We start from the raw sequence: 57,671 nt of genomic DNA, 5'->3' as shown, positions 1-57,671 counted from the left end.
CAGGTTTTTTCTCACATCAGTTGGATTAACTGGATTAAAGAGAAATTAGGAGTTGAAATTCAATATCCAGTTATTGCGGATGACAGAGGAAAGGCTGCAGAAAGATTGGGGTTAATTCATGCATCTGCTTCACATACAGTAAGAGCAGTATTTATTGTGGATCCAGAAGGTGTTGTAAGAGCAATTATTTATTATCCACCAGAATTAGGAAGAAACTTAGATGAGATTATTAGAGCTGTTAAAGCTTTGCAATTATCTGATAAATCAAAAGCTGCAATGCCTGCAAATTGGCCAAATAATGAGTTAATAGGAGATAAAGTTATTATTCCACCAGCATCAAATGTAAAATCAGCTCAAGAAAGGTTAAAAAATTATGAAGGTTATGATTGGTGGTTTGTATTTAAGAAAATAGATGATTAATAAAAATTAAAAGCGCTTCATTGTGAAGCGCTTTTTTTTGTTAAAATAAAAATAAGATTTTGTGATATAATAATTATGAGAATTATAAGAAACTTTTTGGAGTTGGAGATGGTAAAATGGAAATAAAGAAATTTTTTGATAGTGTTATAATAACGTTATTTATTATAATTTTATCTATAGGAATATTTTTTACTTATGAGTCTTATAAAAATGAAGAAAGTGAAAAAATAAAAGATTTAAAGAAAGATATGAATATTATATCCAACAGATTGTTTGAACTAGTTGAAAATAAAAAATATATATTGGAAAATATCGATAATCTTATAAGAGAAACAGAGGATATAAAAAAAATAATAAAAACAATTTATGATTTTAATAAATTTGATTTAAAATATGCTTATTTTTCAAGTACAAAAGGGGATTTATATGTATATCCAAAAATAAATATACCGAAAAATTTCAATCCTTTAAATAAAGATTGGTATAAATTGGCTTTAAATAACAAAAAAGTTATAATCAGCCATTCATATGAAACTCCTGAGCAAAAAAAAATAGTTTTTACTTTATCAAAAGTTATAAAAAAAGAGGGAAAAGTTATTGGTGTAGTTGGATTGGATCTGAATAGTGAAAAAATAAATGAAATGTTAAAATCCACAGTACAAGGCAAGTATTATAATTTTTATATTATAAAGAAAAGTAATAGAGAATTATTATTTAATAATACTATGGATAAAAATGAAATAAAAAAAATAGAAATAAAAAAAGAGTTTGATGTTGTGAAATATGATGATAATATATATGCATATAGCGAAATTATACCAGATATTTATATTATTTCTCAGTTTAATATTGATATATTAAAAACAAATGTAATAAAAAGAATGAGTATATTTGTTTTGATATCGATTTTAATTATAGTTATTTTTAGATATGTGTATTATAATTTTTTAATAAAAAATGTAATAAAACCAATATTAGTAATTTCAGAATCAATGAATAATTTTTCTTTAAATATAAAAGAAAAGAAAGTACCATATTTTTCAAATAAATATAAAATTAAAGAAATAAATTTGATTTCTGAAAGTTATGAAAAGTTAATAGGAACAATGATAGCCTCTTTTATGAATTTTGAATTATTAACAGATGAGATAAAAAAGGTATATAATAGATTAAAAAATGTAAATGAGATGTTTTATGAAATAATAAAATTAATAACGATGTTAGATAATGAAGACTTGATGATGGAAGAGTATTTTGAGTCTGTATTAAATTATGTCATTAATCATATAGAAGAAGCAAAATATGGTAGTATATCGATTATAAAAAATGGAAAATGGCAATATATTGCGGCAATAGGGCATAATATTGAAATATTAAAAAATTTAGAAATAGAAATGAATATAGATTTAAAAGGAAATAGAGATACTGTAAATGTTCTTAGTTTTGATGAGATATTTAATTATGATAAAGATATTTTGAATAAAGATGTTGTTGATAAATTAGAATTAGCAACAAAAAAATTCAAATATGCACTAATCTATATAACAGATTTAGAAGGGTGTTCTTTAGTTATATCAGTGGAAACAATACATGAAAAAGGCTTTTCAAAAGACAGTCAGGAAATTTTTAAAGCTTATGTTAATTTAGCTAAAATATTTTTATATAAAAAGTTCGAACTTACTAAAATTGAAAATATATATTTTAATTTTGCAGAAAAATTAGCTTCAATAGCTGAAGGGCATGATGATATTACAGGTAAACATATATATAGAGTTGGAGAAATTTCGGCATTTTTAGCAGAAAAAATGGGATATGATGAAACTTTTGTTGAAAAAATTAGAAAATTTTCCCCTTTACATGATATAGGTAAAATATATGTTCCTTATGAAATTTTAAATAAAAAAGGGAAATTAACAGATGAAGAATTTGAAATAATGAAAAAGCATACATTACATGCAAAAGATTTATTTGCAGATGATAGATACTTTGATATGGCTTTAAATATATCTCTATATCATCATGAAAATTGTGATGGTAGTGGATATCCATATGGATTAAAATGCGAACAAATTCCTATTGAAGCGGCAATTGTAAAAATAGCAGATATATATGATGCATTAAGGGCAAAAAGACCATATAAAGAAAGTCTTTCTCATGAAAAATGTGTTGAAATAATAATTAAAGGAGATAATAGAACAAATCCTGCACATTTTCACAAGGAAATTTTAGAAATATTTAAAAATTATCATAATGAATTAGATAAAATATGGAATGAAATAAATAACAGTGGAGGTGAAAATAGTGGAATTAAAAATTGAAACTGTTGATATTAAATTTCCTTCTGATTGTAATGTTATAATTGGTCAATCGCATTTTATAAAAACTGTAGAGGATATTTATGAAACAATTGTGACAACAGTTCCTGGAATGAAATTTGGAGTTGCTTTTAATGAAGCAAGTGGGCCAAGATTGGTAAGATTTGATGGGAATGATAATGAATTAATAAATATAGCAATAGAAAATGCAAAAAATGTTGGAGCAGGTCATTTTTTCATTTTAATAATAAGGAATGGATATCCAATAAATATTCTTCCTCGATTGAAACAGATTCAAGAGATAGTAAATATTTTTGCAGCAACAGCTAATCCTTTGCAAGTTTTAGTTGCAGAAAGTGATTTAGGAAGAGGTGTTATTGGAGTTGTTGATGGACAACCACCATTAGGAGTTGAAGGAGAAGAAGATAAAAAGAAAAGATATGAATTTTTAAGAAATATAACAGGGTATAAAAGATAAAACCGGGCAAATCCGGTTTTATCTTTTATATTTTTTATAAAAAAATGCCTGGATTTTAATCCAGGTTGTTCTGGTCGGGGAGACCGGAGTCGAACCGGCGACCTTCAAATCCCGAATTTGACACGCTACCATCTGCGCTACTCCCCGAACTAAAAAATATTATATCATAAAAAAATAAATTATGGTATAATTTAAATGAATAAGATAAAATTTTTTTAGACAATGATATTTTGGGGGTGATTATATGAAAAAATTGTTAGTTTATACATGGATTGAAACGTGGAAAAGATTATTTGGTGATGAAAGAATTGATGAAGTTTTAAGCAATAATAATATTGATCCAAAAGAAAAAGGGTCACTTTTAGAGGATTTTGATGAAAATTTATTGGAAAAAATAATAAAAGAGATTGCTGAAAAAAGTAATATTAGAAGGTCAGAAATGATGAGAAAAACAGGGAAAGAAAATATTAAAACATTCCATAAATGGTATCCGTTATTTTTCAAAAAACCATCAGCTCTTGCATTTTTGGCAGCTATGGATACTATTCATATGTTATTAACGAGAAGATTGGGAATTTTGCCCCCAAGAATTATATTTCAGCCAATAACTTCTACACAAGCATATTTAACATATAAATCTAAAAGAGAGTTTTCTGATTATTTTTTGGGTTTAATTGAAGGTGTAGGAGAGCATTTCAATGAAAAAATAGATATTGATATTGTCGATACCGGAAAAGAGGGAGACTTAAATTATTTAAGAGTCAAATTAACAGCAGAAAAAGCTTATGTGAAAATAGAAAAAATGAATGTATTTAAAATTCTTTCATTAGGAATATTTAAATCATTAAAAAGTGTATATTTAGTTATTATGCCATTATTGGTAATATTAATTTCTTGGTTATCTTTTACATATATTCCTAATAACCTTATAGCATCAGTTACAACAGGTATTGTATTTTTCATTTTATCCTATATAGGAATATTGGATTATATCAAAGGACATAAAATTATTCTTGATATATTAGAAAATTATAAAAATAAAAATTTTGACTATCCTGTGAAACTTAAAGGAATTAAAGAAATACAGGAAATAACAGATTCAACTTATGAATTAACTGATGAATTTAGAAAAATTTTGCTCGGTGTTACAGGAGATGTACAAGAAATAGAAGGAGCAGTAAGTACAGTTAATGAGTCTGCGCATAATTTAAAAGATTTAATAGATACAATGCAAGATTTAGCACAACAAGTTGCAGATACATCAATTCAAATTAGTAATGATACAGAAAATGTTTCAGAAGCTGTAAATTCAAATGTTCAAACATTATCTGAAATAGTTGATAAAGAAGGTGAAATGGTAGAATCCTTAAATAATGCAGTAGAGGAAATATTGAAATCTTCTAAAAATGTTGAAAAATCATCAGTAGGAATTTTAGAAATGAGCAATAGATTTAAAGAATTAGTAAACCTTGGAGATAAATTGCAAAAAGAAGCAGAACAAATTAAAGAAATAGCTTCTACAGTAATGAGTATAGCAGAACAAACTAATTTACTAGCATTAAATGCGGCAATAGAAGCAGCAAGAGCTGGTGAAAGTGGGAAGGGATTTGCAGTTGTTGCAGATGAAATAAGAAAATTGGCAGAAGAATCAAAAGAATCAGCAAATAATATATCAGAGTTTTTAGGAACAGTAACTAAAGGAATTAATGAATTAACAGAAAAATTAACAAGTGAATTTGAAGAAATGAAAAATCAGTCAGAAACTTTAAATAAAAGTTCTTTAGAAAATAAAAAATCCAGTGAAGAAATTTCACAAATTGCAGCAGAAATAAGTGATTTAATTGTAAAATTAGAAAATGAAGAGAAAATGTTAGAAAACACAACTCAAAACATAGAAAGTTTATTAGCTATTTCTGAAGAAAGTGCAGCAACAGCAGAAGAAATAAGTGCATCTATACAAAACTTCTTAATTAACACAAAAGAAATTCTTACAGAAGTAGAAAAGATTGGTGGATATATAAATATTTTATATGACAACTTTGAAGGAATAAATATTTAAAAGGGGATGGAAAAATGGAGAATAAATATTTAGTTTATCAATTAGCATCATATCTTGGTACACCTTCATTTTATAACATAATTGGCGAATTAATAAAAAAAGAGACAAATAGTGAAAAAATAGTTATAGTTAGATCAGAAAAAAATAAGTGGATAATTTTAGATTCTAAAGGGTATAATCCCAAAAAGTTAGATTTTGATACTCTTGAAGAGCTAATGATAGAATTAGAAGATGTAAATATACTTAAATTTCCATTTAACACCTATTTATTATTTGACGGTAGCTTTGAAGATAAAATGTTAATTAGAATTTTAAATATGGTATTTGATAAAGAGGAAGAAATATATGAAAAATATAGACTTGAAATGGTTGTTGATAGGCTATCTTACCAATTGTCCGGTATAGAAAGTATTGTTAAATTGTTGTCAAAAAAAATGGATGAAAAAGACTTTATGGATACATTATTAGGAAGTATATCAGAAATATTCTTTTCAACAGTAGGATTATATTCTCAGGATAAGAAATTATTGAAAAAATTTGGAAAATTAAGTTTGCCAGATGAAATAGAATTATTTGAAGGAATGAATGAAGGATTAATAAACGGAAAAAGTTATAATATTTTTAATTTTACAGATGAGGAAAAAGCTTATTATGAAGTTTTTAACATTAAATATATTACACCGTATTCAAAAAATGGTGAACTAAAATATATTCTAGTTATTTCCAGAGATACTGTAATTGAAAAAGAAGAATCAGATGTTTTTGAAACTGTACAAAAAATAACAAGATTTTTCTTTGAAGAGAATGCAATATAAACATAATATAAAAAAGCATTAAAAATTTATAGAAAGAGAATAAATCATAAAATAAAAAGGGCTTTAAAGCCCTTTTTATTTTATGATCTTGGTTGTACAACAAATTTAATAGCTGTTCTTTCTTCACTTTCAATTTTAACATCAACAAATGCTGGAATACATACTAAATCAACACCACTTGGTGCAACATAACCTCTTGCAATAGCAATAGCTTTAACAGCTTGGTTAACTGCACCAGCACCAATAGCCTGAATTTCAGCTTTCCCCTTTTCCCTAATAATTGCAGCTAATGCGCCAGCGATAGCGATAGGTTTTGAATTTGCAGCAACTTTCAATACTTCTACCTCTGCCATAAATCTTACCTCCCTTTTTTTACTACTATTTCTACATGTATTAGTGGAATTGGCGCACCTGGAGGGATTTGAACCCCCAACCTGCGGATCCGAAGTCCGACGCTCTATCCAATTGAGCTACAGGTGCGTCTCAAAATATATTATACTGTAAAATTGCAATTTAATCAAGAGGGTAGAAGAATTTTCCTAATAAAAAAAGAAAATTATAAAAAAGTAATAAAGTTTTTAAGATAATTTTGATATAATAAATGTGGGTGATAATATGATAAAGGTTCTTTTAATTTCAGATATTCATATTCCAACAAGAAGTAGATATGAATATTTAGAGAAAATAAATTATTCCAATTACGACTATATTTTAGCAACTGGAGATTTTGTTGAAGAAGATGTAATTTTTTATTTTAAAGCACAAAAACCTATTTTCTACGGTGTTTTTGGAAATGTTGATTATTATGATGTAAAATACACTTTACCAGAAAAAAGAATAATAAAATTAGGCAATTATAATATTGGAATGATACATGGCCATCAGGCAGGTTGGGGTGATCCAACGAAGTTAATTAAAAGATTTCAAAATATAGATATTTTAGTATATGGTCATTCTCATAGAAAAGACGATAAAAATATAAATGGTATTCGATGTATTAATCCAGGAGCATTTTGTGAAGGAAGTTATGCAGAATTAGAGATAAGGGGTGATGAAATATTATTAATGTGGATGCAAGTTTAAACTTAAAAATTGAACAAATAAAGACAGAAATAAAAAACATTGTGAAAGACGAAATATTATATGTAGCTTTTTCTGGTGGTATGGATAGTACAGTGGCAGCTTTTTTGGCAAAAGAAGCTTTAGGTCCAGAAAAGGTAAAACTTGTAAATGTATTATTTGGCCCATTTACATATTCAAAAAGTGTAGAATCCGTTTTAAAAACAGCAGAAGAATTAGGGCTTGAAATAGAATTTGCAGACAAACATAAAGCGCAGCATAAAATTATGATCCACGGTCCAAATTGTAATCAATGTACAAAACAATTAAAAATGTCAGGAGTAAAGGATATAGCAAAAAATAATCTAGTAGCAACAGGAGCTAATCAGTCTGATTCATGGGGAAAAACATGCATAAAGGTTATGAACAATCTATATTCACCTATTATAGGATTAACCAAAGAAGAATTAAGAGCGATAGTTAAAAAATATAATTTAAATATAAGAAGAGTAGGTGAAAATGCTCACAGAGAGGGCTGCAAACTAAAGCATTTATTAAAATTATTGGTAAATATGGATTATCATGGAAGAGCTGTTTCATTTGCAAATGAGATAATTCACGATATTTTAGATAGATATGAATATAAACGAGAAATAGCAAATGTAAAAATAATAGGACCTTTATCAAAAAATATAGCTTTAATAAATATAAAGCCACATCCTCCAAAAGAGATATATGATGAAATTGTTGAAATATTAAAAGATGAAAAGAGTATAGATGAGGTTTATATTATAAATAAACCAATAGAGCTAACTATTAGTGCAAATCCTGGAATATTTGGAAATGAAGAATCGAGATATTGGATAGAAAAAGGAAGATTACAACCAGAATTTGCTGCACCTATAAAAGTAATATGGAAAAAATCAAGAAATGAAAGATTGTCAACTTTTCATGCTGTAGATTTTCAGTTTATAGAGGAGTGATATTTTGAATTATTTATTGCCAATTATTTCAGGGGTGTTGACAGGACTGGCAATGCCAGGAAATCTTTTTTCATTTTTAATTTGGTTTTCAGTAGCTCCATTTTTATATTCATTTTCAAAATCTAAAGGAACCTTTGAAAGATTATTTAAAGTTTTTCTTTATTCATATTCTTTAATGTTTTCCACATTATGGTGGGAAATACCTGTATTATCAAAAAACATACCAGAGGTAATAAATTCATTTCCAGGATATATAGGATTTTTTTCATTTTTATTGATGATATTAATATTAACCCTACCATATTATATAATCTGGTTTTTAGGGGAATTATATTTTAGAAAATCAAGAGTAATAAATTTTAAATCCATAACATTATTTTCTGTTTTTTCATATGCTGCAGCAGAGGTGTTAAAACAATTTGGTGATTTTGCTTTTACTGGTGGGAATCTTTCAGATGCATTATATTTGCATACAGGTTTTTTACAAATTCTACCATTTACAGGGACAATAGGTTTAACAATATTAATTCTTTTAGTTAATTCCTTTATTGCGTTTGTTCGTGAAAGAGAAAGATTAAAATATGCTATTATTATAATAGGATCATTATATGTAATAAATTTTGCAATTTCAGAAAAACTACCATTAATAAAAATGAATGAAAATGCTGTAAAAATAAGTGTTTTTCAGACAAATGTTCCACAGGAAGTAAAATATTCAGATAATATGTGGAATTCATATGTTGAAATATCAAATTATTTGCAGGAAAATAATGATAAAACAGATTTGTTAATTTTACCAGAAGCAATATTTATAAAAGATATTAGAGAATCAGAAATATTTAGAATAATTCAAGAAGCTGTAAAAATATCGAATAAAAATTGGATAATAGGATTTCCAATATATAATTCAGAGAAAAAAGAGTTTTATAATAGTGCATTATATCTAAATAAAAGTGGAGAAATAGAAAATATATATAACAAAATAAAATTGATGCCATTTGCGGAATTTTTGCCATATGAAAATATATTTAGAATATTTTCTTTCTTTAAGTTAGTTAATTATTATACACCAGGTAGTGATTATTCGGTTTTAAATTTAAAAGATAAAAAATTTAGTGTTCAAATATGTTTTGAAACATATTTTCCTGAAGTATCGAGAAATTTTGTAAAAAATGGGGCGCAGTTCTTAATTGCAATATCAAATGATGGCTGGTTTAGTCATAAAACAGCATTACTTCAACATTTTTCAAAAAGTGTTTTAAGAGCAGCAGAAAATAGAAGAACATTTATTCAGGTTTCTAACACTGGAATCACAGGTATAGTAGATAAATATGGAAGAATAGTTGAAACATTACCTATAAAAACATATTCGAGTGCAAATTTCAATGTTCCAATTGAAAGTAAAGAAACATTTTATACAAAATATGCAAATATTATAATTATTATAATATTAATATTAGCTATGCTCTTTAGTTTGATTTAGATATTTTTTTAATATTAGAAATGAGACAAAAAAAGGAGGGGTGGATATGAAAATAAAGTGGTTTGGACATTCTTGTTTTGGGATTGAGTATTTGAATATAAAGATATTAACTGATCCGTTTGATGAAACTGTTGGTTATCCTTTACCAGATTATAGTCCAGATATAATAACTGAGAGTCACCAACATTTTGATCACAATGCACATCATTTGATTAGAGGTAAATATATATTAATAAACACACCAGGAAAACATTTATCAAAAGGTGTAAAAATTACAGGATTAAAAACATATCATGATAAGTCTTATGGTCATGAAAGAGGAGAAAATATTATTTTTAAAATGAAATTTTCAGATGGATTAACCTTAGCTCATTGTGGAGATTTAGGCGATATACCAGATGAAAAAGTTTTAAATGAATTAAAAGACATAGATATATTAATGATTCCTGTTGGAGGATATTATACTATAGATGCAAATGAAGCAAAAGATATTGTTAACAAAGTAAAACCAAAATTAATTATTCCAATGCATTTTAAAACAAAATATATAAATTTTCCAATTAGTTCAGTAGAAAATTTTTTAAATTTGATGATGAGTTCAGTTACAAATGCTGGAAAAGACTATGTATTAAGCAAAGAACAATTAAATGCAACAGAATCGAAAATATTATTGTTTGACCTTTGAGGTGAGAAATGAAAAAAATATTATATTTATTACTAATAATATTATTACTATTGGCTTCTTGTATAACTCAAAATGATAATTCAGAAAAATCTGTAATATCTTTTTATTTAACAGATGCACCAGATGAAAATATATCAAAAGCAGAAATAAATATAAAAGAAATAAATTTATCTTCAGATGCTACAAAAATAATTTTACTTAGAAACGAAAATATAAATTTTTTAACATTATCAGGAACATTACTAATAATGAAAAGAATTGAAGTAATAGATGAAAATCTATTAAAAAATTCAAAAATAAACATTACTTTGGATTCTACAATAGATATTGGAAGTAAAAAAATTACTATAACTTCAACAGAAATAACCTTAAAATTAGATACATCAGAATTTTATCCTGGTAGAGATTATAATGTAATAGTCGATCTTGATTTAGGAACATCGTTAAGTGGAGACACAAATTTTACACCTAATTTTAGATTATGGATGATAGCTGATTCAAACGCCGATTATAAAAATGTATCAGGATATGTTTTCGATGATATTCAAAGTCAAACACCAAAGCCTCATAGAACTGTTTTAATAACCGATACAAATTATTCTACAATACTTTATTCAACGCTTTCTAATTCAAATGGAGAATATAGGTTTAATAAAATAAAATTGGATTTAACAAAAAATTATAAAATAGCTGTAGCTTATTCAGGTATAAATATAGATAGCAATTCTTTAGATTTTTCTTCTTATATAATTACAGATAGTGCAACAACTTTAGATACTAATAAAGAGGAAATAAATTTATATATAGGAGAAGGACAATAAAAAACATTGTTGCAAGGGGGAATGCAAGTGAAAACATTAAAGAACGTAATAGAAAAAGCAAAAACTGTTAGCAAAAAAAGGGTAGTAGTTGTTGGTGCTGAAGATAAAGAAGCATTAAAAGCAGTATCCGCAGCATATGATGAAGGTTTTATTGAACCAGTTTTAGTGGGAAAAAAAGAAGTTATAGAAGAAAATTTAAAAGAATTAGGAAGAGAATTCGATATTATAGATACACGAACCGAAGAAGCAGCAGCAGAACAGGGTGTAAGATTGGTTTCATCAGGTGCTGCAGATATTGTGATGAAGGGTTTAATAAAAACATCAAAACTTTTGAAAGCAGTTTTGAATAAAGAGTGGGGATTAAGAACAGGAAGTGTATTAAGTCATGTAGCCTTGATAGAAACAGCAGCATTGGATTCATTAAAAATAGTAACAGATGGAGGAATGATAATAAAGCCAACATTGGATCAAAAAGTGGCAATAATTAAAAATGCAGTAGAATTATCACATTCTATGGGAATAGAGAACCCAAAAGTGGCATTATTAGCTGCAGTAGAAGTTGTAAATCCTGATATGCCAGAAACTCTTGAAGCAGCAATAATTACTCAAATGAATAAAAGAGGACAAATAAAAGACTGTACAATAGACGGACCTTTGGCATTGGATAATGCTTTAAGCGAAATGGCAGCAAAAATAAAAAAGATAAATAGTGAAGTAGCTGGTCATGCTGATATTTTAGTAGTACCAGATATTCATGCGGGTAATGTTTTAGGAAAATCAGCAGTATATCTTGCAAATGGAAAAATTGCCGGGTTAGTTTTAGGTGCAAAAGCTCCAATAGTTATTGTTTCAAGGGCAGATACAGCTGAATCAAAATTAGCTTCATTAGCTTTAGCAGTATTAAAAGCAGAAAAATAAAAAAAGATTAAACTCCTCTGATTTTTCAGGGGAGTTTTTATTATGTTATAATAGAAATATCAGAGATAAAAATAAAAAAGGGATGTGAGAGCATAAAAAAAACATTAGTAATATTAGCGATACTGTTAAGTATTAACATTTTTTCAAAAACACTATTAGTCCTTGGTGGTGGGGGAGCAGCAGGTGCTTATGAAATAGGTGTTTTAAAATATATGGTAGAGAATAATATTGAAGTAGAGGGTGTTTATGGAGTTTCGGTAGGCGCATTAAATGGTGCTGGATATGTTATGGGAAAATTGAGCGAAATTGAAAAACTCTGGAAAAATATTGATGATAAAGACATTTTTGACCTTGATACAAAAAATCATCATTATAAATTAAAACCATTTATTTTTGACCCTTCACCATTGTATAATTTTTTAAATGAAATTATATCGGAGGAATTAATTTTAAATTCCAAATACGATTATGGAATATTAACCTTTAATATAACTGACTTTAAACCAGTCTTTATTCGAAAAGAAGAAATGAAAGGAAAAATGGTTGATTATATATTCGCAAGTGCAAGTTATCCTTTATTTGGTGCAATAGAGATAGATGGAAAAAAATATACAGATGGCGGTGTTTTCTCAAACACATATCCAGCATTTTTAGCAGATAAATATGGTTATAATAAAGTAATTGCTGTTTTTCCTGTAATAGATACACCAACAGATTTTATATTATATGCCATATTAAAAACAAAAAAAAATATATTGATAATAAGACCCTCAGACTCTGTTCCATTTCCACTTAATTTTTCTCCAAATTATTCAGAAATTTTAATAGAAATGGGATATGAAGATGCAAAAGTTATTTCCAGCTTTTTTTAATATCTTCTACTAATTTTCTTGCAGTAGGAGTAGCAGCTATTCCTCCATTACCTGTTTCTCGTAAATCTTCATGCATCATTTTTCCTACTCTATACATTGCATCAACAACCTCATCAAAAGGAATTACACTTTCAATGCCAGATAATGCCATTTCTGATGTGGATATAGCAATATTAGCGGCTGATGCGTTTCTTTTAACACAAGGTACCTCTACAAATCCACCAACTGGATCGCAAACAAGCCCCATTAATGATTTTAATGCTAATGAAGCAGCATGACCACATTTTTCGGCATCTTTGGAAAAATAATAGGTTAATGCTGCAGAAGCCATTGCAGTAGCTGTCCCTATCTCAGCCTGACATCCGCCAGCTGCACCAGATATTGTAGCTTTTTTAGCTATTATATTTCCAATAGCTCCTGCAATTATAAAAGCAGAAAGGAGTTCTTCAAAATTTGCATTATAAACCTTTTTTAAAGCATATAATATAGCTGGGACAATTCCACAAGCACCTGCAGTAGGGCAAGCAACAATTCTACCCATGGATGCGTTATTTTCTGCTGTTGAAAGAGCAGTGATTGTTGCTACATAATTGAATTCGCTTAGCATTTTTGGTGTGTGTTTAAGGAACTTTTCAGCATTATTACCTGTTAGTCCGGTTAAACTTTCGTGTTTTTTTCCATAATTTTGATCCGCTTCAGTAAGCATGACTTCTACTAATTTTCTCATATTATTTTTTATAATAACAGGATCCATCCCAGTTTCAATCATTTCTTCAGTCAAAATTATTTCATCAAAAGGTATTTTTGTTTCTTTCCACATTTCTAATATATGATTAAATTTCATCTTTATCACTTCCAACATAAAAATATTTTATTACACATTCTAATTTTTCTAATTCATTTAAATTAATGGGTTTTTCATCTAATTCCAAAATAGTTAAAGATTTCCCTTCTATAATATTTGTTCTTTTTAAATACAGATTGGCAACGTTGACATGTATTATTTTTAGAATATTTTCCAAAGCTCCTTTTATATCTTTATTAACGATTATTAATGTATTATAATCTCCTGAGAGATCACAATCAACACCGTTTATTTTGGTTATTTTTATTGCGCCACCGCCAACAGATGCTCCCTGTATTTCATTTATTTTTTTATCTTTAAACATTCTTATTAGAACAGTGTTAGGATGAACGTCACCAAGATCAGATTCAATAAACGAATATTTTAAATTTTGTTTTTTTGCAAGGTTATAGGCATTTTTTATTTCATAATCATATTCCCGTAATCCTAAAATACCAGCAATTAAGGCTCTATCTGTTCCGTGACCCAAATATGTTTTTGCAAAAGAACCATGTAGATAATATTCAACCTTTTCGGGTTTTTCACCAAACAATTTATAAGCGAATCTTGCAATCTTTAATGCACCGAGTGTGTGTGAACTAGATGGACCAACCATTACAGGACCAACAACATCTAACATAGACATAATAAGATCACCTCAATATATGTTTTACTAATTATATCATATTAATTTTAAATAATTATTAGATAATGAAGTTAGAGAAATAAAGATGTAATTATAAAAAAGTTGCAATCTTTATAAAAAAAATATATAATATAGATGATAACAAATATTTATTTTTTGTAAAGAAGTGATATTTATGGAATTTTATTCTGAAATACCATTTAAAACAATTGAAGAGAATTTATTAACATTATTTGATGATATATTATTAAAAACAAATTCGTATTCTGGGTCTATGTTTGTTTTTAATCATAATAAAAAAGTTATTTTTAAAAGCTTAAAAAATATCAATATTCATATAGAATCTTTGGATATTGGAATAATAGATAAGTGGGCTTTAAAAAATAAAAATCTTATTCATTTGTCAGATATAAAAAAAATATCAGGATTAAAAGATCACCTAAAAAGAGGTATTAAAGACGCAATAATATTTCCAATATATCTTAATGGAGAGTTGTTGAGTATTATTAATTTAAATAAAAAAGATTCTTTTTATGAGACTAAAGAGATTGAAATACTAAAAAATCATAAAAAATTGTTGATGTCAACCATATCAAATATATTTTATATAAAAAAGATAGCGTCTCAAAAAACTTTTTTTGAAAATCAAACTAAATTAATAAGTTTAATACTAAATATTTTTGAAAAAACAAAAACCCAGGAAAGATTTATAGAACATTTAATTGAAAATCTGAGAAAAGAATTTCATATTGATATTTATATTAAAAGAACGAAAGAAAAGGGAAAATATTCGATAAAAGTAAATGATGAATATTATAATATAGAAATAAAATATACAGATGAATTAAATGTTTTAGATTTTTTTGAAGAAAAAAGACAGGTAGATATAACAGAATATATTAATATACTTATGTTCGTAGAAAAACTATTAAGGTTAAAGAAATTAGAAGAAATAGATAAAAAGATAGAAAAGATTTTAAAAGAGTCCAGAGAAGATTTAATGCTTAGGTTTACATCCTGGAAAGTCTTCCAAGAAATAAACAGTGCTCTTTCTAGCATATACTTATCCCTTTATACAATTGATGATAATTGCAAAAATGAACTTTCCGAAATTATTCCTTCACTTGATAGAATAAAAAATTCCATTACTGCATATAAAAAAGAATTTATAAAAACAGAGATCTCTAAGATCTCATTAAGTAAATTTATGAAAGAAATAATTGATAAATTAAGAATTTTAAATTTTAAAATGGAAAAAAATGTTAAGGAAGATATAGAATTATATATAGATAAAAAAATTTTTGAAAACACATTGATATCTTTTATTGTTGAAATTTTTAAAATACTACATTTTCAAAAATATACAGAAGAAATAATAATTAAAATATATAAAAAAGATGAGAGATGTGGCGTTATAGAAATTTTTTTAAAAAATATAATAATTCAAGAAAAAGATATTGATATTAATATTATCAAACAAACTCTGGATAATTTTCATATGAAATTAAAAATTGAAAATACAAAAAATACGATATTTAAAATTTTTATACCTATAAAATAATTTGGGGTGAAACCATGAGAAAAATAATGATTTTTTTTATTATAATATTTTCTATTTCAATATTTGGAACTACATTGAAAGTTGGAATATACAACACACCACCCTTTTTTTATACAGAAAATGGAAATTTTCATTATATATTTAAAGGTTTTGTAGTAGATTTATTAAGAGAAATTGCAAAACAAGAAAAATGGAATATTGAATTTATATATGGAACAAAAGCAGAATTAGAAAATAAACTAGATAACAATGAAATAGATTTATTACCAAAGTTTTTTATTGAGATGTTTGTTAATGAAAAAGATGAAAAAACAAAATTGAAAAACGGTTTGTTTCTTACATATATGGGAGTATTACATAAAAAAGATATTGAAATCAGTAAAACAAAAAATAAGATATTTGTGTTAAAAAAAGGAGATTTTTTAACAGATTTTTATGAGGTATTTAGTGAACTGGGTAAAATTATAGAAGTGAATACATTAGAAGAAAAAATAGATAAATTAAAAAAAGATGAGACAAATTTTGCGATAATTCCACCAAAAGATATGGAAAAATTATTACATAATCTTTTTGGGTTTAGAATGGAAGTGTTTCCTATAAGACTGTTAATTCAAAATAGCAATAATTTAAATCAAGGAATATTAGATAAAATTGATGATTATCTTACTGAATATAAAAATGATAAAAATTCAATATATTATAAATTATTGGATGAATATATTTATGGAGTAACAATGAAAATCCCAAAATGGCTATATTATCTATTTATGCTATTTATGGTAATTTTTATCGCAGTATTTTTTACAGCGGCTATTTATAAAATGAGATATGAAAAATCTTTGATAAAATTAAAAAAACATAATGATGAGTTGAATTTGCAAAATAAAATAACAGAAGATTTATTGAAAATGAATAAAAGATTATTTATAAAATTTTCTAAAATAGTAAGCATCATATCAGAGTTTTCAGAAAGTAAATATACAATACAACAGTTTAGTAAAAGAATATTAAGTGAAATCTTAGAGATAATTCCGGAGGCTGACTATGGTAGCGTAATGTTAAAAAATAAAAATAAAGTATTTTTTCTTAGTGCAGTGGGACATAATTTAGAAATGTTAAGAAAAATTCATATGGTAAGTGATAATTTTAAAGAAGGTATTAATTCAAAAATAGTTATAGCTGACAACATTTTGGATAAATATGATGGAATTAATAAAGAGATATTAGAAAATGCATCAAAGCAAATTAAAAAATCCGCCATATATAGTGTTAAGATAAAAGATGATTTTTACATAAATATATGTATTGATAAAAAAGATGAAAATGATTTTTCTAAAGAATCTTTAGAAATATTGGAAATATTAGGAAACTTAAGCAGTATTTATTTTAAGAATAGAATTTTTTTAGCTTTGTCTATTAATGAAAAGAAAAAGGCAGAAAAAGCTGGTAATATAAAAACAGAGTTTCTTGCAAATATGAGTCATGATATAAGAACACCATTAAATGGAATAATAGGAATGATATATATACTTAAAAATACAAAAGTAAATGACTTACAAAAAAAATATTTAGATATGTTAAACAATAGTGCCAAACTTTTATCAAGCCTTGTTAATGATATTTTAGATTTATCAAAATTGGAATCAAATGAAATATATTTTGAAGAAATATATTTTGATATTGAAAAAGAAATAGCGGAGATAATAGATACAAATGCATATATTGCATATAATAAAGGTCTTGAATTAAATTTTTATGTGGATGAAAATATTCCAAAAGTTTTAAAAGGAGATACAACCAAATTAAAGCAAATTTTAAATAATTTAGTAAATAATGCCATAAAGTTTACAGAAAAAGGAGAAGTGTATTTAAAGGTAACTACTCAAAAAAAGAATATGGATTTAAACGATATAATAATTAATTTTGAAGTAATTGATACAGGAATTGGGATCAGAAATGAAAATATAAAAAAAATTTTTCAGCCATTTGTGCAGGAAAAATCTAAAACATCACGTCTTTATGGAGGAACAGGATTAGGATTAAGCATTGTATATAAATTGGTGAAATTAATGAATGGAGAAATTGAAGTAATGTCTGTTCCAAATATAGGAACAACATTTTTAGTCAAATTACCATTCAAAATTGAAAGTAGAGAATCTTTTGAAATTGATGAAATTATAAAATTTTCGGAAAAGAACGTATTAATTGTGGATGATAACAAAACAAATAGGTTTATAATAAGAAAATATATTGAAAGTTTGAGTATGAAATGTGTTGAAGCCAGAAATGGTATAGAGGCATTAAAAAAATTAAAGTTAAAAAGATACGATATATTATTGACTGATAGACAAATGCCGGAAATGACAGGTTTGGAACTTGCGGAGGAAATGAATAAAGATAAAGATTTAAAAAAAGTAAAGAAAATATTATTATCATCTATTTTAAATAAAGATGGAGATATTGAAATAGAAATAAAGTATTATAAATTTGATGCTATTATAGGAAAGCCTGTAAAAAGAAATGATTTAATAAATAGTATTATATCTATTTTTAAACCTGAAATTATAAAACAAAAAAATGATGAAGAGAAGATTAAAATATCCAATGAAATAAAAATATTGTATGTGGATGATGATGAAATAAATAGAGAAGTTGGAAGAATAATAATAGAATCATTAGGACCTACAGTTATTACAGTTGAAAATGGTGAAGAAGCAATTGAAATGATAAAAAATAATTATTTCGATATAGTTTTTATGGATATACAAATGCCAGTGATGAATGGATATGAAGCAACAAAAAAAATAAGGGAATTTAATAAAAGTATCCCTATAATAGCTATGACAGCTCATTTAATACTCCAATATAAAGAAGAAGCAATAAAAAGTGGGATGAATGATTTTATAACAAAACCAATAGAAATAGAGAGACTTTTACAAATAATAAAAAAATATTGCAAAAGTTTAAATAAAAAGTTTATTGAAAACCAAGATGAAAGAATTTTTCTCCAAAATACTCATTTTGATAAAGAAGAATTTATGAAAAGAGTATTAAATAAAAGAGACTTGGCTTTGAAAATTTTAGAAAAATATATAGATGACACAGAAAAAAATATAAAAAAGTTAAAAATTGCGTTGGATAAAGATGAAGAGGAAAATATTAAATTTTATGCACATACAATAAAAGGCTCATCGAGAAATGTTTCAGCGAATAAATTGGCAAAAATAGCAGAAAAAATTGAAATAAACCAGAATAAAAAAAATACAGAAAAAAATTTTGAAGAGCTGTTAGGAGAATTTGAAATTTTAAAAGAAATTATAGAAAAATTTTTAAAGGATGGAGGGATAAAAAACGGAAAAAATTTTAATAGTTGATGATGATTCAACCACATGTTTGATAATATCAGAATATATAAGAGAATTAAATTACGAACCTATTATTGCATCAAATGGAAAGGAAGCCTTGAAAATATTGAAAAAAGAAGCTGTATCCGTAATACTTATGGATATATATATGCCTGTTATGGGAGGTTTTGAGACTATAAAAAAAATAAGAGATATGAATATACCAACACCTATAATTATTCTTACAACGGCGACAAATGAAAGCGATTTAAAACAAGCAGCAAAAAATGGAGCAGATGACTTTTTAATAAAGCCAGTTAATTTTGATGAATTAAAAATAAGGTTGAATACAATTTTAAAAGTAAAAATATTTTACGAAAATAAAAATCAATTTTTCGCATCTCTATTAAATGAAAATATTGTGGCACTTGAAAATCTTGAGAATTTATATAAAAAAAATCAAAATTTGGTTTTTGAACTTCTTGAAAAAATGTATCTTGTGTCTGAATTCAGAGATGATGAAACATATGAGCATACAAAAAGAGTGGGGAGTCTTTCAAAATTAATAGCACAAGCGATGAATTTAGATAGTAATTTAATAAATGAGATTTATTTTGCAGCACCATTACATGATATAGGAAAAATAGGTATTCGAGATAATATATTATTAAAACCAGGAAAGTTAACAATAGAAGAATATGAAGTGATGAAAGATCATGCAGCAATAGGATATAAAATTCTATCAAAATCCGAATCATCTATATTAAAACTAGCAGCATCAATTGCAATAACTCATCATGAAAGATGGGATGGAAGTGGTTATCCAAGAGGATTAAAACGTAATGAGATACCAATAGAAGGGTTGATAGTAGGAGTTGTAGATAGTTTTGATGCAATAGTTTCCAAAAGAATATATAAAGATAAAAGAGAATTAAAAGAAGGTTTTGATGAAATAAAAAGGCTTAGTGGAATAATGTATTCACCAAAAGTAGTTGAAACATTATTTAAAATAAAAGATAAAATAAAAACATTTTACGAAGGGGGAAAGTTAAATTGAAGTGGAAGATAATGATAGTTGATGATGAATTTACATCAAGGGAGTTTTTAAAGGAATATATTTTAAATATAGTTAATGACGTTGAGATTTTTCAAGCAGAAAATGCAGATAATGGATTAAAAATGTTAAATGAGAGGAAAGCTATACATATAATTTTTCTTGATATAATGATGCCGGGCATGGATTCATTTGAATTTTTGAATAAGATTAAAGAACTTAATCCATTGATACAGGTGATTATAGTTACAGCTCATAATAATTATGATAATATAATAAAAGCTATAAAGAATGGAGCTGATGATTATATTATTAAACCATTTTCAATTGATGATGTTAAAGATGTTTTAGAATATAGCATTAGAAAATTGCATAGATGGAAACATGTGTTGAATAACACATTATAGTAAAAAACTTAAGGGGGAAAAGTTATGATTGAAAAAATTAAAAACTTTATTAAAGATAACATTGATAAATATGAATATAATGGTGCTATGATAGGAATTAGCGGTGGAATAGATTCAGCAGTTGTTGGAAAATTATGTGTAGATACCCTTGGAAAAGAAAGAGTTAAAGGTTTAATTTTGCCTGAAAGAGATTCGTCTCCAGAGACATTAAATGATGCAAAATTAGTATGTGAATTTTTAAATATAGAATATAAAATAGTTAATATATCTCCAATATTAAGGAAGATGGGTGTGTATAGATTAGAACCGCCTACATTCTTCATTCCAAGAAAAATACAAGAAAATTATGTCAAAAAAGAATTTGAAAAAAGACGTTATATAAATGATTTAATGAATAAAGGAGATGAAAAATTTTTAAAAGGTCTTGCATATTATAGATCAAAACATAGAGTTAGAATGATTTTATTATATTTTTATGCAGAACAATTAAATTATGCAGTAATTGGTACAACAAATAAATCAGAATTAAAAACAGGATTTTATGTAAAATATGGCGATGATTCAGTTGATATAGAACCTATTATGCATTTATATAAAACACAGGTTTTTGAAATAGCAAAAGAATTAAGAATACCAGAAAAAATAATATATAAATCACCATCACCAGATTTAGTTCCTGGAATTACAGATGAATATGCTATGGGAATAAGTTATGCAGATTTGGATAGAATTTTGATTAAATTAGAAAATAAAGAAGATTTATCAGATGAGAATGATGAAATGGTAAAAAAAGTAAAGAAAATTTTAGATGCAGCAAAATATAGAGAAATAAAAAATCTTCATTTAAGATAAAGTTTGTTAGTTGGAAAAAAACTAACAGAAAACCTATAAAGGTTTTCTGTTAGAATGAGTTTTTGAATGCGTTTCTCCATCTTTCAATTTTTGCAAAGGAACATTTTAATATTTCTTCAATTTCTTTTGTTGAAAAAGGTTTTAGTATATAATCATCAGCACCTGATTCAATAGCTTCAAGCACCCTTTCCATTGTGGAATTTCCAGTAATCATTATTACATGTATTAATGAATTTAAAGCCTTTACTTTTTTTAAAAATTCAAAAGCATCTAATCCAGGCATAACAATGTCTAGTAAAACAACATGATATTGATCTTCGTTTATTTTTTTTAATGCAATATCGGCATTTTCAGCAGTTTCAATTTTTGTATGTTCGAAATTCATTTCTATATAATCTTTTAAAACATCCCTTATTCCAGGTTCATCATCAACAATTAAAACTTTCCAAGCCATAATCACTCCTCCTTTATTTTAGGTATTTTTAAAATGAAGGTTGTGCCTTTACCTAAAGTGCTATCGACATTTATTTCAATATTATGTTTCATGCAAATATTATATACAAAAAATAATCCGTAACCCATACCTCTTTTTGATTTTGTTGTAAAGAAAGGTTCAAATATTCTATTTATATTTTCTTCTGAAATACCTATACCATTATCTTCAATAATAAGGTTATAAAAAGTAGGAAATTCATTTAAGGATATATTTATAATTCCATTTTTTTCAGTTTCTTGTATAGCTTCAATAGCATTTTCTATTAAATTCGAAAATACAATCATCAATTCCTGGCGATTTCCAATAATATAATGTGGTTTCCATGAATCGACATATAAATTTATTTGAATTTTTTGATTAGCTTTATAACGCATAAATTTAACAACATCTTTTAGTATATCTATTAAATTTAATTTTATTTGTATTTCATCACCTTTAACAAGACTTTTAAATAATTTTGTTATTTCAATAATTCTATATAAATTATCAGAAATTATTTTAAGGTCTTTTTGATATTTTTCATCAATCTTTGCAGAAAGCATTTCTGTTTCCATTAATATAATTGATAATGGATTATTTATTTCATGAAACATACCAACGATTAAATTATTTGCAATACTCAAATAATCAAAACTCTTTTTTTGAGAGTATATGTTTTTAAACATTATTTCTAATGCTTGGGAATGAATATCTATAATCTTTATAATAAAATTTTTAATGTTTATAGGAATATCTTCTGTTATATCATAATAAAATTTAGTATCAAATATTTCAAAATAATGCTTATATTTTTTTTCTTCAGAATAGTTAGAAATTAGATTATATTCAATTAGAAGATTAATAAAGTTTTCTATAACTTCCTTTTTATTAAGAGATTTTAATGAATAATAAAGGTTAGGAATCTTTATTGTAAAATTGATTAAAGAATAAAGCATAGATATTTTTTTATTAAAAGAGCTTTCTGCAATAATTTCTTTGTTTTTCGGTGTTAATTCAACAATGAAAAGATCGTTAATAGGATGAATATTTATGGTGAAGAAATAGTTTGATTTTAATATTTTTTTGTTTTTTCTTTCAATACTAAAAAATAGACCACGTTCTTTTAAAATATTTTTGATTATATTAATAAAATTTTTGTTTAGTAGTTCAAAGAAATTTTTATTATCAAAAAAATTTTTAAAAGATAAATTACTCTTTATGATTTCTCCATTTTCATTAATAACAGCTATTGGAATTAAAATGTAGTCAATATCAATATACATTTCTGTCACCTTCATTAAAGGCGAATAATAAATAACCAGTAATATCTGTTTCCTTCACTTCAAATTTGATTTTTATCGCATTTACCGTTAACGATTTAATTTCTGAGGATTTAAGCAATATAGGAATAGCGAATTTAACCTCATTATGACCACTGGTTAAAACACTTATAACATTTCCGCAAATTATATTGCCAATTTCTAAAAAAGAATCTAAAACATCTTCTGCTTCAATGGTGTCAATTTGTGAGTAGTGTTCTACTAAAGCCAGAAATTTTAAAAATTCGTCTGAAAGCATGGTGAAATAAAAGTCCCATTTTTTTTCTTTACTTATTGCCGTTTGATATAAGGTATAAGATTTATTATTTATAATATTATTTAGTTTCGATATTAGTAATTTATCGAATTCCATAATAATATCCATACCAGTTAAATTTCTTAAAACTGTTTCCGATTTTTTAATTCCTATAATTATTTTTTTTCTTTCCATAATTCATACATCCTTTTTAATAATTTGATTTGTTCCTTATTTGCAGGTTTTTCTAAAAATAAATTTATATCTTTTGAGAGTCTTTTCTTTACAATATTTTGAACATTAGAAGAATATACAACTTTAAAAATATCGATATTTTCTTTTTTTAAATCTTCAATTATCTCAAAACCAGAAATCACAGGCATAGTTAAATCAATAATAATCATATCATATTTTTTAAATTTAGCTTTATGTTCTTTGTATTTATCAGGCTTTATTGATATAATTTCGGTATTTTCAAAATGTGATTCCAATAAAACCCTTAGCATTTTTAAAGAAAGATTAGAATCATCAATATGGAGTATTTTCATATTTTCACCTTCATTTGATAATTGTTTTGTGATATAATTTTAATATATACTAATATTATACTATTTTTTTAATAAAAAGCAAATATTTGATCTGGGGTGAATGTTAATGGATTTGAAAAAAATGCTTTTTTCATCTGATAAATATCAAATATTAAAAGCATTAGAAATTATTCTTAGGGATAATAAAAATGAGTATGCCAAAGAATTATTTAAATTATTAAAATATGAAAATGAAATTCTTATTCAGGAATCCATAATTTATACATTAAAACATTTGAATTTAGATAATATTTCAGATGATCTTTTTTTTGAGTTTTTAAAAGAGGAAAATTTGCTATTAAAGGAATTTGTACTTTCAATATTGAGTACATCAAAAAAGGTTAAAGTTTTAGGAAAACTATTAGAATCAGAAGACAAAGATTTTAGAAAATACGCTTTGGATGGTTTATATAGAACTAATACAAAAGAGGCTATTCCGCTAATAGCTAAATGTCTTGATGACCCAGATATAAATAATCAAATAGCGGCAGTGGAATATCTTGGATTGCTTGGCGCAGAAGATTATGCTGAAAAGATTGCTAAAAAACTATCAAATACAAAAAATTTATTTTTAATTTCAACAATATTAGAAACTCTTTCAATTATTGGAAACGAAAATACCGATAAAATTATAGAAGAAAAACTTAAAACAATATCCAATCCTTATCTGTATCTCCCCTATGCTAAATATATTTTTAAAAGAAAAAATATATTTAAAGGTATAGAGTTTTTTAAAAACTCGGAGAAAAAGGAATTAATTTTAAAAGAATTTTTGGAATTCATTTCTAAAAATTCTCGCAATATATATCTTTATACCAAATTAAGAAAAGAAATTGCAAGTATCTTATCAGCTCTTTTAAAAGAGAATATTCCTAATGAATATAAATATGATATTTTAATGATTTTAGATAATCTACTTGAAGATGAAATTATTGAAGTGATAAAAGAAAATATTAAACATTTAGAAGGAGCAGGATTAATTGCTGCAATAGAAATTATCAATGAGAAAAAGTTAATATCTTTAAAAAAAGAGATTTTAAATATGAATCTTCCAGAAGAGATGAAATATTTAATTGAAGAAACATTTGAAGATTGGGAGATGGAAGAATGATCAATGTATTAGACTTCAACCAAATAAGAGATTATATATATTCAAAGACAGGTATATATATTGAAGATAAGAGAATATATTATTTTAAAAACAGGATATTAAGAAGAATGAAAAAATTAGCAATAAATGATCTTATGCTATATTTTAATTTCTTAAAATATAGCGAATATTCTGAAATTGAATTATCAAAACTTATAAATGAAATTACAGTAAACGAAACATATTTTTTTAGAGAATTTCAGCAGTTGCAAACGTTTGCTGAATATGCCTTGAAAGATGTTTTAAGCAGAAAAAATAATAGAATAATTAAAGTTCTTTCTGCAGGATGTGCATCTGGAGAAGAACCGTATACAATATCTATAATTTTAAATGAAATGCTTGAATCGAAATATACTTTCAAAATAGATGCATTTGATATAGATAATAATATGATAAAGAAGGCTAAAATAGGTATATATAATAAATACGCAGTTAGAGATGTTCCAAAAGAATATTTAAAAAAATATTTTGAAAAAACAGATGATGGTTTGTATAAAATAAGAGAGTTCATTAAAAAAAATGTTAATATCTATAATTTAAACATGATTGAAGATACAACCTATGAAAGATTGGATAAAGATTATGACTTTATATTTTGTAGAAATGTCTTTATTTATTTTACAGATGATATTAGAAGGAAAATCATTGAAAGATTTTATTTCATGTTAAATGATGGTGGATATATATTTTTAGGGCATTCAGAATCAATAAATAGAATAACAAATGCATTTCAAATAGTTAAAGCAAATGACTTTATATTGTATAGAAAACCGTTTAAGGAGGGAGAAAACAATGCCTAAAGTATTGATAATAGATGATTCAAAAATGACAAGAAGTTATCACGCCAGTATTTTAAAATCTGCTGGGTATGAAATATATGAGGCTGAAGATGGAGCAAAAGCCTTGGATATTTTATACAGAGAAGATAAAATAGATATAATTTTGACAGATTTAAATATGCCAAATCTGGATGGATTTTCTTTAATAAAAAAAATTAGAGATGATGAATTTTATAAAAATGTTCCTATAATAATAGTTACAACACTTGATAAATCTACGGATAAAATGAAGGGATTTGAGGTAGGAGCAAACTTTTATATTGTAAAACCATCTGATCCTGAATCGCTTATTGAAAGCGTGAAACTTGCACTTGGAGATGAATAATATGAAAATGCAATTTGATAAAGATTTTATTAAAGGTGTATTGAAAGATTTTAAGGAAGAATTGAGTGAAAATATAAATTTTGCAGAAAATTCAATAATAGAATTTGAAAACAATCCAGCTCCAGAGATTATAAATTCTTTAATGAGAGCTTTCCATAGTATAAAGGGAGTATCAAGATTATTATTATCTATGGATATCCCTGAGGATTATGTAGAAAATGCTCAGAAAATAGAAAAGATATCCCATTCTCTTGAGGACTATGTACTAATGTTTGAAAAAAATCCAAAAGGTGTAAAAAATATAGATAAGATTTATGAAGGTATAGATATTTTAAAAAGTTTATTGAAATCATTTGAAAACAAAGAAAAATCAATAGATATAAAACCATTTTTAAAAAGAATAAAAAGCAAGAATAAAATTTATGAAAAAGAAGAAATTGATGGAAAATTAAAGGTTTTTTTAAATATATCTTCACAACTTTTTGAATATTTAGAAAAGGCAGAAAAATATGAAGAATCACAATTAAAAAGAATGTCATTTCCGGCAATTAATGCATTAAAACGCCTTGGAAAAGAAGATTTAACACAAAGTTTTCAGAAAATAATAGATTTTGCATTAAAAGGGGATAGAGATTCTGCAAAAAAGAATATAGATGAATTTTATAAAAAATTATTTATTAAGAATGGTATAGAAAACAAACCTGAATTGCAATATAAACCAGAATTTTCTAATACAATTAGAATTGATGTTAAAAAACTTAATAATATTATGAATTTAGTTGGTGAATTAATCACATTAAAAAATTCTTCCTCTTTTCTATTAAAAGAATTATTGGATGTTTCATCATCTTTGTATAAAGAATATAAAAAAATTTTTTCGAACTTAGAAAAAATAACCACAGATTTACAGGATCAAATAAGAAAGTTAAAAATGGTACCTATAAAAGAATTGCTTTATAAATATAAAAGGTTAATTAGAGAATTATCAAAAAATCAGAACAAAGAAATAAATTATGAAATTTCTGGAGGAGAAATAGAAATAGATAGATTAGTTTTAGAACGTTTGGTAGACCCTTTAACACATTTGATTAGAAATGCTGTTGATCATGGTATTGAAACTATTGATGAAAGGGTAAAATTAGGAAAAAATAAAGAAGGTTTAATAAAAATAAATACTTATTATGAAAGTGGTTATGTTTTAATTGAAATAATAGATGATGGAAAAGGAATTGATCCAGAAAAAATCAGGAAAAAAGCAAAAGAAAAAGGTTTTAATACAAATTTATCAGATGATGAAATAATACAATATATTTTTGAACCAGGATTTAGTACATCTGAAACAATAAATGAAATATCGGGACGTGGAGTTGGTATGGATGTTGTTAAAAATAATATTGAAGAATTAAATGGATCTATTTCTTTTGAAACAAAATTAAATCAAGGAACAAAATTTATTTTAAAAATTCCAAGTTCTCTTTCAATTATCGATGGAATAATGTTCTATTGCGGTAAGGAAAAATATATATTCCCTTTTGAGGAAATAGAACAGGTGATAAAATTAGAGAAAAACAAATTACATAATTATTCAAATACGGTATTTGCAGAATATAACAGTGAATTAATTCCAGTGTATGATCTAAAAGGGATTTTAGAGAATAAAATGTATAATTTTGAAGAAATTATACAAAGAGAATATGAATATGATTTAATGCCTATGATTATTATAAATTATAATGGAGACAATTTAGCAATATTAATAGATAAATTTATTGAGGAGAATGAATTTCTAATAAAACCTTTACCAGAATATTTGAAACAGAATTTTATTTTTGGTTCTACAATTTTAGGAAATGGAGAAGTTGTTTTAATACTTAGACCTATTGGTTTAATAATACAATAGTTAAATTAAAAATATACATTTTAAAATAAAGAGTCGAAATATTTATAAAATAATGACATGAAGGGGGAAACAATATGGAGGATAAAAAATTGCTTGTTCCAGATTCTCATAAAAAAACCGATGTTAGTCAAATAAAAAATGAAGAATTGAAAAAAAAGCGTGAAGAGGCAAGAAGAAAAGCAATAGAGAAAGCAAGGAGACAATCACATTTAAAAAGGCAGGTTGTAGCGGAAAATTTAACTTCATCTTCTGAGGAACTGTTGGCAGCAGTTGAAGAATTAAGTTCAAGTGTGGAAGAACTTTCTAAATCTATGATGCAGATTACAGCTGGGACAGAGCAAATATCAAATTCAATTCATGAAATAAGGGCAGCAATATATCAAATCAACAAAAATTCAGAGGGAATAAAAAAATCTGCTAATGATATTTTATATGAAACGGATAAATCTCAAGTTCAAATATTACAATCAATAAATAGTGTTGGAAACCTTATAAACTCTATTAATAAATCAATAGAGTTTAATAAAGAAACAAATAATAATATTGTGGATTTGAAAACAAAGTCAGAAAAGATAATTGAAATAATAAACACTGTAGTTTTAATTGCAGATCAAACGAATTTATTGTCGTTGAATGCAGCTATTGAAGCAGCAAGGGCTGAAGAATATGGTGTTGGATTTGCAGTTGTTGCAGAAGAGGTTAGAAATCTTGCAGAAATTTCTGAAATGCATGCAAAAAATATTAATATTTATGTAAATGATTTAAAAGAAAATATGGATTTTGTAATGAAAAGTGTTGAAAATTTGAATCATTTTTTTGAAAAACAGGGGCAACATGGAAAAGAAATAAGTGAAGATTTTGGAATACTAAAAATGAATTTTGATGAAATTAAAGAAAATATTTTAGAAGAAATAAATATAATAAGCACATTTGCAGATTTGTCAGAGAAGTATTTAGCTTCAGCAGAAAATGTGGTAAGCCTTTCTGAACAGGTTTCTAGAGAATCAGAAGAAATATCAATTTCTTTACAGGAAGAAGAAAGAACATTTGTAGATATTTCACATGCAACACAAAATTTAGTGGATATTTCAGAAAAAATACTTAATTCCACAGAAGATAGATCTTCAATTGAATTATTGTCAGCATCTATTGATGAATTGTTTGGAATTATTGATGAAACATACAATGGATCTGAAAATATAAAAAAGCATCTTTCTCAATTAGAAAAAATATCATCTATTTTTTCTGAAGAAATGGATAATATGAATAACCTTGTGGTTAAATTTGTTGATCTATCACATAAGTTACAGAAAATGAATAAAAAATACGAAGAATATTTAAAACATATATTTGAAAAAATAAAGGAAAATAAAAATAAGATAGATAAATTAATTGAAGGTATGAATGTAACAAATACTAAATTCTCTGATGTATATTCTAATATAAAAAAAATATCGTTTAATTTTAGGCAAATAGAAAAAACAATTTCGAAGATGGAAAAAATGTCACTTCAAATAAATATGTTGGCTGTGAATGGCTTTATTGAAGCAGCAAGGTCTGGAGAATATGGAAAAGGGTTTAATGTAGTATCTAATGACATAAGGAATTTATCCATCAATGCGGAGGAAAACCTTGAAACAATTAATGATGTTTTAGATGAAATAAATGAAAATCTAAAGACATCACAAGAGAACATTTACGAAAACCAAAAAAGAGCATATTCTGAAGCATTAGAAGCAAATTCAACAGTATATGTTTTAAAAGAAATGGAAAAATCTTTAAACGGTTTATTAGAAAAATATAGAGCAATTTCACATTCGATTTCTGAAATAGTAATTGCAATAGAGCAATCCAGAAAAGCAGTTGAACAAGCTCAAAGTGCCGTTGAAGAATCATTTGCTTCGATTGAAGAAGCATCAAAAGCTTCCAGTGAACACGAAAGAGGAATTAATGAAATGATGCATATTGTCAAAGAAATTATTGATCAATCAAATGATTTGCAATTTTAATGGGGTGTTGATATGAATTATTTGGTTTTCTCACTTAATAATCAAAATTATTGCATTTCTATGATGAAAATTAGAGAGATTATTAAAATGAAAAAAATAACGAAAATTCCACTTCTTCCTGATTATATTGAAGGGTTAATAAATTTAAGGGGGGAACTTTTGCCAATTATTAATCTAAAAAAACGTTTAGGATATAATGGTAATTATAATGAATTATCTAAAATAATAATTATAAATGGAAAAACACCATTTGGGATAATGGTTGATAAAACTAAAGGAATACTTAATGAAATAGACAGTAAAATAGAATCAGAATCAAAATATATAGATTCTGTTTTGAAAAAAAATAATAAGGATTATATTTTGCTGAATATAGAAAAATTAATTGAAATAAAAAAAACAAATATAACTAAAATAGAATTAAATAAAAAAACCAAGAGGAAAATTCAGAAAGAAAATCTAAAAAAGGTTATGGTGTTCGAATTAAATAATGAAAAATATGGATTTATAATTAATGATATTCAAGAAATAATAAAATATATTATTCCAAATAAAGTTCCTAAAATACCTAAATATGTTAAAGGAATAATAACAGTAAGAGATGAAGTTTTACCTGTAGTGGATTTAAATATGTTTTTGTATAATAAGAAAACGTTTATTTCGGAATATACAAAACTTATTATTATTAACGTTGATGGCGTAAAGGTAGCATTGATTGTTGATAACACTTATTTCCTTATATCAACACCTGAGATAAAAAAAATTCCATTAACAATAAAAGAAAATAAAAATCTAAAAGGTTTTTTAAAATATAAAAATATGTCGGTAATGATTTTAGATCCAAAATTTATTATAAATAATAATATAAGGGTATTAAATAAAAAAAGTAAATGCACAAAGAAAGAAGAAACTATAAAAAAAGAAAAATATATATTATTTGAACTTGATAATGAAAAATATGCTATTGAAATGAATTCTATAATAGAAATAAATAAATTAGGTAAAATTACCAGAATTCCTAATTCTGCAGATTATGTTAGAGGATTTATGAATTTAAGAGGGGAAATTTTTCCAATTATAGATTTAAAAAAAAGGTTTAAATGGGGAAAAGTTACAGATATCACAGATTTTTCAAGAGTTATAATAGTATCAATTGATAACCAAAAGTTAGGCTTTCTTACTAATCAGGTTAATGAAATTGTTCAAATGAACAAGATAGAATTTGAATCTAACAATAAATTTGTTATGGGAGCAGGAGATTATAAAGGAGATGTTGTTCTTATTCTCGATTTAAAAAAGATTTTTAATAAAAATGAGTTAATGAACTTGAATAAAAAGATTCAAAATATTACGAAGAAAAATGAAGAAGAAACAAATGAAAAATTATCGAATTCAAAAGTAGTAAAAAATAATAAAAGTATTGAAATGAAAAATAATAAGTTAAAAAAATCGAGGTGATTTTTATATCTATTAAAGTATTAATTGCTGATGATTCACCTTTAACAAGGAAAATTTTAAAAACTCTGGTTGAATCAGATGAAAGATTTAAAGTTATTGGAATGGCAAGAGATGGAATTGAAGCTATAGAAAAAACAAATGAATTAAATCCAGATGTTATATTAATGGACATAAAAATGCCCAATATGGACGGGCTAACCGCATTGCAATATATTTTAGAGAAAAAAAATATACCAGTTATAGTTATATCTTCTCTTGGAGAAAGACATTCTATTATAGCTTATGAAGCTTTAGAATTAGGTGCATTTGATTATATTGAAAAGCCTGATGATTTATATTATTTAAAAGACGAGTTAATAAAAAAAATGTATGCGGCATATTTATTTTCTCTTTCAGAAAAAGCAAAGAAAAAATTTTTTGCTGAAAAAGAGATATCTATTGAATCAAAAGAAAAAAAAGAAATTGTTACAGCAGTAGATGCAGATTATTATGCAGTGGCTATAGGAATTTCTACAGGTGGTCCAAGAACAATATATGATGTATTACCAAAATTACCGGCAAATTTAAATGCAGCAGTATTTTTAGTACAACATATACCAGCGCAATTTACTAAAACTTATGCAGAAAGATTAGATATGAATTGTGAATTAAAGGTTGTTGAAGCAGAAGAAAATATGAAAATTAAACCTGGTTATGTATATGTAGGTCGAGGTGGTTATCATTTAAAGGTAAGAAAAGATATAGATGGAATAAAAATATTACTTTCAAAAACTCCAAATCATTTGTTTATCCCATCTGCTGATATTATGATGGAATCCGTATTAGAAGTTTATGGTAATAAAACAGTTGGTGTTTTAATGACCGGTATGGGAAATGATGGCGCAAATGCGATGGTGAAAATAAAAAAGGCTGGGGGTTATACTATTGCAGAGTCGGAAGAAACGGCTGTAGTTTTTGGTATGCCAGCAGAAGCTATTAGATTAGGAGGAACACATAAAGTATTACCTTCATATAATATAGCAAAAGAAATAATAATGAAGGTTGGGCTAAGGAATGAACTATGAAAAAAAATATGAAGAATTAAGAATGCTTAAAGAGGAACTTGAAGATGCTTATGAGCAACTTGAATATTCGTATAAGGAGTTAGAAGAACTAAATAATAGATTTGTTAAAGTTGTAGATTTAATCTCTAATATATCTATAGATGTTTCTATGGAAAAATACTTTAATAAAATATTATCAGTTTTTGTGGAATTGTTGCCAGAAGTTAAGTATGGTTGTATATTAAAAAAAGAAGACGACGTTTTTAGATTTATTTCAATTTTTGGTCACAGTAAAAAACTCTATTATAATATTGCAATTTTAAAGGAAAAAATAGATGAAATAAAATTAATTGAAAATTTTTATTATAACAATATAAAAAACATAAATGTTATAAAGGATAAAATAATGAATGTTGAAAAAAGTCTGGTTATACCTATAAAAACATTCACTTTACACGGCTATATTATATTAGATTTAGTAAAAAATAATTTTAAACAACATCAAATTGAACTGATAAGAGTAATAAGCAATATAGCCTCCACTTTTTTTATGTCAAGAGAATTATATAATAAACAAAAGAAATATCTTAAAAATACAGCATTTGCTTTTTTAAAAGCAATTGATTATTATGATCCATATACAAAAGGGCATTCTGAAAGAGTATCTTATTATGCAACGTCTCTTGCAAAAACTATTGGAAAAGAAAATATAATAAATGATATATTTCTCGCAAGCGCTCTTCATGATATAGGAAAATTATCTATACCTCAAACAATATTGTTGAAAAAAGAGAAATTAACCAAAGAAGAATATGAAAAAATAAAGGAACATCCGATAAAAGGAGAAGAACTTGTAAATTCTTTTGAAGGATTTGAAAGAATTGGGAAAATTATTAGGCATCATCATGAAAGATGGGATGGCAAAGGATATCCAGATGGGTTAAATGGTGAAGAAATTCCATTAGAGTCGAGAATAATTACTATAGCTGATGCATTTGATGCAATAACAACAACAAGGCCGTATAGAAAAGCATTTGCTATTAATGAAGCTATAAGCGAATTAAGAAGAAGTAAAGGTAAGCAATTTGATCCATATCTAACAGAAGAATTTATTAAGTTTTTAAAGATAAACAGCTTTTTGGAGGAGGTATAATTATGGGAAAAATATTAGTAGTTGATGATGATAATGTTATTAGAAACGTATTAAAAAAATTTTTAGAACAGGCTAATTATGAAGTTGACTTGGCAGAAGGTGGAATTAAAGCTATTGAAATGATAAAGAATACAGAATATGATGTTATTTTGCTTGATATCATTATGGAAGATCTTGATGGTATAGAAGTATTAAGAAAAGCAAAAAAGTTATCTCCTTTAACAACGGTAATAATGATGACAGCATATTCAAGTCCTGATTATGTCCTTCATGCATTAACATTAGGAGCAACAGATTTTATTGAAAAACCCTTTGAACCTGAACAAATGCTTCAAATAGTAAAAGAAAATGTAAAAAGAGTAAAAAGGTGGAAGAGTTCTTTAGGCCTTTTGTGAGGTGATAAAAAGTGGGGTTTTTTTCAAATTTAACGTTTAAGGAATTTGATGAATATATAAATGATATATTTAATAGAATTGTTGATAAATTAAATGTGGACTCAGGTTCCTTAATAGTTATGAATGATAAGGAAGATATAATATTTAAAATTGAAAAAAATTTAAAGATTAATGTAGAAAATATTTCTATAGGAAATATTGATAAAATGGTATTGGAAAAAAAAGAACCTATTATTATAAATGATGAAGATTTAGAAAACTTTAATATTTCTAAAAAAAAGAAAGATATTATATCATCTATAATTTTTCCGCTATATTTTAAAGATAAATTAATTGGCATAATAAATTTAAATAGAGAAAAAGAAAAATTTGTAGAAAAAGATTTAAAATACCTTTTTAAAGAAAGAAAATATTTATTACCTTCTATATATAACATTATATTATTAGAAGAAATGCATAAAGAAAAAGAGAGATTTAAAAATTATGTATATGTAATGGAATTAATTGTAGAAACGTACTCGAAAACAGAAAATGTTATAGACTTCATGAATGAAATTACGTTAAAACTCGAAAAAAAATATGACGTAAAAATAAAATTTGTTGAACACAGATTACCCAAGAAAAAAGGGTTAATAAAAATAAGAGATAAATACTTTGAGATTAAGTATTATTATGAATATGATGAAGAAATAGTAGAGAAGATAAAACAGTTTTTTGAAAAGATTTTATTAATCAAACATGCCGAGGAATTAAATAAAATTTTAGATAATTATTCAGATCTTGCTAAGGAAACACTTTTAATGAATTTTGTATCCTGGGATTTGATTCAGGAGATAAATAGTGCGTTAACCTCTTTAAATTTAATTACTTTCTTTTTTGAGGAACAATATCCTGATGCTGCAGATGAGATAAAAAAATTAATTAATAGAATAAAAAATGCAGTGTCTTCATATAAATCAAGATTTTATAATATAGAAAGTATTGAATTAATTGATTTGAAAAGGTTACTAAAAGAAATAGAGAAAAAATTAGTTTTTTTGGATCCAGATATAAAGTTTAATATTAATACATATATTGATGCATTTATATATGGTTCAAAGAAAATACTTTTAAATGCTGTTTTAAATATTATTGTTTCTGTTTTGAAATATGCCAAGTTTAATGAATATAAAATATTTAATGTTGATTTGTGTAAAAAGGGTATGTTTTATATTTTAGAAATAAAAAGTACATTTCTTTCAATAAATTTTGTAGAATTTGAAAAGTCTATTAATATATCAAAGGTTATGTTAAATAATTACCATATCAATTTCAATTATTCGTTAAAAGAAGAGAAAGAAATCTTGTTTAAATTAGAAATACCTGCAAAAGATGATTAAATGGGGTGATTAGAATTTTTAATATAGAAATTATTAAAAGAGCTATAAATATATATTCCAGAACATTATTTCAAAATCAGGAAATATTTATAGGATTAGCTGTAAATTTAGAAGGTACAAGCTTTCTAAATATATTCACATTTGATAATTTAAACAAAGAATATTTCAACAATTCAGAAGACGTTATTTTTGCTGTTCCAAAAAAAATGTATGATGTTTTTGAAGAAAAGAGAGAATCGAATTTCAAAGTTACATTTTCCAATGAATTTTCTTTTTTAATCAATAATAGATTTGATGATTTTGTTATAAAAACAATATTATTACCAGAGAAAGGAAAAAATTATGGATTTTTTTATTTAATCTCAAAGGGTAATTTTAATATAGATAAAAAAGATATATTTCTAAGATTTATATCTGTATTTGAAAAAAATATAGATGCTATTTATTTTAATAAATATACAAAATATACTATAAATGCTTTTATTAAAAATTATCTCACTTTGCTTCAAAACCATTCTGAAGTTTTGTATGAACATACATTAAGAGTTTCAGATTTGACAGGTATTATAGGTGCATTATTAGGTTTAGATGAAGATAGTTTGTATAAATTGCAAATAGCCTCATTTATACATGACCTTGGTTATATATGGTTTTCAGAAAAAGTATTGGCTGAATATATAGAAAATGTAGATTCAAAAGAAAAAGACCCATTAATAAGTGTCCATTTAAAAAGACTTGAAGAAATGTTTTTTGGAAATGTTTTAATGAAACCATATGTTGATTTAGCTTTGAATCATCATGAAAATATGAGTGGGACGGGATATTTAAAGAAAAAAGATTTGAGTTTAGAAGATAATGTATTAATTATTGCCAATTATATAGATGGAGAAATGGTTCTTTCAGGAAAAGAAGAGACTAAAAGTATAATTGAACATATGGAAAAAAATTCTGGAAGGTTATATGATAAAAATGTTGTTAATGCAGCAATTGAAGCATTAAAAATTTATTATACAGAATTTGATAATGGTAAATTTTGGGGATTAATATTGCAATCCAGAACAATTAATTTAAGATATGAAGGATTAGGAGAAGAATTAATAGAATTAACAGGAGTTATCGAAAAGGTTATGGGTGATACATTGTATGTTAACGTAAGAACTATAGAACAAATAAATGTAGGATCTATTTTAAAAGTAAAAATTACAACAAAGGATTTTCCTTTAATTGCAAAGGCTCAAGTTATTTTAAAAAATCCATATGGTTATGTTATTAAAGTTATTGAAAAAAGAGAATCAAAAAAATCGAAATTAAAAGTTTTTTGGAGTTTTGAATTTTTAATTGGTCATAAAAACGAAATCACTCCAATTTTAAGAGAAAAATTAACTCCTGTTATGTGGAATGTATTAAAATCAAAAATGAAGTCAGCAAGATGTAAGGTTTTTGGTGCAGAAGGAATAATATTTACAATAGAGAATGAAAATGATATCTTTAAGCAAGATGATGTAATAATGTTATATATTGAAGAATTTGGTGAAAAATTATTTGTTCCTGCAACGTTAATATCCAAAAAGAAACTTTTGTATCACAGTCAATATGAAGCGAAATTTTTTGAATTGCCTGAAAGATTGCAGTCAGCGATATATAGAATAATATTTAGAAGACAATCATCAATAAGAACTGTTGGTGGAGTTTCTGAAATTTATAAATAAAAATAAAATCCCCTTTTTAGGGGATTTTATTTTTAGCCTTTTACTGCACCTGCTGTTAAACCAGCAACTATTTTCTTTTGGAAAATTAATACTAAAACGACCAATGGAACTGTAACTATTACAGCAGCTGCCATTAATTGACCCCATGGAAGTTCATAGAATGTTTTTCCGGAAAACATGGCGATAGCTACAGGTACAGTATATTTTTCAGGTAATTGCATAAAGGTTAATGCAAATAAGAATTCATTCCAGGCGGCAATAAAGGTTAACAAACCTGTTGTAACAAGACCAGGAGCAGATAATGGAATTATTATTCTCCATAATGTCATAAATTTTGAACAGCCATCAATTGCAGCAGATTCTTCAATAGAGATGGGAATATCTTTAAAAAAGTTATGCAATATCCATGTCGTTAAAGGTAAATTTAAAGCGATATATGGTAAAATCAATCCAGGATATGTATTTATTAATTTCATACTTCTTAATATTTGGAATAAAGCACCTAATATCGAAACCTGAGGGAACATACTAACAGCAAGAATCATAGACATTATCAATACTTTTCCAGGTATTTTCAGTCTTGCAACAGCATATCCAGCAAATGCTCCAAATATTAAAGATAATATTGTAGTTGCTCCTGCAACTATAACAGAGTTAATGATATTTTGATAAAAAGGCCTTTCTGTAAAAACTAATATATAATTTTTAAAGGTAGGGTGTTTTGGAAATAATTTAATATCTCTAGAAAATAATTCTGAATTTGGTGTTATAGAGGAGGTTATAGCATAATAAAACGGAAAAATATAAAAAATAAGCATAATAATAACCAGAATATATAAAATAACAGTGCCAATTTTCTTTTTTGTTTTATACGATTTTATTAAATCCATATTTTATTCCTCCTTTAGATCAATCAAACTTTAAGTTTAATGATCTAATGTAGATTATAGCAAAAATGCTAATCAACAAAAATATAACCACAGAAATAGCTGAGCCATATCCAAACCATGCGCCAGTAAAGGCTCTATCCATTAATATATGTCTATTATAAACAGCTAATGTTTCCACAGATTTATTCATAATATAGAAAATATCAAAAACTCTTAAAGCATCTAATGTTCTAAATATTAAAGCTACAGCTATTGTGGGTTTTAATATTGGTAAAGTTATTTTAGTGAATTGCTTCCAGCCAGAAGCACCATCAATTCTTGCGGCTTCGTAAAGTTCAGATGGTATTGTTTGGAGGCCAGCTAACAAAAGTAAAGCCATGAAAGGAGCAGTTTTCCAAACATCAACAGCTAAAATAGCAAACATAGATGGCCATTTTCCACTTAAGATAGGGGTTCCTGGAGCTAACCATCCAAGATTGTATAATATTTGTGAAATAATACCATATTGATCATTATACATCCATTTCCACATTTGTGATGAAACTGATGTGGGTATAGCCCAAGGGATTAGTATTGCAGCTCTAACAAGTCCTCTTAAAGCGAAATCGGCATTTAATATTAATGCGGTTATTAAACCTAACATAAATTCCAGTGAAACAGAAATGCCAGTAAAAATAAGAGTATTTGTTAAACTTGTCATAAACCTTGTGTCATTTAGTAATCTAATATAATTATCAAAACCAATAAACTCTTTGGGAATACCAGGTCTTAGTCCAAATGAGAAAAAACTATCCCAAAATGTTTTTAATAGAGGAAAAAATGCAGTTATGAAAATAGCTAATAATGCAGGTACAATTAACCAAAATCCAAGCCATAATTCTTTCTTTTTATATTTTATTTTAATTTTTGTGCTCAAAAGGACACCTCCTCTTAAAACTGAAGACAATCTTAAAATAAAAAATTATTTATAAAAAATTATTTATAAAATTTTAACCGGAGGAATTACCCCCCGGTTAAAACTTAAAATATTATTGTCCAGTTATCATTTTTAATTCAGATTCTAAATCATTTAAAGCTTTTTCTACGTCTTTTTTACCTATTAAGAAGCTGTGAATTTGTCTTTGAATAGCATCAGAAACTTCTGTATATAATGGGGTAATTGGTCTTGGTTCAGCATTGATGAATACATTATAAAGTTCAACCATGAAAGGAGCAGCTTCTTTTAATTTTGGATCTGAATATACAGCTTTTCTTGTTGGGTTTTGGCCAGCATTCATTGCTTTGTATAGTTGTTGATCATATGAAGTTAAGAATTTAATGAATTTTTTTGCAGCATCTTTTTCTGCATCTGATGAATAATTGTTTATAGCTAACATCCATCCACCTAACGTAGCTGAATGTCTTCCGCCTTCAATGTCACCTTTTGGTAATGGAGCAACGCCAATTTTTCCAGCAATTTTTGATTGTTTTGGGTCATTAGCTAATGACCAAACATATGGCCAATTTCTTAAAAATACTGATTCTCCGTTTTGGAAAGGTCTTCTTGTTTCTTCTTCCATATAAGTTAAAACGCCTTTAGGAGCAACACCATCGTCAATAAAACTCTTTAACATTGTCAATGCTTTTACTAATCTTGCATGATTGTCAGGATCTCCTATAATAACCTTTCCATTAGCGTCTAAGAAATCGGCACCGTAGGAATGAACAAATTCTGCAACATCACAAACTAAACCTTCATATTGAGCTAATTGAAACAACATACCATTTATTTTTTCTTTGGAAGAAATATCTGCAGCAACTGTTTTTAATTCTTCCCATGTTTGTGGAACATCATAACCATATTTCTTTAATAAATCTTTTCTATAATATAATAATCCTGCATCTGTAAACCATGGAATAGCCACTATTCTACCTTGAACGGTACCAGATTTTACTGTACCAGGTAAAAATTTATCCAATTCAAAATAATCATAATCATCGGTTAAATCAGCTACAAATGGAGCAAATTCTGCAGGCCAGATAACATCGATCATTAAAATATCTGGATCTGATGTCATAGCGCCTAAATATGTAACGTATAAATCATGTCTTGCTGTAGAACTATTTGGCATAGGCAAAAGTTGAACTTCGATGTCTGGGTAAATTTTATTGAAAGCTTTAATCTGGTTCATTAATACTTCTAATTCTCTTCCAACAGCACCAGCAGCCATAGTAATTTTCACACTCATACCAATAACAGCCATTAAAATAACTAGAGATAATACTAATAATTTTTTCATGCTAACACCCTCCCTTTCATTTGCGCAACCGTTTTCGTTAATTTGTAAAAACAAATCTGTTTCGATTATAACACATTTTTTAAATTTTAAAAAACTAACACTTAAAAAGTATGTAGTCAAAAAATGAAAAAAATTTAAGAAAAAAAACAATAATAACAAATAAATTTAGTTAATTATTAAAAATCAGCAATTACACTGAATTCTATTTTATCTTTAAATTCATCAGAAGCATTATCATAATATTTTGTATATAGCATGAATAAACCATTTGAAATAGGATAACCTATAGAAAGTTCTGCAGATGTATTTTCATCTAACAAACTTGATAATTCATCTAAGTTTTTCATAGGTTTATAATATTTTCCTACTATTATTAGTGGGAATTGTTCTGAAGGTATTTTAGCCTGCAAAGATCCATTAAGTTCAGGATTTAAAATTTCAAAATCTGTGGTTAAATCATAATTTAACCTTGCATTAGCTTTTAATAAATTTCCCAAAGTTAATTGTAATTCACCAATACCTCCAAGTCTTGTATCGGAATATGATAATAATTCATTATAATTATTTGTATCCTCTAAATTATTTTCGTAGTTGGCATTTACAAAACCAAGTTTATAATACGGCATTTGCAAAACAACAGGAAGAGCTTTAATTGTTAAAACTCCAAGGTTTAGTATTCCACCTACTCCAGCGCCATATCCTGTTAATGTTGTTGAATCAAATGTTGAGTTAATATATCCTATTTCGCCGCCAAGTTTTAGAACACCGCCACCTAAATATGCAGAAACACTACCTAATAAGTCATCTCTTAGAGGTTCAACTTCATTTTTTTTCATTGTTTTACCTGCAAGTGTTTCAATATTTATAAAACCTAATCTTGTTTTTAAAATACCATAGTATAAAAATGCAGTTTGATTATATGTAAAAGGCATAAGAGAATCTAAAGAATATGGTACATGTATTTCAATATTTGCAGCTGATGAGATTATACCGAGATCAAGAGCATTCTGGAAATTATTTGTATAGTTATACATTAACATTCCTAAACCCACAGTTTTTGGGAAAGACATGCCATATCTAAAATATAAAGGACCCACTCTTAATTTTAAAAGATTAATGGTTAACCCGCTTAAAACATCTGTTGTTTCTTCCATTCCAGGTTTTCCGTAATATAAAGGACCACCAATTTCCGTTTGATAAGCATTTAAACCGAGACCTATACCAAAATTTTGATTTTCAAAGACACCTGTTATAGAATAGGTTAAATAATCCTGACCGTTTTCTTTTACTGTATTAAAGAATGGTCTTACGTAAAATGATGAAAAGGCTGTAATCACAAATAAAAATACAAGTACAATCATAAAAGTTTTTTTCATAAAAATCCCTCCTCTAAAGATTTTAAATTTTGAGCTGCATTTTCTGGTGAAACAGAGTTAATGAAAAAACCTGATCCCCATTCGAATCCAGCAGCGTTTGTTAATCTTGGAATAATTTCCAAATGCCAATGATAATATGAATTATTGAGATTATCAAATGGAGATGTGTGAATCATATAATTAAAAGGGAAAATTCCTAACAATCTATTTAATTTTAATAGTGTATTTTTTAGAATTTTTGCAAAGTCTTTTACTAAATGAATATCTAAATTTCCAAAGTTTGAATTATGCTCTTTTTGGATTATCCACGTTTCATATGGAAATCGTGGAGCAAAAGGTTCAAAAGAAATAAAATTATTATTTTCTTCTATTATTCTGACATTTTCTTTTTTTTCTTGGTTTATAATTGAACAAAAAATACATTCTTTTTTGATATTGTAAAATGCTTTAGAGCCTTTTAGTTCTTCTTCGATGAATATTGGAATTATTGGTGTGGCTATTAACTGTGAATGAGGATGAGGTAATGATGCGCCAGCATTTGGACCATAATTTTTAAAGATTTGAACATATTTTATTTTTTTATCTTTTTTTATTTCATTAAATCTTTGAAGATATGCCCATATAATTTCTTCAACTTCGAAATCATTCATATAAGCAATGGTTGTATTATGGTTTGGAGTTTCTATGATTACTTCATGATAACCATAACCATCAATTGAAAAATACATTCCATTTTTTTTGATAATTGGTGGTTTTTCTTGGGTAACTGCAGGAAATTTATTCGGAACAACACGTAACCACCAATTTTCATCATTTGGTTTAGAATTTTGAGGTTTAAAAGCCAGAATTTCTGGTGGAGTTAAATGTTCATTTCCTTTGTCAAAGGGGCAAAAAATACTTGTTGAGGTGGTTAATTCTGCTTTTTCTATGGGCCTATTTGATCTTTCTGAAGATATAATTACCCATCTGTTTGTAATAGGATCTTTTCTATATTCTGGCATAATTGCCTCCTAAAACCTTTTTTTGGATAAAGCTCTTTTATATATATAGTGATATTCATCAGCAGATTTATTCCACGAAAAATCTTCATTCATTGCGTTAGTAATGAGTTTTTTCCAACAGTTTTTTTCTCTATTATATAGATGAATAGATTTTAAAATTTTTATTAATAAATTAGAAGAAGAGTATTCATAAAAACCAAAACCTGTTCCAGATAATGTTTCACATGAAAATTCCCTTACAGTGTCAGCTAAGCCACCAGTATATCTTACAATAGGTATTGTGCCATATCTCATGGCATACATTTGCCCTAAGCCGCATGGTTCATATTTTGAAGGCATTATAAATATATCACTTCCAGCATAAATCAATTGCGCTAAATCTTTATCAAATTTTATATTTATTGATAATTTTTTTGGATATTTATTCTGATATTTGCTTAATAAATCTTCATATCGTTTTTCACCAGTTCCGAGAATAATTATTTGGACATCTAATAAGGTTAAATAATCAAGAATTTCTGAAATTAAATCGATACCTTTTTGTTCAACAATTCTACCAATAAAGCTTAAAATAGGAACATTTTCGTTTTTTGGAAGGCCAAGCTTTTCTTGGAGATAAACTTTATTTTTGTTTTTATTTTCTAATTTGTCTTTATTAAAGTTATAAGGAATTGATTTATCTGTTTCTGGATTAAATATATTATAATCAATGCCGTTTAAAATACCATATAAATCATCATTTCTTACCTTTAATACACCATCAAGTTTATAACCATATTCTTCTGTTTGTATTTCTTCCGCATAAGTTTTACTAACTGTATTAATAATATCGCTGAAAAGGATGCCGCCCTTTAGAAAATTTATTTGTCCAAAAAATTCCAGAGCATCTATATTATATAAATAACCAGGGAGACCGGATATGTTTAAAATTTCTGGAGGAAAGATTCCTTGATATCCCAGGTTGTGTATAGTTAAAATTGTAGATGTTTTTGATAATATTGGATCATCTCGATAATTATTCTTCAAATATACGGATATTAAGGAAGTTTGCCAATCATTTATATGTATTATTTCAGTATCTGAAAGATAATTTTTTATAAAGGATAAAACGCAATCGGAAAAATATGAAGTTTGATGTTCTTTATTTGGATATTCATATATATCTTTTGTGGAAAAAAGGTTTTCGTTTTTTATAAAATATATAGGTATATCAGTATCTGGCAAATGGGATTTGTAAACAGAGAATGGGTATTTAAAGGAATGACTAATTGGATATAAATCTTCAGCGACTTTTTCTAAAGGAAGGTTATATTTTTTTATATTTTCTTCGACAACTTTATGGAAAGGCATAATAACATTGATTTTATCAACGATTTTTTTTAAAAATTTTGGTAAAGTTCCAACAACATCAGCTAATCCTCCAACTTTTGCAAACGGATCAACTTCATATGAAACCATCGTTACATTCATTTTTCCACCACCTTTTTATTACAAAATCCCATACATTAAATTATGTATGGATATTGTTGAGTATTTTATTTTTTTATTTTATATGGAGTATCATGTGTGAAAAGCACATAATCAGACTTTTCACTCCATTTTTTAACAATTTCAGCAACTTTATCAGTTCTCAAGTTTCTCATAATATCATAAAAATCAATTTTTGTCATACAAATATCTCCAGGCAAGAAAAGATTTCCCATGTTATCAGACTTGATAAATAGCGAAACATGCTCTTTAGAATGATAAGGTGTGTATATTATCTGTATTGAATTAAATAAAACATCATTATCTTTAAAAGTTTTAACACGGTTTTCCCATGAATTTATTATTTGCTGATAGGCTTGGCCAATTAATGGACCAAAGTTTCTATAATTTTTTCCTTTATAATTTTCATGAATTCTTACTGTGGCTTTTGGAAAAAAAATAGAATTATAGGCATGGTCTAAATGAACGTGAGTTAGTACAATATCTGTGATTTCGTCAGGAGATATGTCTAGATTGGATTCTATATCCTGTATTACATGAACATGACTGGGGTCTATTAATATTTTTCTTTTTTCATCTTCTAATAAAAAAACAGATGAAAATGTACCATGAACTCTTCCTGTTATAGTTAGTAATCCGCCGTCTAATATGGTCTTAAATCTCATTCTTGAACCTCCTTAAGCTTCTTCATATATACCATCATATTCGATATTATTTTCGTCCAATATAGATGATACAATATTAACGTCTTTTAAGGATAATTTTATAGATAACATTCTTCTGTTTTTGTTTATTTTACATGTGGTCATTGAGAGGATATTTAAACTATTATTACTGATAGTTTCAACTATTTTTTTTAGTTCACCAGGTTTGTCGGTTAGTGTTAAAATAACTTTTGTACCTGTTTCATTGAGAGCAGTTATATTTACCATGGCTTTAATCAATTCATGAAAACCAAATAAACCTACGGGTTTCATATCATAATCAACAACAGGTAATACTTTATAATTTGTTTCCAACATTGTTAGCAAAACGTCTTCAACTAAATCATCTTCATATAAAAAATCTTCTATTGGATCAAGCACGTCTATTAATGGGTCTTCACTATTGTATTCCATTAGGACAGCGATATCTTCACGCCGTATGGATGAAAGTAAAGTTCCGTTTTTTCTTATTATTAAAACAATTTCAACGTCTTTTTCAAAAAAAAGCTTTATAGCGTCGTCAACAGTGTTAGTTGCATGTAATGTATTAAAAGAATTTTTCATCCATAATTTTACGTACATAAAAAGCCTCCTTCACTCTTTTCTTATATTATACACCAAAAACAATAAATTTTGTGCTATAATTAAACTATATAAAAAACTCAATATTTGTTTGGGGGGGTTAAAATGAAAAAAATAGGTATTATTGTGGATTCTGGTTGTGATGTACCAAAAGAAATTTTAGAAAGATTCGACAATATAAAAGTTGTTCCATTAAGGACGATTATTAATGATAAAGAATATGATGAAGGAACATTTTCTGAGGAATATCTTTTTGAACATTTAGATGAAAAAATAGCAACTTCGTTACCTAAACCAGAAAAAATTAAAAATACAATAGAAACTATGATTGAAAAAGGATATAATAAAATTATTACTATTAATATATCAAAAAATTTAAGCGGAACATACAATCTTTTTAAAATGATTTCAGATGGAATTATGAAAGAAAATGATACAATACAAATTGTTAATATAGATTCTTTGAATATTTCTATAGGCTCAGCATTAGTGGTATATAGAGCTGCTCAATATATAGAAGAAGGAAAGGATTTTGATGAAATTATAGATTTGATAAATACAGATATAAAAAATGCGACAGTGTTTTATGTTGTGCCTACATTAAAATATCTTGCTCGAGGTGGGAGAATAGGAAAGGTTTCTGCAATGTTAGGCCAAATAATGAATATTAAACCAATAATCTCAGTTAACGACGAGGGAATATATTATACAGTTTCAAAGATTAGAGGATTTAATAAATCTATAGAAGAATTATATAATCAAATTTTAAAATTTATAAATAATCAAAATTTTATTGCTGGTGTTGTAATTAGTGGCAATAGTGATAGGCTAATAAATATGCAAAATGAGTTAATATCAAGATTAAATTCTATTAATAAATCTATAGAAGTTTTTAGAGGAAAGGTTTCAAGTACATTGTCTGCTCATACTGGCCCCGGATTAATAGGGATTGGCGTATTAAAATTAAGTGTTGGAGGTTGATTTTATGGAAAAAGTTGGTTTTATTGTTGATTCAGGTACAGACATCCCAAAAGATATTATAGAAAAATATAACATAAAAGTTGTTCCATTAAGAATAATCATTAATGGTAAAGAATATGAAGAAGGTACAATAAGTGAAGAATTTTTAATTGAACGGTTGAACGATAGTGAAGTGAAGACATCTTTACCAAATCCTGAAAAAATTGAAAAAGCAATAAAAGAGTTTATAAACAGTGGAATAAAAAAAATATTAACATTTAATATTTCAGGAAGCATGAGTGGAACATATAACCTTTTCAGACTTGTTTCTAATAAAATCAAAGAAGAATATACAGATGTTGAAATAGAGAATATAGATACATTAAACATATCTATAGGGGCAGGTTTGGTAGCTTATAGATCAATAAAGATGCTTGAAGAAGGAAAGTCTTTTGAAGAAGTTGCTTTATGGGGAAAAGAAAATGCGAAAAAATCCAAAATATTCTTTGTAATTCCAACATTACAATATTTAGCAAAAGGTGGAAGGATAGGTAAAGTATCAGCAAAAATTGGAGAATTATTGAATATTAAGCCTATTATATCAAATAGCGATGAAGGTATTTATTATACAGTAACAAAAGTAAGAGGATTAAAAAAAGCGTATAAGAGGGTTTATAATGAATTTTTAAAGTTTGTGGATAATAACAAGTATTTAGCGGCAGTTTATATAAGTGGAGCATCAAAAGAAATAGAAAAATTACAAAATGATGTTTATAAGAAAATTATGGAGTTAGAAAACACCATGGAAGTTTTTGTTGGAAAACTTTCAAGTACATTATTGGTTCACGCAGGACCGGATATGTATGGGATTGGTGCAATAATTGTTGATTAAAGCGGGGTATAGAAATTGAATAATATACCATTATATGAAAGATTAAGGCCAAAAGATTTAAATGAAGTTTTGGGAAATGAAAAATTAAAAAAGATATTAAAAAGCTGGATAAATATGAATAAGATAAAATCATTTGTTATTTATGGCCCTCCTGGTTCTGGTAAAACAACAGTTATTTCCGCTTTTTTAAATGAATTAGACAATCGAAAGTATGATATATATAAAATTTCTGGGGCATTAGAAGGTGCAAAAACATTAAAAAATATCATTTCAAATACTGAAAATCCACTATTTAAAAAACAAACGGTTTTATTTGTTGATGAGATACACAGACTAAATAAAGCGGAGCAGGATGTTTTGTTATTACACGTAGAAAAGGGAGATTTAATATTGGTGGGTTCAACTACAGAGAACCCATCATTTTCTGTTAATCCTGCATTGCTTTCAAGGATATTAACATTTGAAATTACCCCTTTATCTGAAAAAGAAATAGAAGAATTATTAAGAAGATTAAAAAATATGTATAAAGAGATAAAATTTTCAGATGATTTAAGCATTAATCTAAAAAGTTTTTTTAATTATGATGTAAGAAGAATAATCAACACAATAGAAGCACTAATTGATATGGGTATAAAAGATATAACACCACATTCATTTAAAGAAATACTGACATCTTTTGGATATTCCAAAGAAGATAAATACGATGCAATTTCCGCTTTTATAAAAAGCATCAGAGGCAGTGATCCAGATGCGGCAATTTTTTATCTATCATATATGCTTGAAAATGGTGAAGATCCTTTATATATAGCCAGAAGACTCATAATACTATCTTCTGAAGACGTAGGACTTGCTGATCCAATGGCAATAAATATAGCAGTTTCTGCATTTTTAGCAACAAAGGAAATTGGTTATCCAGAATGTGTATATCCACTTAGTGAAGCAACATTATATTTATCCGCTGCTCCAAAATCAAACTCGACAAAGGCTTATTTTGAAGCAAAAAAGTATATTAATATGAAATTTGATATACCTATGAAATTAAGGAATCCAGTTACAAAATGGATGAAAAATAAAGGTTATGGTAAAGGTTATAAATATCCTCATGATTTTAATGGATTCGTTAAAGAAACATATTTGCCAGAAATTTTAAAAGAATTTCAGTTTTATATACCAAAAAATATAGGATTTGAAGGCAAAATAAAACAAAGATTAAAAAAGTTATGGAACGGAGTTAAAGAGTATTAAATTTATTTATTCACATTTATTACCTGTAAAATCTCGATTTTGTGTTCTTCTAACACTTTGAAAATAATTTTTTTATTGTATAATAAAATGCAAATAGTATCTCCTACCTTGACTTCATAAGATGGCTTTAAAGGTTTACCATCTTTAAAAATTTTTCCAGCTTTTGCTAAATCATTTGCAATAGTGCGTCTTTTAATAATTTTATTGACTTTTAGAAATTTATCTAATCTCATATTACACCCCCATGAAATTTTTTTCATAATTGTAAATAAAAATATTATCTTAATACTTGACATGTTGCTTTAAAACAATTATAATATATTTAGCAATAATTATCAATTACAATAAATTTAATAATAAATTATGAGGTGATAGAGTTGTCTGAGCCAGTTCTTATAGTAGAAAACTTGAAAACATATTTCGACATAGCTGAGGGAACAGTTAAGGCAGTTAACGGCGTATCTTTTACTTTAAATAAAAATGAATCTCTTGGTGTTGTTGGTGAAACAGGTTCTGGGAAAAGTGTAACAATGAAAACTATAATGGGACTTATAAAAAAACCAGGGTATATTCCAGAAGGAAAGATTCTTTTTTATACAGATGAGTTCAGTAAAGATGGAAAAAAGGAATATGTAGATTTGGTTAAACTTCCATACAATCAATTTACTAGGATCAGAGGAAGACATATTGCCATGATTTTCCAGGATCCTATGACTTCTTTAAACCCTATGTATACTGTAGCAGACCAAATGATTGAAACTATAATGTATCATCAAAATGTATCAGAAATGGAAGCAAGAAAAAGGGCTATAAATCTTCTAAAGAAGGTTGGAATCCCCAATGCAGATAAAAGAATTGATGATTATCCTTTTCAATTTTCTGGGGGTCAACGACAAAGAATTGTTATAGCTATTGGTTTATCCTGTAATCCAGAATTGTTAATAGCTGATGAACCAACTACGGCATTAGATGTTACAATTCAAGCACAAATTTTAGAATTAATGAAGGATTTGCAAAATGATTTCAATACTGCTATGATATATATCACACATGATTTATCTGTTGTAGCAGAAATTGCTGATAAAGTTATGGTTATGTATGGTGGTATGCAAATGGAAATGGCTGATGTAAATACTATTTTTGAAAAACCAACACATCCATACACTAATATGTTACTTAATTGTATTCCAAGACATGATGCCAAAAAGGAAGATCTGGAACCAATTCCAGGGCAACCACCGATTATGTTAGATCCCCCATCATTGTGTCCATTTTTACCAAGATGTCCAAAAGCGACTGATAGATGTAAAAAGGAATTATCAACGTTACAAGAAGTTGAACCCGGGCATTTTGTAAGATGTTGGAATCCTATTTTGGACACAAGAACGGAGGGAGATAAATAATGCTTTTAAGAGTAAATGAATTAAAAAAATATTTTCCTATTAAACATGGATTTATAATTGAAAAAACGGTTGGTTATGTTAAAGCGGTTGATGGGGTTACCTTTTCTCTAGAAAAAGGAGAAACATATGGTCTTGTTGGAGAGTCTGGGTGTGGAAAAACAACTATTGGTAAAACGATTTTAAGACTTTATAATCAAACAGATGGTGAAATTTTTATAGATGATAAAGATACAAGTTATTTTTTTATGAAAAGAAGTGAAGCAAAAGATTATTTAAAGAGGCATTATATTGATGTTTTGAACAATGAAATAAAGAAAAAATCAGAGTCAGAATTTTTAAAAGAATTACCAGATTATAAAAAACCTTATTTTGAATTTCTTATAAAAAATGGACCAGCTAAATTTATAGATTACATGCTTTCAGATTTAAAAGGAAAAAGAATGCATTTTAGAAGAAAAGTGCAAATTGTTTTTCAGGATCCAACATCTTCTTTGAACCCAAGGATGACAGTTGGGAATATATTATCTGAACCTTTAATATTTCATGGTATAGCAAAGAATAAAAATGACGCATTCGATATTGTTAAAGAAATACTTGTAAATGTTGGGTTGAAAAAATATCATGTTGATAGATATCCTCATCAATTCTCTGGTGGTCAAAGACAGAGAATTGCTGTTGCAAGAGCAGCTATTTTAAAACCAGATTTGATTATTTTAGATGAACCAACTTCTGCTCTTGATGTATCTGTTCAGGCACAAATCATAAAGTTGTTAAAGGATTTACAGGTGGAATTAAATGCAGGATATTTATTTATCTCACATGATTTAGGAGTTGTTAGATTTATTTCTAATTATGTTGGTATAATGTATTTGGGAAGAATGGTGGAATATGGTAATTCGGATGAAATCTTTGATAATTCTAAGCATCCATATACAGAGGCTTTGTTAAATGCAGCACCTGTTCCAGATCCCAGGAAAAGAAGAGACAGAAAACAATTTATTATTAAAGGACAGGTTCCATCACCAATTAATAGACCTAAAGGTTGTTTCTTTTCACCAAGATGTAAATATGCTTTCGAACCATGTACAAAAAAATATCCATCTTATTTTGAGGTTGAGAAAAATCATTTTGTAGGTTGTTATAAATATGAACCAAAATCTTAAAATCAAGGGAGGGAGTAGCATGAAGAAGCTTTTAGTTTTATTGTTTGTTCTGGTTACAGCATTAGCTGTGTTTGCTGAAGAAGTAGATTGGGCGATTGAAGATGTAGCTGGGAAACCAGGGGGAACATTGTTTTTGAGTACAACATCTGGCCCAAAAACAATGAATCCAGCATGGGCACAAGAAACTTCATCAACAGATATTATCGGTTGGGTATTAGACACATTAGTACATTCTTCAAACAAAGGTTTAGCAGAATTACCAGGTTTAGCAAAAGAATTTTCTGCTAAGGTTACAGAAGATGGAAAGACAGTATATACATATGTTTTAAGAAAAGGGTTAAAATGGTCAGATGGTGTTCCATTAACAATTGATGATGTTATCTGGTCATTTGAAAAAATTTGGTTTGATGAAAACATGACAGCAAATGGAAATGCTGGTTATATGGATTCAAATGATGAATTGCCAGAAATCGTAAAAGTAGACGATTATACAGTTCAATTTGTTTATAATTCAAAATTCAGAAGAGGTCATGAATCAATTGGTTGGACAGAAATTTTACCAAAACACGTTTTAGAACCATATTATGAAGAAGGTAAATTTTCAGAAGCATGGTCATTGAAAGAAATGGATAAAGTTGTATCTTCAGGACCATTCATCTTAAAAGAGTATAGAGAAGGAGTTAGAGTTGTATTAGAAAAGAATCCAAATTATTATAGAAAAGATAAAAATGGAGTACAATTACCATATGTAGATCAAATTGTCTATATTATAGTTAAAGACTTAAACACAGCAAGATTGAAGTTTGAAGCTGGAGAAACAGATATATATTCACCAACAGCTGAAGAATTCCCAGAAATTAGAGCAATGGCAGAAGAAAAAGGCTGGATTGTAAGACAAGGTGGTCCAAACTTAGGTTCAAACTTTGTAACATTTAACTTTAATGCAAAGGATCCTGTAAAGAGAAAATGGTTTAGAAATGATAATTTCAGAAGAGCTATAGCTTATGCTATCGATAAACAAACATTAATTGATGTATTATATAACGGTTTAGGAGCTGCTTTATATGGACCAGTATCACCTTCATCAGGATTCTATAATCCTGCAGTTGAAGATTTAGGATTCAGATACTCTTTAGCAAGGGCTAAAAGAGAACTTAAAAAAGGTGGATTTGTATTAAAAGGTGGAAAATTATACGATGCAGATGGAAATCAGGTTAAATTTGAATTAACAACAAATGCTGGTAATAATGTTAGGGAAGAAATCGGAAATATTTTAAAAGAAAACTTATCAAAATTGGGTATTGACGTAAACTTTGCACCAATGCAATTTAATGCATTAGTTGGAAAATTAGTATCTACTGGTGATTGGGAAGCTGTTATTATAGGTTTAACAGGTAGTGTAGACCCTGCATCAGGATGGAATGTATGGAGATTAGATGGTGGATTACATTTCTGGAATTATTCACCAGAAGTTAAACCAAATATGTATGATGAAGAATTAAAAGCTGACTATTTTGTACCAGAATATGAAAAGAGAATAGATGAAATTATGAGATTGCAGGTAAGTACAGTTGATAAAGATGAATTAAGAAAATTATTTGATGAATTCCAAATGTTAGTAGCAGAACATCAAGTATTAGTATACACAGTAGCACAAAATTATTTGATTGCATATAAAAACACAGTACATATTTTCAATCCAGAGCCAAATCCTGCAGCAGGCGTTTTGTGGAAAGCTTGGAATATCTGGAAAGATCAATAATATTTAATTTTATTTTCAATTGGGAGTGGGGGAATGTGGAGTTTTCTCCACTCCCTTTCAAATTAATGTGAGGAGGTCTTTTTAATATGTTAAAATATATTCTCAGAAGAATTATAATGGCTATACCTGTTTTATTAGGTGTATCCGTAGTTTCGTTTATGATAATTCTTTTAGCCCCTGGTGATTTTTTGGATAGTTATAGGCTTAATCCTGCAGTAAGTGCGGATCAAGTAAAAACTTTAGAAAAACGATTTGGGCTTGATAAATCACCAGTTGTTCAATACTTTTTATGGTTAAGAAACATGTTGCAGGGCGAATGGGGTCAATCATTTACTTATCAAATACCTGTTTGGGATTTGATATGGAGAAGGGTTGGAGCAACTTTATTATTGAGTATTACAACATTCATTTTTACCTGGGGGATAGGTATCCCGCTGGGTATATATGCGGCTTTACATCAATATAGTATTGGTGATCAATTGGTAGCAGTTTTAGGTTTCATAGGATTGTCTATACCAAACTTTTTCTTTGCATTACTATTTTTGTTTTTTGCAGCAAGAACTGGAGGAAGGATTTTTCCAGTAGGTGGATTTATTTCGTTAGGTTATGATTCGTTTCCAACATGGAAAAAACTTTTGGATATATTTTGGCATGTTCTTGGGCCTATGATTACACTTGGGACCTCAGGGTTAGCTGGAACGATGAGAATTATGAGAGGTCAATTACTTGATGAGTTAAAACAGGATTATGTAGAGTTTGCAAGAGCAAAAGGTATGCCGGAAAATGTTGTTATTTACAAGCATGCTTTAAGAAATGCAATTAATCCTATTATAACAGCTTTGGGTTTCTCCATATCAGGTCTTTTAGGAGGGGCAGTTTTAACGGAAAATGTATTTGGATGGCCGGGTATGGGGCAATTAATAATAGAGTCTTTATTACAACAAGATATGTTTGTTATAATGGCTAACATTATGCTTGCTTCATTGTTATTGGTTATTGGTAATTTAATTGCAGATATATTGCTTGCAGCAGTTGATCCAAGAGTGCGTTTAAGATTAGGATAATGGAGGGAAAATAATGGCTGAGGAAATTAAAAATCAAGAAAATCAGGATGTATTTGAGAAACAATTTTTATCTACCCCTCAATTAGTTTGGAGAGCTTTGAAAAGACATAAATTTGGACTTATTTCAATGTGGGTTTTAATAATATTATATTTATTAGCGATATTTGCAGATTTCCTTTCCCCGATGGACTATAGGGTCCAACATATACAATATAAATATGCACCTCCAATGAAGGTTTTTTGGAAAGATGAAACAGGTAAATTTTCTGCACCACATGTTTATTTATATAAAAGAGTAAAAGATCCTGTTACTTTTCAAAGTAGGTTTAAAGAAGCAACCTATTTTTCAAATTTTAAAGTATATGATGATTTGAATTTTGATATTGAAAAAGAAACAGTTTTAGAGATTGGGAAATATAATCCTGATTTTGAATCTACAGTTACAAACTATCAATTTGTTTTAAATTATAAAACAGTTGCTGTTACTCACGATGGTAAAGAATATAAAATCGATTTAGAGACAAAAACAGAACCATTATTGACTTTTGAAGAATTAGGAATAAAAGACAAAATATTGAGTAAAAATGATGAAGGATTTATATCTGCTGAACAAGTTCCATTGTTAAGTGGAGAAGAAGTTTTACTCAGTGTTGAAAGTAGAGGGATTGCATCAACATTTTATTTTGAAGAAAATTATAAAACAAAAGCTAATCTAGCCAGATATAATTTAAAACCAAAAGATATTATAGAATTTAAGAAATACGTATCATTAGATGTTATAGAAGTTGAAACAGAAAATGATGTTTATGAATATTATCCGGAAAATTTTAAAGGAGTTAATTTTAAAAAGTTTAATATTAAATTTTTTACAAAAGGTTGGGAATATAAATGGCTAGGTTTTATCCCAGGGAATTTGCATCTATTTGGTGTTGAGAAGAGTAAATTACCATTTTTAGCAGAAGATTATTCATCAAAAGATGGAATAATTTATTTATGGGGTGCTGATAAATTTGGTAGAGATATGATAAGTAGGTTAATTTTTGGAAGTAGAGTCTCCTTAACAATAGGTTTATTAGGTATAGCAATAACATTCACAATAGGTTTAATGTTAGGTGGTACTGCAGGATATTTTGGTGGATGGATAGATGAAATATTAATGAGATTTACGGAAATATTAATGTCAATTCCAAGTTTCTATTTATTGGTATCTTTAAGTGCAATTTTACCATCTGAGTTGTCGCCTTCAGTTAAGTACATTTTGATTATTGTAATTCTTTCATTTATAGGATGGCCAGGTATGACAAGGGTTATCAGAGGAATGACGCTTGGTTTAAAAGAAACAGAATTTATACAGGCAGCTGTGGCATTAGGATATCCTTCTAGAAGGATAATCTGGAAACATTTGTTGCCAAATACAGCAACATATGTTATAGTTTCAGCAACATTATCAATACCAAGTTATATTCTCGGTGAAGCAGGTCTTAGCTTCTTAGGATTAGGTATTAGAGAACCTTCTGCAAGTTGGGGTTTAATGTTATCTCAAGCTCAGAATATTACAGCATTAACTAATTATCCATGGTTATTGTTACCAGGATTATTTATATTTATAACTGTTCTTGCATTTAATTTATTTGGTGATGCTATAAGGGATGCATTGGATCCAAGAGCATTAGGACATTAATAAATTAGAGTTATTTAATAAAAAGGCACCATTGGTGCCTTTTTATGTATGTAATAACTATTTTTTTATCTAAGCTATATATTTTATGAAAATATTAAGAAAGTTTGACTTTTTTTAAAAAAAGTGATATTATTATAATAGGGAACGTCCAAAGGAGGTGTTCGTATGGATTACAAATTATATACGAAAAACATCGAATTAACAAAAGCATTAGAAGATTATTTAGAAAAAAGAATGGAAAAAATTGACAGAGTTTTCAAGAAACATAATGATTTATTAATGGGAACAGACATCAGAGTTACAAAAGAAAGGGAGATTTTTAAAGTTGAAGTGACATCTCATTTGAAATTCAAAGGCAGCCTTTTAAAGGTAGAAGAAAGAGGAACAGATCTCTATGAGGTTATTGATAAAGTTTCAGATGCATTTGAAAGAAAATTGAAAAAATTTAAAGACAAATTACAAAATCATGATGCAGTCAATCCATTAAAAGAAATTAATACAAATATTGTTGAAGAAGAAGATATTTTTAGTAAAATAGATAAAAGAAAACGTTTTGATTTAAATATGTATTCTCTTGAAGAAGCAGTTATGCAATTGGAATTATTAGGACATGAATTTTTTGTATTTAGAAATTCTGATTCAGAAGAGGTTAATGTGATTTATAAAAGAAAAGACGGATCTTTAGGATTAATAGAATTAATAGGTTAATATAAAATAAAGCGGGGATAATTTCCCCGCTTTATGTTTTCTATATATTCAAATTTTATACATCAATATTGAAAAAATATCGTGCAATTAGACCAATACCAAATGATATAAGCATAACACTAAAACTAATTATTAGCATTTCAAAAAAATAATACTTGAATGTTTTTTCCTGAACAACAGAAACAAAAAAAGAGAAAAATACTATGACGATAATCGCATTTATAATTGTAAATGCTAAAGAAATAAGAGGGTTTGAAAAAATAAAATAAGGAATAACAAGTAAAGTTACAGTAATTATATAAGCTATACCCGTATAGATAGATGCTTTAAGAGGATTTGTTGAATTTTTATCAGCTTTTTGGGATAAGTATTCTGAAGCTGCCATAGAAAATGATGCAGCTATTCCTGTGATTAAACCAGATAATGCAACAAGTCTTGAATTTTGAAATGCAAATGTTAACCCTGCTAGAGTTCCAGTTAATTCAACTAATGCATCATTTAAACCTAAAACCGGTTCTCTTCTAAAAACAGTGGGTAAAAAAAGAAAAAATATGATATTATAGGAATGAAAGAAAAAAGGAGGAGGACCAAAATGATAAATGAATTGCCAAGATTTTTTGAAAAAATACTAAATATAAATGAACCATGGAGAATAGAAAAAATAGAACAAGATGGGAATAAAGTAAACATATATGTAAATTTCAAAAGAGGAGCGAAATTTGAAATAAACGGGAAGAGATATGGAGCCTACGATACAGTCAAAAAGACATGGAGACATTTAAATTTATTTCAATATGAAACATATATACATGCGAGAGTACCAAGGATAAAAACAGAAGATGGAATAAAAATAATAGAAG

At 26.8% G+C, this 57,671-nt stretch carries 53 protein-coding genes, 2 tRNA genes and 2 pseudogenes (1 of these 57 running past the window's edge); 38 read left to right on the top strand and 19 right to left on the bottom strand.

The annotated features are described in order from the left end of the window. From BUA62_RS03560 to BUA62_RS03550, 3 genes are all read left to right on the top strand, one after another. Positions 1 to 420 carry the 3' portion of a peroxiredoxin gene (locus BUA62_RS03560; RefSeq protein ID WP_072863516.1) on the top strand. Its footprint begins 225 nt before the window's first position, so 420 of the gene's 645 nt are visible here — the last part of the coding sequence; its start codon lies off the left edge, out of view; it ends in the stop codon at positions 418 to 420. Positions 421 to 536: 116 nt separating this feature from the next. Then, the gene (locus tag BUA62_RS03555) at positions 537 to 2,738 is read left to right on the top strand and encodes an HD domain-containing phosphohydrolase (protein ID WP_072863514.1); all 2,202 of its coding nucleotides are present in this window, start codon (positions 537 to 539) and stop codon (positions 2,736 to 2,738) included. Further along, positions 2,722 to 3,213 (top strand): adenosine-specific kinase, encoded by a 492-nt coding sequence (locus BUA62_RS03550; RefSeq protein ID WP_072863512.1) that lies wholly within the window; start codon positions 2,722 to 2,724, stop codon positions 3,211 to 3,213. The genes BUA62_RS03555 and BUA62_RS03550 overlap by 17 nt, the downstream gene beginning before the upstream one ends. A gap of 71 nt (positions 3,214 to 3,284) precedes the next feature. On the opposite strand, the gene BUA62_RS03545 is transcribed toward BUA62_RS03550, so the two are convergent. Further along, positions 3,285 to 3,360 (bottom strand) — tRNA-Pro (locus BUA62_RS03545). 97 nt (positions 3,361 to 3,457) lie between these two features. Between BUA62_RS03545 and BUA62_RS03540 the strand changes: the two genes are divergently transcribed. Next, a complete protein-coding gene (locus BUA62_RS03540; RefSeq protein ID WP_072863510.1) occupies positions 3,458 to 5,272 on the top strand; it encodes a heme NO-binding domain-containing protein in 1,815 nt (604 codons plus the stop codon). Between the two features lie 14 nt (positions 5,273 to 5,286). Then, a complete protein-coding gene (locus BUA62_RS03535; protein ID WP_072863508.1) occupies positions 5,287 to 6,087 on the top strand; it encodes a hypothetical protein in 801 nt (266 codons plus the stop codon). An 80-nt stretch (positions 6,088 to 6,167) separates the two neighbouring features. Here the strand turns inward: BUA62_RS03535 and BUA62_RS03530 are convergent, their stop codons facing one another. Both BUA62_RS03530 and BUA62_RS03525 read right to left on the bottom strand, forming a co-directional pair. Beyond that, positions 6,168 to 6,440, bottom strand: coding sequence for a stage V sporulation protein S (locus BUA62_RS03530; RefSeq protein ID WP_072863506.1), 273 nt, complete (start codon positions 6,438 to 6,440; stop codon positions 6,168 to 6,170). 50 nt (positions 6,441 to 6,490) lie between these two features. Further along, a tRNA-Arg gene (locus tag BUA62_RS03525) sits at positions 6,491 to 6,567 on the bottom strand. A gap of 135 nt (positions 6,568 to 6,702) precedes the next feature. Here BUA62_RS03525 and BUA62_RS03520 point away from each other — a divergent pair. The 7 genes from BUA62_RS03520 to BUA62_RS03490 are packed head-to-tail and all read left to right on the top strand — an operon-like array spanning position 6,703 to position 12,908. Next, entirely contained in the window at positions 6,703 to 7,170 is a 468-nt protein-coding gene (locus BUA62_RS03520) for a metallophosphoesterase family protein (RefSeq protein ID WP_072863504.1), read from the top strand. Next, positions 7,155 to 8,129 (top strand): adenine nucleotide alpha-hydrolase family protein, encoded by a 975-nt coding sequence (locus BUA62_RS03515; protein WP_200782304.1) that lies wholly within the window; start codon positions 7,155 to 7,157, stop codon positions 8,127 to 8,129. The genes BUA62_RS03520 and BUA62_RS03515 overlap by 16 nt, the downstream gene beginning before the upstream one ends. Before the next feature lie 4 nt (positions 8,130 to 8,133). Further along, positions 8,134 to 9,612, top strand: coding sequence for an apolipoprotein N-acyltransferase (gene lnt, locus BUA62_RS03510; RefSeq protein ID WP_084670679.1), 1,479 nt, complete (start codon positions 8,134 to 8,136; stop codon positions 9,610 to 9,612). Positions 9,613 to 9,658: 46 nt separating this feature from the next. Next, complete coding sequence (locus BUA62_RS03505) at positions 9,659 to 10,297, top strand: MBL fold metallo-hydrolase (RefSeq protein WP_072863502.1); 639 nt, start codon at positions 9,659 to 9,661, stop codon at positions 10,295 to 10,297. 8 nt (positions 10,298 to 10,305) lie between these two features. Continuing rightward, positions 10,306 to 11,118: a carboxypeptidase-like regulatory domain-containing protein gene (locus BUA62_RS03500; protein ID WP_072863500.1), complete on the top strand. Its 813-nt coding sequence runs from the start codon at positions 10,306 to 10,308 to the stop codon at positions 11,116 to 11,118. A gap of 27 nt (positions 11,119 to 11,145) precedes the next feature. Next, positions 11,146 to 12,036, top strand: coding sequence for a bifunctional enoyl-CoA hydratase/phosphate acetyltransferase (locus BUA62_RS03495; protein ID WP_200782301.1), 891 nt, complete (start codon positions 11,146 to 11,148; stop codon positions 12,034 to 12,036). Between the two features lie 17 nt (positions 12,037 to 12,053). Beyond that, complete coding sequence (locus tag BUA62_RS03490; protein ID WP_084670678.1) at positions 12,054 to 12,908, top strand: patatin-like phospholipase family protein; 855 nt, start codon at positions 12,054 to 12,056, stop codon at positions 12,906 to 12,908. Here the strand turns inward: BUA62_RS03490 and sdaAA are convergent. Together sdaAA and sdaAB are read right to left on the bottom strand one after the other, a co-directional pair. Further along, complete coding sequence (gene sdaAA, locus BUA62_RS03485; RefSeq protein ID WP_072863494.1) at positions 12,889 to 13,752, bottom strand: L-serine ammonia-lyase, iron-sulfur-dependent, subunit alpha; 864 nt, start codon at positions 13,750 to 13,752, stop codon at positions 12,889 to 12,891. The genes BUA62_RS03490 and sdaAA overlap by 20 nt on opposite strands. Continuing rightward, positions 13,742 to 14,398, bottom strand: a complete 657-nt coding sequence (gene sdaAB / locus BUA62_RS03480) for an L-serine ammonia-lyase, iron-sulfur-dependent subunit beta (RefSeq protein ID WP_072863492.1) — start codon at positions 14,396 to 14,398, stop codon at positions 13,742 to 13,744. The genes sdaAA and sdaAB overlap by 11 nt, the downstream gene beginning before the upstream one ends. A gap of 175 nt (positions 14,399 to 14,573) precedes the next feature. Here sdaAB and BUA62_RS03475 point away from each other — a divergent pair, with 175 nt between their 5' ends. The 5 genes from BUA62_RS03475 to nadE are packed head-to-tail and all read left to right on the top strand — an operon-like array spanning position 14,574 to position 21,616. Continuing rightward, positions 14,574 to 15,959: a hypothetical protein gene (locus tag BUA62_RS03475; protein ID WP_072863490.1), complete on the top strand. Its 1,386-nt coding sequence runs from the start codon at positions 14,574 to 14,576 to the stop codon at positions 15,957 to 15,959. A 14-nt stretch (positions 15,960 to 15,973) separates the two neighbouring features. Continuing rightward, positions 15,974 to 19,333 carry a response regulator gene (locus tag BUA62_RS03470; RefSeq protein WP_072863488.1) on the top strand — a complete coding sequence of 1,120 codons (3,360 nt, stop codon included), beginning with the start codon at positions 15,974 to 15,976 and terminating at the stop codon, positions 19,331 to 19,333. 19 nt (positions 19,334 to 19,352) lie between these two features. Then, positions 19,353 to 20,360: an HD-GYP domain-containing protein gene (locus BUA62_RS03465; protein WP_072863486.1), complete on the top strand. Its 1,008-nt coding sequence runs from the start codon at positions 19,353 to 19,355 to the stop codon at positions 20,358 to 20,360. Continuing rightward, positions 20,357 to 20,764 (top strand): response regulator, encoded by a 408-nt coding sequence (locus tag BUA62_RS03460; RefSeq protein WP_072863484.1) that lies wholly within the window; start codon positions 20,357 to 20,359, stop codon positions 20,762 to 20,764. The genes BUA62_RS03465 and BUA62_RS03460 overlap by 4 nt, the downstream gene beginning before the upstream one ends. A 24-nt stretch (positions 20,765 to 20,788) precedes the next feature. Beyond that, entirely contained in the window at positions 20,789 to 21,616 is an 828-nt protein-coding gene (nadE, locus tag BUA62_RS03455; protein ID WP_072863482.1) for an NAD(+) synthase, read from the top strand. Positions 21,617 to 21,665: 49 nt separating this feature from the next. Here the strand turns inward: nadE and BUA62_RS03450 are convergent, their stop codons facing one another. Genes BUA62_RS03450 through BUA62_RS03435 form a run of 4 tightly spaced genes read right to left on the bottom strand, consistent with a single transcriptional unit; the run spans position 21,666 to position 24,214 of the window. Continuing rightward, on the bottom strand, positions 21,666 to 22,070 hold the full coding sequence (locus BUA62_RS03450) for a response regulator transcription factor (protein ID WP_072863480.1): 405 nt from the start codon (positions 22,068 to 22,070) through the stop codon (positions 21,666 to 21,668). A gap of 2 nt (positions 22,071 to 22,072) precedes the next feature. Then, on the bottom strand, positions 22,073 to 23,374 hold the full coding sequence (locus BUA62_RS03445; RefSeq protein ID WP_072863478.1) for a PAS domain-containing sensor histidine kinase: 1,302 nt from the start codon (positions 23,372 to 23,374) through the stop codon (positions 22,073 to 22,075). Further along, the gene (locus tag BUA62_RS03440; protein ID WP_072863476.1) at positions 23,364 to 23,861 is read right to left on the bottom strand and encodes a chemotaxis protein CheX; all 498 of its coding nucleotides are present in this window, start codon (positions 23,859 to 23,861) and stop codon (positions 23,364 to 23,366) included. Before BUA62_RS03440 ends, BUA62_RS03445 begins: the two co-directional genes overlap by 11 nt. Beyond that, entirely contained in the window at positions 23,843 to 24,214 is a 372-nt protein-coding gene (locus BUA62_RS03435) for a response regulator (protein ID WP_072863474.1), read from the bottom strand. Before BUA62_RS03435 ends, BUA62_RS03440 begins: the two co-directional genes overlap by 19 nt. Before the next feature lie 106 nt (positions 24,215 to 24,320). Here BUA62_RS03435 and BUA62_RS03430 point away from each other — a divergent pair, with 106 nt between their 5' ends. The 11 genes from BUA62_RS03430 (at position 24,321) to BUA62_RS03380 (ending at position 37,613) form a co-directional block, all read left to right on the top strand. Beyond that, positions 24,321 to 25,364 carry a HEAT repeat domain-containing protein gene (locus tag BUA62_RS03430; RefSeq protein ID WP_072863472.1) on the top strand — a complete coding sequence of 348 codons (1,044 nt, stop codon included), beginning with the start codon at positions 24,321 to 24,323 and terminating at the stop codon, positions 25,362 to 25,364. Further along, entirely contained in the window at positions 25,361 to 26,203 is an 843-nt protein-coding gene (locus BUA62_RS03425; protein ID WP_072863470.1) for a CheR family methyltransferase, read from the top strand. Before BUA62_RS03430 ends, BUA62_RS03425 begins: the two co-directional genes overlap by 4 nt. Then, positions 26,196 to 26,567, top strand: a complete 372-nt coding sequence (locus BUA62_RS03420; RefSeq protein WP_072863468.1) for a response regulator — start codon at positions 26,196 to 26,198, stop codon at positions 26,565 to 26,567. The genes BUA62_RS03425 and BUA62_RS03420 overlap by 8 nt, the downstream gene beginning before the upstream one ends. 1 nt (position 26,568) lies before the next feature. Then, positions 26,569 to 28,467 carry a chemotaxis protein CheA gene (locus BUA62_RS03415; RefSeq protein WP_072863466.1) on the top strand — a complete coding sequence of 633 codons (1,899 nt, stop codon included), beginning with the start codon at positions 26,569 to 26,571 and terminating at the stop codon, positions 28,465 to 28,467. 74 nt (positions 28,468 to 28,541) lie between these two features. Next, the gene (locus BUA62_RS03410; RefSeq protein ID WP_072863464.1) at positions 28,542 to 30,476 is read left to right on the top strand and encodes a methyl-accepting chemotaxis protein; all 1,935 of its coding nucleotides are present in this window, start codon (positions 28,542 to 28,544) and stop codon (positions 30,474 to 30,476) included. 12 nt (positions 30,477 to 30,488) lie between these two features. Beyond that, positions 30,489 to 31,934 (top strand): chemotaxis protein CheW, encoded by a 1,446-nt coding sequence (locus BUA62_RS03405; RefSeq protein WP_072863462.1) that lies wholly within the window; start codon positions 30,489 to 30,491, stop codon positions 31,932 to 31,934. Next, the gene (gene cheB, locus BUA62_RS03400; protein WP_200782299.1) at positions 31,931 to 32,998 is read left to right on the top strand and encodes a chemotaxis-specific protein-glutamate methyltransferase CheB; all 1,068 of its coding nucleotides are present in this window, start codon (positions 31,931 to 31,933) and stop codon (positions 32,996 to 32,998) included. The genes BUA62_RS03405 and cheB overlap by 4 nt, the downstream gene beginning before the upstream one ends. Continuing rightward, complete coding sequence (locus BUA62_RS03395; protein ID WP_072863458.1) at positions 32,988 to 34,130, top strand: HD-GYP domain-containing protein; 1,143 nt, start codon at positions 32,988 to 32,990, stop codon at positions 34,128 to 34,130. Before cheB ends, BUA62_RS03395 begins: the two co-directional genes overlap by 11 nt. Positions 34,131 to 34,132: 2 nt before the next feature. Further along, on the top strand, positions 34,133 to 34,525 hold the full coding sequence (locus BUA62_RS03390) for a response regulator (protein WP_072863456.1): 393 nt from the start codon (positions 34,133 to 34,135) through the stop codon (positions 34,523 to 34,525). An 11-nt stretch (positions 34,526 to 34,536) separates the two neighbouring features. Continuing rightward, on the top strand, positions 34,537 to 35,904 hold the full coding sequence (locus BUA62_RS03385; protein ID WP_072863454.1) for a GAF domain-containing protein: 1,368 nt from the start codon (positions 34,537 to 34,539) through the stop codon (positions 35,902 to 35,904). A 5-nt stretch (positions 35,905 to 35,909) separates the two neighbouring features. After that, positions 35,910 to 37,613: an HD-GYP domain-containing protein gene (locus BUA62_RS03380; RefSeq protein WP_072863452.1), complete on the top strand. Its 1,704-nt coding sequence runs from the start codon at positions 35,910 to 35,912 to the stop codon at positions 37,611 to 37,613. 32 nt (positions 37,614 to 37,645) lie between these two features. On the opposite strand, the gene BUA62_RS03375 is transcribed toward BUA62_RS03380, so the two are convergent. The 8 genes from BUA62_RS03375 to BUA62_RS03340 all read right to left on the bottom strand — a co-directional run bounded on the left by BUA62_RS03375 (position 37,646) and on the right by BUA62_RS03340 (position 45,933). Beyond that, positions 37,646 to 38,503 (bottom strand): carbohydrate ABC transporter permease, encoded by an 858-nt coding sequence (locus BUA62_RS03375; RefSeq protein ID WP_072863450.1) that lies wholly within the window; start codon positions 38,501 to 38,503, stop codon positions 37,646 to 37,648. A 19-nt stretch (positions 38,504 to 38,522) separates the two neighbouring features. After that, entirely contained in the window at positions 38,523 to 39,419 is an 897-nt protein-coding gene (locus BUA62_RS03370) for a carbohydrate ABC transporter permease (RefSeq protein WP_200782297.1), read from the bottom strand. A 112-nt stretch (positions 39,420 to 39,531) separates the two neighbouring features. Continuing rightward, the gene (locus BUA62_RS03365; RefSeq protein WP_072863448.1) at positions 39,532 to 40,782 is read right to left on the bottom strand and encodes an ABC transporter substrate-binding protein; all 1,251 of its coding nucleotides are present in this window, start codon (positions 40,780 to 40,782) and stop codon (positions 39,532 to 39,534) included. A gap of 176 nt (positions 40,783 to 40,958) precedes the next feature. Continuing rightward, positions 40,959 to 42,158 (bottom strand): hypothetical protein, encoded by a 1,200-nt coding sequence (locus tag BUA62_RS03360; protein ID WP_072863446.1) that lies wholly within the window; start codon positions 42,156 to 42,158, stop codon positions 40,959 to 40,961. Beyond that, the gene (gene galT / locus BUA62_RS03355) at positions 42,155 to 43,159 is read right to left on the bottom strand and encodes a galactose-1-phosphate uridylyltransferase (RefSeq protein WP_072863444.1); all 1,005 of its coding nucleotides are present in this window, start codon (positions 43,157 to 43,159) and stop codon (positions 42,155 to 42,157) included. The genes BUA62_RS03360 and galT overlap by 4 nt, the downstream gene beginning before the upstream one ends. 9 nt (positions 43,160 to 43,168) lie before the next feature. After that, positions 43,169 to 44,629 (bottom strand): glycogen synthase, encoded by a 1,461-nt coding sequence (locus BUA62_RS03350; RefSeq protein ID WP_072863441.1) that lies wholly within the window; start codon positions 44,627 to 44,629, stop codon positions 43,169 to 43,171. 65 nt (positions 44,630 to 44,694) lie between these two features. After that, a complete protein-coding gene (locus BUA62_RS03345; protein WP_072863439.1) occupies positions 44,695 to 45,312 on the bottom strand; it encodes an MBL fold metallo-hydrolase in 618 nt (205 codons plus the stop codon). 12 nt (positions 45,313 to 45,324) lie between these two features. Continuing rightward, positions 45,325 to 45,933, bottom strand: coding sequence for a CBS domain-containing protein (locus BUA62_RS03340; protein ID WP_072863437.1), 609 nt, complete (start codon positions 45,931 to 45,933; stop codon positions 45,325 to 45,327). Positions 45,934 to 46,038: 105 nt separating this feature from the next. Between BUA62_RS03340 and BUA62_RS03335 the strand changes: the two genes are divergently transcribed. Genes BUA62_RS03335 through BUA62_RS03325 form a run of 3 tightly spaced genes read left to right on the top strand, consistent with a single transcriptional unit; the run spans position 46,039 to position 49,030 of the window. Next, the gene (locus BUA62_RS03335) at positions 46,039 to 46,914 is read left to right on the top strand and encodes a DegV family protein (protein ID WP_072863435.1); all 876 of its coding nucleotides are present in this window, start codon (positions 46,039 to 46,041) and stop codon (positions 46,912 to 46,914) included. 4 nt (positions 46,915 to 46,918) lie between these two features. Then, positions 46,919 to 47,785, top strand: a complete 867-nt coding sequence (locus BUA62_RS03330) for a DegV family protein (RefSeq protein ID WP_072863433.1) — start codon at positions 46,919 to 46,921, stop codon at positions 47,783 to 47,785. Positions 47,786 to 47,800: 15 nt separating this feature from the next. Continuing rightward, the gene (locus tag BUA62_RS03325; RefSeq protein WP_072863431.1) at positions 47,801 to 49,030 is read left to right on the top strand and encodes a replication-associated recombination protein A; all 1,230 of its coding nucleotides are present in this window, start codon (positions 47,801 to 47,803) and stop codon (positions 49,028 to 49,030) included. A 2-nt stretch (positions 49,031 to 49,032) separates the two neighbouring features. On the opposite strand, the gene BUA62_RS03320 is transcribed toward BUA62_RS03325, so the two are convergent. Further along, entirely contained in the window at positions 49,033 to 49,263 is a 231-nt protein-coding gene (locus BUA62_RS03320) for a S4 domain-containing protein (protein WP_072863429.1), read from the bottom strand. 144 nt (positions 49,264 to 49,407) lie between these two features. Here BUA62_RS03320 and BUA62_RS03315 point away from each other — a divergent pair, with 144 nt between their 5' ends. From BUA62_RS03315 to hpf, 6 genes are all read left to right on the top strand, one after another. Next, entirely contained in the window at positions 49,408 to 50,433 is a 1,026-nt protein-coding gene (locus BUA62_RS03315) for an ABC transporter ATP-binding protein (protein ID WP_072863426.1), read from the top strand. Next, positions 50,433 to 51,596, top strand: a complete 1,164-nt coding sequence (locus BUA62_RS03310; RefSeq protein WP_072863424.1) for an ABC transporter ATP-binding protein — start codon at positions 50,433 to 50,435, stop codon at positions 51,594 to 51,596. Before BUA62_RS03315 ends, BUA62_RS03310 begins: the two co-directional genes overlap by 1 nt. Before the next feature lie 19 nt (positions 51,597 to 51,615). Next, positions 51,616 to 53,358, top strand: coding sequence for an ABC transporter substrate-binding protein (locus BUA62_RS03305; RefSeq protein WP_072863422.1), 1,743 nt, complete (start codon positions 51,616 to 51,618; stop codon positions 53,356 to 53,358). An 86-nt stretch (positions 53,359 to 53,444) separates the two neighbouring features. Further along, complete coding sequence (locus BUA62_RS03300) at positions 53,445 to 54,422, top strand: ABC transporter permease (RefSeq protein ID WP_072863420.1); 978 nt, start codon at positions 53,445 to 53,447, stop codon at positions 54,420 to 54,422. Positions 54,423 to 54,435: 13 nt separating this feature from the next. Beyond that, positions 54,436 to 56,103 carry an ABC transporter permease gene (locus BUA62_RS03295; protein ID WP_072863418.1) on the top strand — a complete coding sequence of 556 codons (1,668 nt, stop codon included), beginning with the start codon at positions 54,436 to 54,438 and terminating at the stop codon, positions 56,101 to 56,103. Between the two features lie 165 nt (positions 56,104 to 56,268). Continuing rightward, the gene (hpf, locus tag BUA62_RS03290) at positions 56,269 to 56,811 is read left to right on the top strand and encodes a ribosome hibernation-promoting factor, HPF/YfiA family (protein ID WP_072863416.1); all 543 of its coding nucleotides are present in this window, start codon (positions 56,269 to 56,271) and stop codon (positions 56,809 to 56,811) included. Positions 56,812 to 56,866: 55 nt separating this feature from the next. Here the strand turns inward: hpf and BUA62_RS03285 are convergent. Then, positions 56,867 to 57,322: pseudogene (locus BUA62_RS03285) on the bottom strand (VIT1/CCC1 transporter family protein); the annotation flags it as partial. 81 nt (positions 57,323 to 57,403) lie between these two features. On the opposite strand from BUA62_RS03285, the pseudogene BUA62_RS03280 reads away from it, so the two are divergent. Next, a pseudogene (locus BUA62_RS03280) lies at positions 57,404 to 57,671 on the top strand (transposase family protein); the annotation flags it as partial.

The organism is Marinitoga hydrogenitolerans DSM 16785, from assembly GCF_900129175.1.
Taxonomy (GTDB): domain Bacteria; phylum Thermotogota; class Thermotogae; order Petrotogales; family Petrotogaceae; genus Marinitoga; species Marinitoga hydrogenitolerans.
This window is presented reverse-complemented; position numbering and strand designations above follow the sequence as displayed.

Bases quoted from the DNA above. Each gene is read 5' to 3' on its own strand.
- sdaAB (WP_072863492.1), bottom strand. From the start codon at position 14,398: ATGTCTATGTTAGATGTTGTTGGTCCTGTAATGGTTGGTCCATCTAGT.
- BUA62_RS03450 (WP_072863480.1), bottom strand. From the start codon at position 22,070: ATGGCTTGGAAAGTTTTAATTGTTGATGATGAACCTGGAATAAGGGAT.
- BUA62_RS03300 (WP_072863420.1), top strand. From the start codon at position 53,445: ATGTTAAAATATATTCTCAGAAGAATTATAATGGCTATACCTGTTTTA.
- BUA62_RS03445 (WP_072863478.1), bottom strand. From the start codon at position 23,374: ATGTATATTGATATTGACTACATTTTAATTCCAATAGCTGTTATTAAT.
- BUA62_RS03555 (WP_072863514.1), top strand. From the start codon at position 537: ATGGAAATAAAGAAATTTTTTGATAGTGTTATAATAACGTTATTTATT.
- BUA62_RS03365 (WP_072863448.1), bottom strand. From the start codon at position 40,782: ATGAAAAAATTATTAGTATTATCTCTAGTTATTTTAATGGCTGTTATT.
- BUA62_RS03540 (WP_072863510.1), top strand. From the start codon at position 3,458: ATGAAAAAATTGTTAGTTTATACATGGATTGAAACGTGGAAAAGATTA.
- BUA62_RS03405 (WP_072863462.1), top strand. From the start codon at position 30,489: ATGAATTATTTGGTTTTCTCACTTAATAATCAAAATTATTGCATTTCT.
- BUA62_RS03310 (WP_072863424.1), top strand. From the start codon at position 50,433: ATGCTTTTAAGAGTAAATGAATTAAAAAAATATTTTCCTATTAAACAT.
- BUA62_RS03535 (WP_072863508.1), top strand. From the start codon at position 5,287: ATGGAGAATAAATATTTAGTTTATCAATTAGCATCATATCTTGGTACA.
- BUA62_RS03375 (WP_072863450.1), bottom strand. From the start codon at position 38,503: ATGGATTTAATAAAATCGTATAAAACAAAAAAGAAAATTGGCACTGTT.
- hpf (WP_072863416.1), top strand. From the start codon at position 56,269: ATGGATTACAAATTATATACGAAAAACATCGAATTAACAAAAGCATTA.
- BUA62_RS03295 (WP_072863418.1), top strand. From the start codon at position 54,436: ATGGCTGAGGAAATTAAAAATCAAGAAAATCAGGATGTATTTGAGAAA.
- BUA62_RS03320 (WP_072863429.1), bottom strand. From the start codon at position 49,263: ATGAGATTAGATAAATTTCTAAAAGTCAATAAAATTATTAAAAGACGC.
- BUA62_RS03500 (WP_072863500.1), top strand. From the start codon at position 10,306: ATGAAAAAAATATTATATTTATTACTAATAATATTATTACTATTGGCT.
- BUA62_RS03395 (WP_072863458.1), top strand. From the start codon at position 32,988: ATGAACTATGAAAAAAAATATGAAGAATTAAGAATGCTTAAAGAGGAA.
- BUA62_RS03330 (WP_072863433.1), top strand. From the start codon at position 46,919: ATGGAAAAAGTTGGTTTTATTGTTGATTCAGGTACAGACATCCCAAAA.
- BUA62_RS03505 (WP_072863502.1), top strand. From the start codon at position 9,659: ATGAAAATAAAGTGGTTTGGACATTCTTGTTTTGGGATTGAGTATTTG.
- BUA62_RS03420 (WP_072863468.1), top strand. From the start codon at position 26,196: ATGCCTAAAGTATTGATAATAGATGATTCAAAAATGACAAGAAGTTAT.
- BUA62_RS03440 (WP_072863476.1), bottom strand. From the start codon at position 23,861: ATGGAAAGAAAAAAAATAATTATAGGAATTAAAAAATCGGAAACAGTT.
- BUA62_RS03475 (WP_072863490.1), top strand. From the start codon at position 14,574: ATGGAATTTTATTCTGAAATACCATTTAAAACAATTGAAGAGAATTTA.
- BUA62_RS03350 (WP_072863441.1), bottom strand. From the start codon at position 44,629: ATGAATGTAACGATGGTTTCATATGAAGTTGATCCGTTTGCAAAAGTT.
- BUA62_RS03345 (WP_072863439.1), bottom strand. From the start codon at position 45,312: ATGAGATTTAAGACCATATTAGACGGCGGATTACTAACTATAACAGGA.
- BUA62_RS03410 (WP_072863464.1), top strand. From the start codon at position 28,542: ATGGAGGATAAAAAATTGCTTGTTCCAGATTCTCATAAAAAAACCGAT.
- BUA62_RS03305 (WP_072863422.1), top strand. From the start codon at position 51,616: ATGAAGAAGCTTTTAGTTTTATTGTTTGTTCTGGTTACAGCATTAGCT.
- sdaAA (WP_072863494.1), bottom strand. From the start codon at position 13,752: ATGAAATTTAATCATATATTAGAAATGTGGAAAGAAACAAAAATACCT.
- galT (WP_072863444.1), bottom strand. From the start codon at position 43,159: ATGCCAGAATATAGAAAAGATCCTATTACAAACAGATGGGTAATTATA.
- BUA62_RS03390 (WP_072863456.1), top strand. From the start codon at position 34,133: ATGGGAAAAATATTAGTAGTTGATGATGATAATGTTATTAGAAACGTA.
- BUA62_RS03340 (WP_072863437.1), bottom strand. From the start codon at position 45,933: ATGTACGTAAAATTATGGATGAAAAATTCTTTTAATACATTACATGCA.
- BUA62_RS03435 (WP_072863474.1), bottom strand. From the start codon at position 24,214: ATGAAAATACTCCATATTGATGATTCTAATCTTTCTTTAAAAATGCTA.
- nadE (WP_072863482.1), top strand. From the start codon at position 20,789: ATGATTGAAAAAATTAAAAACTTTATTAAAGATAACATTGATAAATAT.
- BUA62_RS03430 (WP_072863472.1), top strand. From the start codon at position 24,321: ATGGATTTGAAAAAAATGCTTTTTTCATCTGATAAATATCAAATATTA.
- BUA62_RS03530 (WP_072863506.1), bottom strand. From the start codon at position 6,440: ATGGCAGAGGTAGAAGTATTGAAAGTTGCTGCAAATTCAAAACCTATC.
- BUA62_RS03470 (WP_072863488.1), top strand. From the start codon at position 15,974: ATGAGAAAAATAATGATTTTTTTTATTATAATATTTTCTATTTCAATA.
- BUA62_RS03425 (WP_072863470.1), top strand. From the start codon at position 25,361: ATGATCAATGTATTAGACTTCAACCAAATAAGAGATTATATATATTCA.
- BUA62_RS03520 (WP_072863504.1), top strand. From the start codon at position 6,703: ATGATAAAGGTTCTTTTAATTTCAGATATTCATATTCCAACAAGAAGT.
- BUA62_RS03415 (WP_072863466.1), top strand. From the start codon at position 26,569: ATGAAAATGCAATTTGATAAAGATTTTATTAAAGGTGTATTGAAAGAT.
- BUA62_RS03360 (WP_072863446.1), bottom strand. From the start codon at position 42,158: ATGAAAAAAACTTTTATGATTGTACTTGTATTTTTATTTGTGATTACA.
- BUA62_RS03335 (WP_072863435.1), top strand. From the start codon at position 46,039: ATGAAAAAAATAGGTATTATTGTGGATTCTGGTTGTGATGTACCAAAA.